The organism is Streptomyces sp. NPDC048516, from assembly GCF_043199875.1.
Taxonomy (GTDB): domain Bacteria; phylum Actinomycetota; class Actinomycetes; order Streptomycetales; family Streptomycetaceae; genus Streptomyces.
On record NZ_JBICWS010000017.1, the window covers coordinates 57,672 to 112,933 of the forward strand.

53 protein-coding genes (2 of these 53 cut by a window edge) are annotated in these 55,262 nt (G+C 71.1%); 27 read left to right on the forward strand and 26 right to left on the reverse strand.

The features are described 5' to 3' along the window. A protein-coding gene (locus ACGFR7_RS28790; RefSeq protein ID WP_393324907.1) for a cystathionine beta-synthase crosses the window boundary here: on the forward strand, nucleotides 1-513 show its final stretch. The gene continues 876 nt to the left of window position 1, outside the view; the window shows 513 of its 1,389 coding nt (coding positions 877-1,389); its start codon lies off the left edge, out of view; it ends in the stop codon at nucleotides 511-513. A gap of 427 nt (nucleotides 514-940) precedes the next feature. Here ACGFR7_RS28790 and ACGFR7_RS28795 read toward each other — a convergent pair whose 3' ends face one another. The 4 genes from ACGFR7_RS28795 to ACGFR7_RS28810 all read right to left on the reverse strand — a co-directional run bounded on the left by ACGFR7_RS28795 (nucleotide 941) and on the right by ACGFR7_RS28810 (nucleotide 4,434). Then, nucleotides 941-1,354: a hypothetical protein gene (locus tag ACGFR7_RS28795; RefSeq protein ID WP_393324908.1), complete on the reverse strand. Its 414-nt coding sequence runs from the start codon at nucleotides 1,352-1,354 to the stop codon at nucleotides 941-943. A gap of 40 nt (nucleotides 1,355-1,394) precedes the next feature. After that, nucleotides 1,395-2,807, reverse strand: a complete 1,413-nt coding sequence (locus ACGFR7_RS28800; protein ID WP_393324910.1) for a purine-cytosine permease family protein — start codon at nucleotides 2,805-2,807, stop codon at nucleotides 1,395-1,397. A gap of 155 nt (nucleotides 2,808-2,962) precedes the next feature. Beyond that, nucleotides 2,963-3,520 (reverse strand): cysteine dioxygenase, encoded by a 558-nt coding sequence (locus ACGFR7_RS28805; RefSeq protein ID WP_393324911.1) that lies wholly within the window; start codon nucleotides 3,518-3,520, stop codon nucleotides 2,963-2,965. After that, complete coding sequence (locus tag ACGFR7_RS28810; protein WP_393324913.1) at nucleotides 3,517-4,434, reverse strand: amidohydrolase; 918 nt, start codon at nucleotides 4,432-4,434, stop codon at nucleotides 3,517-3,519. The genes ACGFR7_RS28805 and ACGFR7_RS28810 overlap by 4 nt, the downstream gene beginning before the upstream one ends. Before the next feature lie 286 nt (nucleotides 4,435-4,720). Here ACGFR7_RS28810 and ACGFR7_RS28815 point away from each other — a divergent pair, with 286 nt between their 5' ends. The 4 genes from ACGFR7_RS28815 (at nucleotide 4,721) to ACGFR7_RS28830 (ending at nucleotide 8,054) form a co-directional block, all read left to right on the forward strand. Continuing rightward, nucleotides 4,721-5,758: a LacI family DNA-binding transcriptional regulator gene (locus ACGFR7_RS28815; protein WP_393324915.1), complete on the forward strand. Its 1,038-nt coding sequence runs from the start codon at nucleotides 4,721-4,723 to the stop codon at nucleotides 5,756-5,758. Between the two features lie 320 nt (nucleotides 5,759-6,078). After that, nucleotides 6,079-6,528, forward strand: a complete 450-nt coding sequence (locus ACGFR7_RS28820) for a hypothetical protein (RefSeq protein WP_393324917.1) — start codon at nucleotides 6,079-6,081, stop codon at nucleotides 6,526-6,528. Nucleotides 6,529-6,565: 37 nt separating this feature from the next. Then, nucleotides 6,566-6,727: a hypothetical protein gene (locus tag ACGFR7_RS28825; RefSeq protein WP_393324919.1), complete on the forward strand. Its 162-nt coding sequence runs from the start codon at nucleotides 6,566-6,568 to the stop codon at nucleotides 6,725-6,727. Nucleotides 6,728-7,013: 286 nt separating this feature from the next. Then, nucleotides 7,014-8,054: a sigma-70 family RNA polymerase sigma factor gene (locus ACGFR7_RS28830; protein WP_393324921.1), complete on the forward strand. Its 1,041-nt coding sequence runs from the start codon at nucleotides 7,014-7,016 to the stop codon at nucleotides 8,052-8,054. 39 nt (nucleotides 8,055-8,093) lie between these two features. Here the strand turns inward: ACGFR7_RS28830 and ACGFR7_RS28835 are convergent, their stop codons facing one another. The 4 genes from ACGFR7_RS28835 to ACGFR7_RS28850 form a co-directional block, all read right to left on the reverse strand. Then, nucleotides 8,094-9,020, reverse strand: coding sequence for an ABC transporter substrate-binding protein (locus tag ACGFR7_RS28835; RefSeq protein ID WP_393324922.1), 927 nt, complete (start codon nucleotides 9,018-9,020; stop codon nucleotides 8,094-8,096). A 74-nt stretch (nucleotides 9,021-9,094) separates the two neighbouring features. Beyond that, on the reverse strand, nucleotides 9,095-9,766 hold the full coding sequence (locus ACGFR7_RS28840) for an ABC transporter permease (RefSeq protein WP_393324924.1): 672 nt from the start codon (nucleotides 9,764-9,766) through the stop codon (nucleotides 9,095-9,097). Nucleotides 9,767-9,773: 7 nt separating this feature from the next. Then, on the reverse strand, nucleotides 9,774-10,448 hold the full coding sequence (locus ACGFR7_RS28845; RefSeq protein WP_350251305.1) for an ABC transporter permease: 675 nt from the start codon (nucleotides 10,446-10,448) through the stop codon (nucleotides 9,774-9,776). Beyond that, nucleotides 10,445-11,704, reverse strand: a complete 1,260-nt coding sequence (locus ACGFR7_RS28850) for an ATP-binding cassette domain-containing protein (protein ID WP_393324926.1) — start codon at nucleotides 11,702-11,704, stop codon at nucleotides 10,445-10,447. Before ACGFR7_RS28850 ends, ACGFR7_RS28845 begins: the two co-directional genes overlap by 4 nt. Nucleotides 11,705-11,889: 185 nt before the next feature. On the opposite strand from ACGFR7_RS28850, the gene ACGFR7_RS28855 reads away from it, so the two are divergent. From ACGFR7_RS28855 to ACGFR7_RS28870, 4 genes are all read left to right on the forward strand, one after another. Beyond that, on the forward strand, nucleotides 11,890-13,374 hold the full coding sequence (locus ACGFR7_RS28855) for an aromatic amino acid ammonia-lyase (protein WP_393324928.1): 1,485 nt from the start codon (nucleotides 11,890-11,892) through the stop codon (nucleotides 13,372-13,374). Nucleotides 13,375-13,973: 599 nt separating this feature from the next. Continuing rightward, nucleotides 13,974-14,759: a MurR/RpiR family transcriptional regulator gene (locus ACGFR7_RS28860; RefSeq protein WP_393325032.1), complete on the forward strand. Its 786-nt coding sequence runs from the start codon at nucleotides 13,974-13,976 to the stop codon at nucleotides 14,757-14,759. Nucleotides 14,760-14,982: 223 nt separating this feature from the next. Further along, nucleotides 14,983-15,570 carry a hypothetical protein gene (locus tag ACGFR7_RS28865; protein ID WP_393324930.1) on the forward strand — a complete coding sequence of 196 codons (588 nt, stop codon included), beginning with the start codon at nucleotides 14,983-14,985 and terminating at the stop codon, nucleotides 15,568-15,570. 257 nt (nucleotides 15,571-15,827) lie between these two features. After that, complete coding sequence (locus ACGFR7_RS28870; protein WP_393324931.1) at nucleotides 15,828-16,439, forward strand: hypothetical protein; 612 nt, start codon at nucleotides 15,828-15,830, stop codon at nucleotides 16,437-16,439. Between the two features lie 201 nt (nucleotides 16,440-16,640). On the opposite strand, the gene ACGFR7_RS28875 is transcribed toward ACGFR7_RS28870, so the two are convergent. The 5 genes from ACGFR7_RS28875 to ACGFR7_RS28895 all read right to left on the reverse strand — a co-directional run bounded on the left by ACGFR7_RS28875 (nucleotide 16,641) and on the right by ACGFR7_RS28895 (nucleotide 20,945). Beyond that, nucleotides 16,641-17,975 (reverse strand): diaminopimelate decarboxylase, encoded by a 1,335-nt coding sequence (locus ACGFR7_RS28875; protein WP_393324933.1) that lies wholly within the window; start codon nucleotides 17,973-17,975, stop codon nucleotides 16,641-16,643. A 150-nt stretch (nucleotides 17,976-18,125) separates the two neighbouring features. Further along, nucleotides 18,126-19,082, reverse strand: coding sequence for an ABC transporter permease (locus ACGFR7_RS28880; protein ID WP_393324934.1), 957 nt, complete (start codon nucleotides 19,080-19,082; stop codon nucleotides 18,126-18,128). An 11-nt stretch (nucleotides 19,083-19,093) separates the two neighbouring features. Further along, the gene (locus ACGFR7_RS28885) at nucleotides 19,094-20,116 is read right to left on the reverse strand and encodes an ABC transporter ATP-binding protein (RefSeq protein WP_393324936.1); all 1,023 of its coding nucleotides are present in this window, start codon (nucleotides 20,114-20,116) and stop codon (nucleotides 19,094-19,096) included. Then, nucleotides 20,113-20,460 (reverse strand): transcriptional regulator, encoded by a 348-nt coding sequence (locus ACGFR7_RS28890; RefSeq protein WP_393324937.1) that lies wholly within the window; start codon nucleotides 20,458-20,460, stop codon nucleotides 20,113-20,115. Before ACGFR7_RS28890 ends, ACGFR7_RS28885 begins: the two co-directional genes overlap by 4 nt. Further along, nucleotides 20,457-20,945, reverse strand: a complete 489-nt coding sequence (locus tag ACGFR7_RS28895; protein WP_393324939.1) for a hypothetical protein — start codon at nucleotides 20,943-20,945, stop codon at nucleotides 20,457-20,459. The genes ACGFR7_RS28890 and ACGFR7_RS28895 overlap by 4 nt, the downstream gene beginning before the upstream one ends. Nucleotides 20,946-21,218: 273 nt before the next feature. Between ACGFR7_RS28895 and hutU the strand changes: the two genes are divergently transcribed. Genes hutU through hutI form a run of 4 tightly spaced genes read left to right on the forward strand, consistent with a single transcriptional unit; the run spans nucleotide 21,219 to nucleotide 26,672 of the window. Continuing rightward, nucleotides 21,219-22,889: a urocanate hydratase gene (gene hutU / locus ACGFR7_RS28900; RefSeq protein WP_393324941.1), complete on the forward strand. Its 1,671-nt coding sequence runs from the start codon at nucleotides 21,219-21,221 to the stop codon at nucleotides 22,887-22,889. Nucleotides 22,890-22,906: 17 nt separating this feature from the next. After that, a complete protein-coding gene (locus ACGFR7_RS28905) occupies nucleotides 22,907-24,124 on the forward strand; it encodes an allantoate amidohydrolase (RefSeq protein ID WP_393325033.1) in 1,218 nt (405 codons plus the stop codon). Next, on the forward strand, nucleotides 24,115-25,470 hold the full coding sequence (locus tag ACGFR7_RS28910; RefSeq protein WP_393324943.1) for a formimidoylglutamate deiminase: 1,356 nt from the start codon (nucleotides 24,115-24,117) through the stop codon (nucleotides 25,468-25,470). Before ACGFR7_RS28905 ends, ACGFR7_RS28910 begins: the two co-directional genes overlap by 10 nt. Before the next feature lie 17 nt (nucleotides 25,471-25,487). Then, nucleotides 25,488-26,672, forward strand: a complete 1,185-nt coding sequence (gene hutI, locus ACGFR7_RS28915) for an imidazolonepropionase (RefSeq protein WP_393324945.1) — start codon at nucleotides 25,488-25,490, stop codon at nucleotides 26,670-26,672. A 160-nt stretch (nucleotides 26,673-26,832) separates the two neighbouring features. Here hutI and ACGFR7_RS28920 read toward each other — a convergent pair whose 3' ends face one another. Continuing rightward, nucleotides 26,833-27,771: an RNA polymerase sigma factor SigF gene (locus ACGFR7_RS28920; RefSeq protein ID WP_393325035.1), complete on the reverse strand. Its 939-nt coding sequence runs from the start codon at nucleotides 27,769-27,771 to the stop codon at nucleotides 26,833-26,835. A gap of 261 nt (nucleotides 27,772-28,032) precedes the next feature. Between ACGFR7_RS28920 and ACGFR7_RS28925 the strand changes: the two genes are divergently transcribed. The 6 genes from ACGFR7_RS28925 (at nucleotide 28,033) to ACGFR7_RS28950 (ending at nucleotide 34,264) form a co-directional block, all read left to right on the forward strand. Further along, nucleotides 28,033-28,401, forward strand: a complete 369-nt coding sequence (locus ACGFR7_RS28925; protein ID WP_393324946.1) for an STAS domain-containing protein — start codon at nucleotides 28,033-28,035, stop codon at nucleotides 28,399-28,401. Nucleotides 28,402-28,572: 171 nt separating this feature from the next. Further along, entirely contained in the window at nucleotides 28,573-29,070 is a 498-nt protein-coding gene (locus ACGFR7_RS28930) for an ATP-binding protein (RefSeq protein ID WP_393324948.1), read from the forward strand. Nucleotides 29,071-29,488: 418 nt separating this feature from the next. Next, nucleotides 29,489-30,220 (forward strand): LPXTG cell wall anchor domain-containing protein, encoded by a 732-nt coding sequence (locus ACGFR7_RS28935; protein WP_393325036.1) that lies wholly within the window; start codon nucleotides 29,489-29,491, stop codon nucleotides 30,218-30,220. Nucleotides 30,221-30,321: 101 nt separating this feature from the next. Further along, nucleotides 30,322-31,440, forward strand: coding sequence for a hypothetical protein (locus ACGFR7_RS28940; RefSeq protein WP_393324950.1), 1,119 nt, complete (start codon nucleotides 30,322-30,324; stop codon nucleotides 31,438-31,440). A 140-nt stretch (nucleotides 31,441-31,580) separates the two neighbouring features. Then, nucleotides 31,581-32,825: a hypothetical protein gene (locus ACGFR7_RS28945; RefSeq protein WP_393325037.1), complete on the forward strand. Its 1,245-nt coding sequence runs from the start codon at nucleotides 31,581-31,583 to the stop codon at nucleotides 32,823-32,825. Then, nucleotides 32,825-34,264, forward strand: a complete 1,440-nt coding sequence (locus ACGFR7_RS28950; protein WP_393324952.1) for a hypothetical protein — start codon at nucleotides 32,825-32,827, stop codon at nucleotides 34,262-34,264. The genes ACGFR7_RS28945 and ACGFR7_RS28950 overlap by 1 nt, the downstream gene beginning before the upstream one ends. 238 nt (nucleotides 34,265-34,502) lie before the next feature. On the opposite strand, the gene ACGFR7_RS28955 is transcribed toward ACGFR7_RS28950, so the two are convergent. Next, entirely contained in the window at nucleotides 34,503-36,008 is a 1,506-nt protein-coding gene (locus ACGFR7_RS28955; protein ID WP_393324954.1) for a peptide MFS transporter, read from the reverse strand. A 501-nt stretch (nucleotides 36,009-36,509) separates the two neighbouring features. Between ACGFR7_RS28955 and ACGFR7_RS28960 the strand changes: the two genes are divergently transcribed. Together ACGFR7_RS28960 and ACGFR7_RS28965 are read left to right on the forward strand one after the other, a co-directional pair. Next, the gene (locus ACGFR7_RS28960; protein ID WP_030086430.1) at nucleotides 36,510-37,190 is read left to right on the forward strand and encodes a response regulator transcription factor; all 681 of its coding nucleotides are present in this window, start codon (nucleotides 36,510-36,512) and stop codon (nucleotides 37,188-37,190) included. 6 nt (nucleotides 37,191-37,196) lie between these two features. Next, the gene (locus ACGFR7_RS28965; RefSeq protein WP_088797976.1) at nucleotides 37,197-38,444 is read left to right on the forward strand and encodes an ATP-binding protein; all 1,248 of its coding nucleotides are present in this window, start codon (nucleotides 37,197-37,199) and stop codon (nucleotides 38,442-38,444) included. A 101-nt stretch (nucleotides 38,445-38,545) separates the two neighbouring features. Here ACGFR7_RS28965 and ACGFR7_RS28970 read toward each other — a convergent pair whose 3' ends face one another. Both ACGFR7_RS28970 and ACGFR7_RS28975 read right to left on the reverse strand, forming a co-directional pair. Beyond that, nucleotides 38,546-39,055: a GtrA family protein gene (locus ACGFR7_RS28970; RefSeq protein ID WP_393324956.1), complete on the reverse strand. Its 510-nt coding sequence runs from the start codon at nucleotides 39,053-39,055 to the stop codon at nucleotides 38,546-38,548. A 187-nt stretch (nucleotides 39,056-39,242) separates the two neighbouring features. Then, on the reverse strand, nucleotides 39,243-39,668 hold the full coding sequence (locus tag ACGFR7_RS28975) for a protease inhibitor I42 family protein (protein WP_393324958.1): 426 nt from the start codon (nucleotides 39,666-39,668) through the stop codon (nucleotides 39,243-39,245). Nucleotides 39,669-39,833: 165 nt separating this feature from the next. On the opposite strand from ACGFR7_RS28975, the gene ACGFR7_RS28980 reads away from it, so the two are divergent. Genes ACGFR7_RS28980 through ACGFR7_RS28990 form a run of 3 tightly spaced genes read left to right on the forward strand, consistent with a single transcriptional unit; the run spans nucleotide 39,834 to nucleotide 42,741 of the window. Continuing rightward, the gene (locus ACGFR7_RS28980) at nucleotides 39,834-40,973 is read left to right on the forward strand and encodes a 5-(carboxyamino)imidazole ribonucleotide synthase (RefSeq protein ID WP_393324960.1); all 1,140 of its coding nucleotides are present in this window, start codon (nucleotides 39,834-39,836) and stop codon (nucleotides 40,971-40,973) included. After that, nucleotides 40,970-41,557 carry a 5-(carboxyamino)imidazole ribonucleotide mutase gene (gene purE / locus ACGFR7_RS28985; protein ID WP_393324962.1) on the forward strand — a complete coding sequence of 196 codons (588 nt, stop codon included), beginning with the start codon at nucleotides 40,970-40,972 and terminating at the stop codon, nucleotides 41,555-41,557. Before ACGFR7_RS28980 ends, purE begins: the two co-directional genes overlap by 4 nt. Continuing rightward, nucleotides 41,554-42,741 (forward strand): dipeptidase, encoded by a 1,188-nt coding sequence (locus ACGFR7_RS28990; protein WP_393324964.1) that lies wholly within the window; start codon nucleotides 41,554-41,556, stop codon nucleotides 42,739-42,741. Before purE ends, ACGFR7_RS28990 begins: the two co-directional genes overlap by 4 nt. 39 nt (nucleotides 42,742-42,780) lie before the next feature. Here ACGFR7_RS28990 and ACGFR7_RS28995 read toward each other — a convergent pair whose 3' ends face one another. Then, the gene (locus ACGFR7_RS28995) at nucleotides 42,781-43,152 is read right to left on the reverse strand and encodes a VOC family protein (protein WP_393324965.1); all 372 of its coding nucleotides are present in this window, start codon (nucleotides 43,150-43,152) and stop codon (nucleotides 42,781-42,783) included. Nucleotides 43,153-43,679: 527 nt separating this feature from the next. Then, nucleotides 43,680-45,020, reverse strand: coding sequence for a UDP-glucose dehydrogenase family protein (locus ACGFR7_RS29000; protein ID WP_393324967.1), 1,341 nt, complete (start codon nucleotides 45,018-45,020; stop codon nucleotides 43,680-43,682). 257 nt (nucleotides 45,021-45,277) lie between these two features. Between ACGFR7_RS29000 and ACGFR7_RS29005 the strand changes: the two genes are divergently transcribed. Further along, the gene (locus tag ACGFR7_RS29005) at nucleotides 45,278-46,450 is read left to right on the forward strand and encodes an acyl-CoA dehydrogenase family protein (RefSeq protein ID WP_393324969.1); all 1,173 of its coding nucleotides are present in this window, start codon (nucleotides 45,278-45,280) and stop codon (nucleotides 46,448-46,450) included. A gap of 199 nt (nucleotides 46,451-46,649) precedes the next feature. Here the strand turns inward: ACGFR7_RS29005 and ACGFR7_RS29010 are convergent, their stop codons facing one another. Continuing rightward, nucleotides 46,650-47,825, reverse strand: a complete 1,176-nt coding sequence (locus ACGFR7_RS29010; RefSeq protein WP_393324971.1) for a tyrosine-type recombinase/integrase — start codon at nucleotides 47,823-47,825, stop codon at nucleotides 46,650-46,652. 146 nt (nucleotides 47,826-47,971) lie between these two features. Here ACGFR7_RS29010 and ACGFR7_RS29015 point away from each other — a divergent pair, with 146 nt between their 5' ends. Both ACGFR7_RS29015 and ACGFR7_RS29020 read left to right on the forward strand, forming a co-directional pair. Beyond that, nucleotides 47,972-48,523 carry a hypothetical protein gene (locus ACGFR7_RS29015; protein ID WP_393324973.1) on the forward strand — a complete coding sequence of 184 codons (552 nt, stop codon included), beginning with the start codon at nucleotides 47,972-47,974 and terminating at the stop codon, nucleotides 48,521-48,523. Nucleotides 48,524-49,358: 835 nt separating this feature from the next. After that, nucleotides 49,359-50,708, forward strand: coding sequence for a DUF3987 domain-containing protein (locus tag ACGFR7_RS29020; RefSeq protein ID WP_393324975.1), 1,350 nt, complete (start codon nucleotides 49,359-49,361; stop codon nucleotides 50,706-50,708). Between the two features lie 162 nt (nucleotides 50,709-50,870). On the opposite strand, the gene ACGFR7_RS29025 is transcribed toward ACGFR7_RS29020, so the two are convergent. The 6 genes from ACGFR7_RS29025 to ACGFR7_RS29050 form a co-directional block, all read right to left on the reverse strand. Beyond that, nucleotides 50,871-51,419, reverse strand: a complete 549-nt coding sequence (locus ACGFR7_RS29025; protein WP_393324976.1) for a GNAT family N-acetyltransferase — start codon at nucleotides 51,417-51,419, stop codon at nucleotides 50,871-50,873. A 219-nt stretch (nucleotides 51,420-51,638) separates the two neighbouring features. Further along, on the reverse strand, nucleotides 51,639-51,863 hold the full coding sequence (locus tag ACGFR7_RS29030; protein WP_076090287.1) for a hypothetical protein: 225 nt from the start codon (nucleotides 51,861-51,863) through the stop codon (nucleotides 51,639-51,641). A 332-nt stretch (nucleotides 51,864-52,195) separates the two neighbouring features. Further along, complete coding sequence (locus tag ACGFR7_RS29035; protein WP_393324978.1) at nucleotides 52,196-53,026, reverse strand: helix-turn-helix domain-containing protein; 831 nt, start codon at nucleotides 53,024-53,026, stop codon at nucleotides 52,196-52,198. After that, nucleotides 53,023-53,547, reverse strand: coding sequence for a DUF6879 family protein (locus tag ACGFR7_RS29040; protein WP_393324980.1), 525 nt, complete (start codon nucleotides 53,545-53,547; stop codon nucleotides 53,023-53,025). The genes ACGFR7_RS29035 and ACGFR7_RS29040 overlap by 4 nt, the downstream gene beginning before the upstream one ends. After that, nucleotides 53,531-53,722 (reverse strand): hypothetical protein, encoded by a 192-nt coding sequence (locus ACGFR7_RS29045; protein WP_393324981.1) that lies wholly within the window; start codon nucleotides 53,720-53,722, stop codon nucleotides 53,531-53,533. The genes ACGFR7_RS29040 and ACGFR7_RS29045 overlap by 17 nt, the downstream gene beginning before the upstream one ends. 435 nt (nucleotides 53,723-54,157) lie before the next feature. Continuing rightward, nucleotides 54,158-55,262, reverse strand: partial view of an LCP family protein gene (locus ACGFR7_RS29050; protein WP_393324983.1) — the 3' portion only. Its footprint extends 185 nt past the window's final position; 1,105 of the gene's 1,290 nt are visible here — the last part of the coding sequence; its start codon lies beyond the right edge, outside the window — the gene reads right to left on this strand; it ends in the stop codon at nucleotides 54,158-54,160.

Below are 55,262 nucleotides of genomic sequence, written 5' to 3' on the forward strand. Positions count from 1 at the left end.
CTGCTGCCGGACAGCGGCCGCGGCTACCTCTCCAAGATCTTCAACGACGAGTGGATGGCCGACTACGGCTTCCTGGAGGAGGGCGGCCCCGCGGCGCGGGTCGGCGAGGTGCTCCAGCACAAGGAGGGCGCGCTGCCCTCGCTGGTGCACATGCACCCGGAGGAGACCGTCGGCGAGGCGATCGAGGTGCTGCGCGAGTACGGCGTCTCGCAGATGCCGATCGTCAAGCCGGGCGCCGGGCACCCGGACGTGATGGCCGCCGAGGTCGTCGGCTCGGTCGTCGAGCGCGAACTGCTCGATGCGCTGTTCACCCAGCGCGCCTCGCTGACCGACCCGCTGGAGAAGCACATGTGCCCGCCGCTGCCGCAGGTCGGCTCCGGCGAGCCGGTCGCCGATCTGATGGCGGTCCTGGAGAGCGCGGACGCGGCGATCGTCCTCGTCGAGGGCAAGCCGAAGGGCGTGGTGAGCCGGCAGGACCTGCTGGCCTATCTGGCGCGCGAGGCCGGCAAGTAGCAGCGGGACCCGGCGGCCGGGGCACGGGGCGGTGACCGTCCCGCGCCCCGGCCGCCGTCCCGTTCCACACCTGTCACGGCGTCAAGTGGACGTCAGGAAACGGGGCGTCGCCGCAAGGTGTACGTATGCGTCATGTTCTCGCAGCACGGGCTTAACACGCGTCGGGCAGATTGATGTCACGGCGACAAGGACCTCCGGAGCGGCTCCCGGACCTCCACCGTCGCCACCGGATGCGACGACCGGCATTACCCCGGAACGCGTCCCGTGCGGGGACCGCCGTCGTCCCGCCCCCGGCAGTGCCGGGGTGCGGCGGTCCCCGCACCCTCCGGCTCCCGCCGAAGTCTTCAGTCCGCTGCGGGCTTCAGGCTCCCGCGGCCTTCGGGCTCGCGGCCTTCGGGCTCCCGCAGTCGTCGGATCCGTGCCGTCCTCAGCCGCCTGCGTCGTCGCGGCGGTCCGTGCGTGAGCGCACCAGCCCGGGCAGGCCGCTGCCCTGTACGGCGTTGACGCCGACGATCCCGGCCCAGCACATCAGCAGTCCCGGTTGCCCCGCCAGGCTCGCGGCGATCGCGGACAGCGGCACGGCCAGCACCAGCGAGAGCGCGGCGAACCCGAACCGTTCCCAGAAGTCCCGGCCGCTGCCCGGGGGACGCGGCGGCCGGGCGCCGCGGGCCACCTGGACCTGCTGCTCGGCGAGTTGCCGCCGCACCCGCTGGTCGACGCTCCGCTCCAGCTTCTCCAGGAAGGACTCCAGGAGCTCCGACTCGTACTCCGGACCCAGTTCCTTGCGCGTCTGGAGGGTCGCGTCGAGTTCCTTGCGCAGCTCGGGGTCGTGTGTCGCCATGCCGTGAGAATACGGACGCCGGCGGGGCGGCGCGGTAGGGCTAGCCCCCCGATCCGGCGGCACTTTGGTGGTCCTGGGGTGCCGCGGGCTGTGCCGTGCGGGCGGTGTCGCGGCGGGCGGTCAGCCAGTACAGGACGGCCGGTACGGCGAGCCCGACGAGCCAGGAGACATCGGCGCCGCCGAGCGGTGCCACCAGCGGGCCGGTGTAGAAGTGCGTGGCCAGGAACGGGAGCTGGGCGAGCACCCCGAGGACGTAGACCGTCAGCGCCCGCACGTTCCAGGCACCGTAGCGTCCCGCGGGGTCGCTGAGCGCCGGGATGTCGTAGCGCTCCTTGGAGATCAGGTAGTAGTCGACGAGGTTGATCGCGGACCAGGGCGTGAAGAAGGTCAGCAGGAAGAGCAGGAAGTCCTTGAAGGACGTCAGGAACGAGTCCTTGCCCAGGAGGGCGACGGTGGTGCCGGCCACCATGATCCCGGCGATGTAGGCGGAGCGGCCGCGCGGCGTGAGGGTCCGCTGTCCTCGGAAGCCGCTGACGCTGGTGACCAGCGACATGAACCCGCCATAGGTGTTGAGGATGTTGATGGTGAGCTTGCCGAGCGCGATGACGAAGTAGAGGAGCGAGGCGATCAGACCCGCGCCGCCCAGGCCGACGATGTAGCTGACCTCATGCCCCACGAAGGACGCGGGCGCCGCGGCGGCGGCCAGCGCGCCGAACGTCATCGACCACTGCGAGCCGAGCACCGAGCCGGACAGCGTCCACCAGAACGTGGCGCGCGCCGAGGTGTGCCGCGGCAAGTAGCGCGAGTAGTCCGCGACGTACGGGCCGAACGCCAGCTGCCAGGAGGCCGAGAGGGAGACGGCGAGCAGGGAGACCGGCAGCGCGAAGCGGTGGTCGGCGAGGAGCGTGCCGAGGTCGGTGCGCTGCAGCAGCCGGATGCCGAGGTAGACGAAGGCCAGCGCGCAGACCAGGCCGGCGATCTTGCCGAGGGTGTGGATCAGGCGGTAGCCGACGGCCGCGGCCACGGCGGTGACCGCGGCGAAGAGGACGATCCCGGGGGTCTCGCCGAGGTGCGTCAGCTCGCCGACGGCCTGCCCGGCCAGCACGCTGCCGCTGGCGAAGAATCCGATGTACATCACGATGACCAGCGCCAGCGGGACCACCGCGCCGCGCACCCCGAACTGGGCCCGCGAGGTGATCATCTGCGGCAGTCCGAGCCGCGGTCCCTGGGCGGAGTGCAGCGCCATCACCGCACCGCCCAGGAGGTTGCCGAGCAGCAGCCCGATCAGCGACCAGAAGGCGTTCGCCCCGAAGACGACGGCCAGTGCGCCGGTGATGACGGCGGTGATCTGGAGGTTGGCGCCCAGCCAGAGCGTGAACTGGCTGACCGCGCTGCCGTGCCGTTCGTCGTCGGGAACGACGTCGATGGAGCGCCGTTCGACCACACCTGCCATGAGTCCGCCTCGCGTCGCGCCTGTATGGATTCATGCAGGATCGGTTGCGATGAATGGAAGGTCAATAGGTGGGGGGTGATTCGTGGTGACGGACGTGGTGCGGCCGGGCGGCCCGGCCGCCCCCCGGCGGTCGGGCCGCCGGGCCGCCCGGTCGGTCAGGCCGCGGTCACCCCGTCGGTCGGCCGCAGCTCGTCCGCGTAGGAGACCGAGACCCGTCGCATCAGCCCGTCCTCGGTGATGTCGTACTGGCCCAGCCGCCACAGCGGTGGCGAGTAGGCGTGCACCGACACCGCATCGTCACTCGCCCCGGTGAGCCGGTGGATGTGGTCCGGGCCGAAGGAGAAGGAGGAGCCCGCGCCGACCGCGGTGGCCAGGTGCTCGCCACCGATCCGGGGGTTGGACTCGGTCAGTACGCCCTGGACGACACGGACCGCCCCGGAGGAGAGGTCGTGGTCGTGCCAGCCGGTGTCGTTCTGCCGGGTCCAGCACAGCAGCCAGACATCGACGAACTCATCGCGGTGCAGGGAGGCGTAGTGGCGCTCGGTGTCCGAGAAGGCGACCTGTTCGCGCCACAGGTCCGGGCGGGTGGCGAGCTCCTCGACCAGGTCCTGCAGCTCGCGCTTGTCGAGGTTGCGCTCGGGCAGTGCGGTGAACGGCTCCTCGCCGTCGGGGACCTCGCGGGCGGTGGCGGCCAGGGAGGTGCGGTTCGTCATGGGCGGGCTCCTTTCGTCGGGCCCAGCAGGCGGGCCGGGTTGGCGGTGCGCAGGGCATGGACGGCGGCCTGTGCGCCGAGGTCGGGGAGGACGGGTTCGGCATAGGGGCGGTCGCTGCCGCTGACGACGACATCGATGCCCGCGGCCCGGACCAGCGCGTCGACCGCCCGGGTCCCGTACGAGGACGTCTCGTAGAACGCCTTGCAGTCCACCCGGCCGCGGTCCCGGCCGCCGCCACGGGCGACCAGCCGTTCGCCGTGCAACGGGGCCAGGCCGGCCAGGGCCGCGAAGCAGACCCGCAGGTCCGGGTGGCGCGGCCGGCCGAAGGCGCGGAACGCGAACCACGAGGCGTGCAGCTGCTGGAGGTAGGGGACCAGGGCGGGCCACCAGGCGGGCGCGTCCCGGTCCGCGGGCGGGGCCGGGCCGGGGTGGACGAACAGCGGCGCGTCCCGCTCGGCGGCGGCGTCCAGCAGTGGTGCGCAGCGGGCCCACCCGGCGGCGTCGAGCAGGGCGGTGGCGGGCAGTTGCAGCCCCACGCAGCCGCGGGCCAGCTCGCGCCGCAGCGCGTCGGGGTCCGGCTCGGGTGCGGACAGGCAGGCCGAGGCCCAGACGCCGAAGGGGGCGGGCAGGTCCAGCGCGCCGTCGTGGAAGGCGGCGAGCAGGGGGGCGGCCTCGGCAGGCGGCAGATATTCGATGCCGAGCGGGCTGGAGAGCGACACCAGGGCCAGATCGAGGCCGTCGGCACGGGCGAGCCGGGCGCGGGCCGCGATGTCGTGGTCGGCGGGATCGACGGCGTACGGAGGCTCGCCCGGCAGGTGCAGCGTCCAGCCGTCCAGCCGCGGCGGCGCACTGCGGGACCGCAGCAGCGCGAGGAACTCGGGCGGCCAGAGGTGCTGGTGGACGTCGGTGGGCACGAGCCTCCCTCGGGGTGCGGGCGGCGGAGCGGGGCGGTGGTGCGGGCGGAGGGGCGGGGCGTCGCACGCGTCGTGGTCCACGCCCTGGGCCGCTTGCTCAAGCGCTTCACTTAACCGTTTAACTTAACCGTTTAAGTGAAGCGCTTAACCGCGAGTGCTGTCAAGGCCGCGCCGGATCCGGCAGGTCGCTGCCCTCCCCGGCAGGCCGCTGCCGTCCCCGGGGGGCCGCCCGGCGGGCGCCGCATCGTGACCGGCTGCCGCGCCCTCCTTGGGTAGGCTTCCGCACATGGCCAGGCCCAATAAGCGCACCACCCTCCGCGAGGTGGCCGAGGCCACCGGCCTCTCCACCGCGGCCGTCTCCTACGCGTTGCGCGGCAAGCATGTCTCCAAGGAAACCGAGGAGCGGGTGCGCAAGGCCGCCGCCGAGCTCGGCTACGAGGCCGACCCCATTGCCCGCGCCCTCGCCAGCGGCCGTACGAGCACGGTCGGTGTGCTCGCCGGCGATCTGCAGGACCTGTGGCAGCAGCAGCTGATGGCGGCGATAGGGCGTGAGCTGCTGGCCGGCGACCGCTATGCGCTGATCCTCGACGCGGGCGGCGACCCCGGGCGGGAGCTGTCCCTCGCCAAGCAGCTGCGCGACCAGCGGGTGGACGGCCTGCTGGTCTCGCCCGTCGACCCGTCCGCCGAGGGCTGGTCGGCGATCGCCGACGCCGTGCCGGTGGTCTCCATCGGCGACGCCCTGAGCCGGGCCCGTACGGCGGGCGAGGTGCTCTTCGACAACCGGGCCGGCATCGATGCCGTCCTGGACTACCTCCGGGGGCTGGGCCACCGCAGGGTCACCGTGCTGACCCCCACCGGCCCCTCCACCCCCGACCGCCCCGCCGACGTCTATGTGCGCGAGGCCGCCGACCGCCTCGGCATCGAGGTCGAAGTCCTGCCCTGTCCGCAGGAGTTGGGTGAGGCGACCGCGATGGCCCGCCGGGTCCTGGCCAACAGCCCGGCCGACCGCCGGCCGGCCGGTCCCCTCCCGGTCACCGCCGTCTTCTGCTTCTCCGACTCCATCGCCTACGGCGTCTACGCGGCCGCCGCCGAGGCCTCTCTCACCGTCGGCCGTGACCTCTCGGTCGTCGGCTTCGACGACCACCCCGTCTCCCGGGTCCTCACCCCGCCCCTGACCACCGTCGACTGGGGCCTGAGCGAGATCGCCAAGGAAGCCGCCCGCCTCGCGGTCGCCGCCATCGAGGGCCGCCGGGTCCGCCGCAAGCGCATCCTGTGCGCCCCGCGCCTCTCGGAACGGGGGTCGGCGGTGGCGGCGCGGCGGTAGCCGGCGCCCGAAGAGCGGTAGCCGGTGCCCGAAGAGCGGTAGCCGGTGCCACAAGAGCCGCCCCGTGCCCTGCCGGTGGCGCCCCGTCAGCCGTGCGGTCGTCGAACTGCCCCGTGAACGGCCGCGTTTGCTGGGAAATTACCCTCCATGGATCTTGCATTTGCGACGTCACCCATAGGCTGATCAAGGAATCGATCCACACGGGGAAACGGGGATATATGAGGTTCCGTAAGACCGCTGCGACCGCGCTCACCGCACTGACCTTTGCGGGGATGGCAGGTCCCGCCTCCGCGCACACTGCGGTGCATTCCGCGAAATCGGTGAGCGACGCGAAGGGATTCAAGCTGAAGTCGCTCAGGTCGCCGGACGGCAAAACGCTGACGGCCACCCTTTCCATGCCCGCCGGCTACCACTTCACCGTGGCCGGCGAGAAGCTGGAGCTGGTCGGCCCCGGCCATCGGACGGTGGGCCGGCTGGGCACCGCCATCAAACTGAAGAACGGCAAGACGGCGCACGTCAGCTACCGCGCCAAGGGCGCCACGGTAACCGTGCGGGCGACCCGCAGCTTCCGGGATCTCGGCGTCTCCGCGCGGAGCGTGGCGGCCGAGAGCTACTCCCGGTGCGCCAACGACAAGATCAAGGATTACGTGGTGTCCGGTGGGATAGGCGGCTGTATAGCAGGCGCCGAGACCGGGTGTGCCGCGGGCGCCACGGCGGGGGCTTTCGGAGGCCTGGTCTCCGGCGCGGTGCTTTCGCTTTCCGATTGCTGATGACGGGCAAGGAAACGGGAAAGAAAATAGGCAAGGAATGAGGAAGGCGCTGATCGCCGGAGTTCTCGCGGTCGTGGTCGTTTTCGCGCTCACGCACACCGTGTTCTCCGGATTGACGGAACCTGCCCGGCTCGGGCTGAGCATCGTGGCCGGAGCGGTCGTCGGAGGGGTGCTGCGCGGCGGGCAGCTGCGCAGATGACCTGAGACGCGGGGCGGGCCGGGCCGTGGTGCCCGGCCCGCCCTTGCGCTGTTCTCCCGCGTCCGGTCCCGGGGTCTCCGGCGTCCGGTCCCGGGGTCTCCGGCGTCCGGTCCCGGGTCTCCGGCGTCCGGTCCTCGGGTCTCCCGCGTCACGTGCCCGGGTTCTCTCCCGCCTCCGGGCCCCGGCTGCGGAGCCCCGTGCCGAGGAGCAGACTGGTGCTGGATGCTCCGGTAGCGTCGGGCGCGTATGCCGGTGGTCGGCCGACGGGCGGATGGGCGGGTCCTCGATGAAACGGTCCTCGACGAGTGACACCACGGCGGCCGGCGGCGCCGTGCCGGCGGACGGCGGCGCGGGATCCGCGCCCCGGAAGGAGCCCGCGGACCGCCTGGAGGCCCACCGCACCGAGCTGACCGGCTACTGCTACCGGATGCTGGGCTCGGCCTTCGAGGCCGAGGACGCCGTGCAGGAGACGATGGTGCGGGCCTGGCGGGGCTACGACCGGTTCGAGGGGCGGGCATCCCTGCGGTCCTGGCTCTACCGGATCGCCACGAATGTGTGCCTGGACCTGCTCAAGGGCGGTCAGCGCCGCGCCCGGCCGATGGATCTCGCCTCCCCGTCGAGCGTGGACACCCCGGTCGGCGCCGGCCTGCCCGAGGCGACCTGGATCGGGCCCGTACCGGACCAGCGGGTGCTGCCGTCCGCGGCGGACCCGGCGGAGACCGCCGTCGCCCGGGAGTCGGTCCGCCTGGCGTTCATCGCCGCGCTGCAGCGGCTGGCGCCCCGGCAGCGGGCGGTGCTGATCCTCCGGGAGGTGCTCAGCTGGTCGGCGAGTGAGGTCGCCGAGCTGCTGGGAAGCTCGGTCGCCTCGGTCAACAGCGCCCTGCAGCGGGCCCGCGCGACCCTCGCCGCCTCCGGTGACACCGCCGCCGACGTGGCGCAGCAGCCGCTGGACGACGCCCAGCAGGCGCTGCTGCGGCGCTATGTCGACGCTTTCGAACGGTTCGACATGGACGCCCTGACGGCAGTGCTGCACGAGGACTCCACGCTGTCCATGCCGCCGTTCGAGCTGTGGCTGCGCGGCCGCGACGACATCGTGAAGTGGATGCTGGGGCCGGGCTGTGGCTGCGCGGGGTCGCAGCTGGTGCCGGTCGCGGCGAACGGCCGGCCGGCGTTCGGGCAGTACCGCGCGGACGGCGTGCCCTGGGCGATCCAGGTCATCGAGACGACGGACGGCCGGATCACCGCGCTGCAGTGCTTCCTGGACACCGAGCGGCTGTTCCCGCTGTTCGGCCTGCCGCTCCGCCACGGCGGCCCGCCGCCCGCGTGAGGCCCGCCGCCCGCGTGAGGCCCGCGCCGCCGCCGGGGCTCAGCTCACCTTGTGCTTCTTCAGCCAGGCGTCGGCCACCCGGTCCGGGTCCTGCTTCTCCTTGTCGACCAGGCGGTTGAGCTCGGTGAGGTGGGCGGTGGTGAGGGTGTTGCCCAGCCGGGCCAGGGCCTTGCGGACCTTGGAGTCGGCCTTGCGGGCGGCGATCAGCGGGACGATGTGCTGGGCGGGGATGAGGTGCTGGGGGTCCGCGAGCAGGACCCAGCCGTTCTCCGCGGTGTCGACGTCCGTGGTGAAGACATTGGCGATGTCGATGTCGCCCTTCTTCAGCGCGCCCTTGACCAGCGGCCCGGAGGAGTCCAGCGCCTTGAACTCCTTGAATTCCACCCCGTACCGGTCCTTGAGGCCGACGAGCCCGACGACCCGCTTCTTCATCTCGGCGGCCGCGCCGAACACCAGCTTGCCGTTGGCCCTGCGCAGGTCGGCGAGTGTCTTGAGGCCGTAGCGGTCGGCGGTCGCGCGGGTCACCGCGAAGCTGTCGCGGTCCTCGGCGGCGGCGTAGGGCAGGATTTCGAGGCCGTCGGGGAGCACGGTGGCCAGCGCGTTCTGCATGGCGCCCGCCTCGGTCTCGGTGGCCTTCTTGTCGAGGTAGAGCAGCAGACTGCCCTGGTACTCGGGGAGCAGGTCGATGTCGCCGGAGCGCAGCGCGGGGACCACGATCTCGCGGGAGCCGAGGTTGGGCTTGACGGTGGCCTTGACCCCGGCGGCGGTCAGCACGCCCGCGTAGAGGTAGCCGAGGATCTGGTTCTCGGTGAAGTTGGCGGTGCCGATGACCAGCCCGCCGGTACTGCTGCCGCTGTCGCCGCCGGCGCCGTCCCCCTTGAGGGAGGTGATGCCGGAGGAACAGGCGGCCAGCAGCGGGGCCGAGGCGCCGGCGAGGAGAGCGGTCAGGGCGGTACGACGGTTCATGGGCGGGCTCCTCGGTGCGTACGTAAGGGGGCGGGCGACGGGTGCTCAGCGTGCGGTGGCCGGGCGGCAGGCGGTCAGCGCGCGGTGGCCGGGCGGCCGCGGAACAGCAGCCGGGTCAGCCCGCCCAGCGCCAGGTCGGCGACGACGGCGAGCACGGCGACCAGGGCCGCACCGCCGAGGACCTGCACCAGGTCGCGCTGCGCCAGCCCGTCGAAGACATAGCGGCCCAGCCCGCCGAAGCTGACATAGGCGGCGATGGTGGCGGTGGCGACGACCTGCACGGTCGCCAGCCGTACGCCGGTCATGATCAGCGGGAGCGCGAGCGGGAGTTCGACCTGCCACAGGACCTGGCGGCCGCGCAGCCCCACGCCCTTGGCGGCGTCCTTGAGCTCGGGGTCCACGGCGGCCATCCCCGCGTACGTATTGGTGATGATCACCGGCACGGCGAGCGCGACCAGCGACACATACACCGGCCACACGCTCAGCCCGCCCGCGAGGAAGACCAGGGTGACCAGGCCGACGGTGGGCAGCGCCCGGCCGAAGGAGGAGAGGTTGACGGCCAGGAAGGCGCCCCGGCCGGTGTGCCCGATGAGCAGGCCGATGGGCAGCGCGATCACGGCCGCGGCGAGGGTGGCGAGCACCGAGTACTCCAGGTGCTCCAGGATGCGGGCGGCGATGCCCTCGGGGCCCGACCACTGGGCCGGACTGGTCAGCCAGGAAGCGAGGTTCTTCAGGAGTTCGAGCATCGGCGCGTCACGCTGCCTTCCGCCACAGAGAGGTGCGCTGCCGGGAGGTGCCGCGCCGCCAGGGGGTGCACAGCCACTGGACGGTCACCAGCAGCGCGTCGGCGACCAGGGCGAGCAGCAGGGTCAAGGCCACACCGGCGATGACCGGGGTGGGGAAGTTGCGCTGGAAGCCGTCGGTGAAGAGCTGGCCGAGGCCGCCGTAGCCGATGTAGCTCGCCACGCTGACCAGGGAGATGGACATGACGGTGGCGACCCGGACGCCCGCCATGATCACGGGGAGGGCGAGCGGCAGCTCGACGGTGAGCAGGGTGCGCAGCGGCCCGGTCCCCATCGCCGTCGACGCCTCACGGACCTTGACCGGGACCGCGTCCAGCCCCTCGACGGTGTTCCGTACGAGGACGACCAGGGTGTACGCGGTCAGACCCACGATCGCGGTGGTGCGGGTGAGGCCGGTGACCGGCAGGAGGAGGACGAAGAAGGCGAGGGAGGGGATGGTGTAGAGGATGTTGGAGGCGCCCAGGATGAAGCCGCGCAGCGGCCGTATCCGGTGGGCGAGGACCGCCAGCGGCAGCGCGATCAGCAGGCCGAGGAGGACGGCGGGCACGGCGGTGGCGAGGTGGTCGGCGGTCAGGCGGGCCATCTCGTCGGCGTGGTCGGGGAACCAGCCCCACTCGATGGTCATACGGGGCGCTCCGTGGCGGAGGGGGCCTTGGGGGGCTCGGCGTCTCCGGGGGCGTCTCCGGGGGCGTCCTCTGGGGCGGGTGTCTCGGGGGCGCGCCCTTCGGAGGCGGGCGTCGCGGAGGCGGGTGTCTCGGGGGCGGTGGGACCGGCGGTCGCCGCCCGGCCCGCCTCCGCGTGGCTGCGGCCCGCCCGGTCGTGGATGGCGTCGCGGGAGGTGAGGCCGGTCAGCACCCCGTCGTCGGAGACCCGGACGACGGCGGCGGCGGGCGAGGAGACCGCCTCGTTGAGCGCCGAGAGCAGCGAGTCGCTGTCGCGCAGCGGCCGCACGGCCTCCAGCGGGGCCTCCCCGGCCGTCCGGCCGGCGGGCAGCGCGTCGGTGTCCAGCCACCCCAGCGGTTCCCCGCGCGGCGAGGTCACCACGCGCCAGCGGCCGCCGTCGCGGGATATCCCGCCGACCGGCTCGTCGGCGCGTATCGCCCGGCCGGGTGCGTACGGAACGTCCGCGAGGGTGGTGAGCGAGAGCAGCTTGAGCCCGCGCTCGGCGCCCAGGAAGCCGGCGACGAAGTCATCGGCGGGCCGGGCCAGCAGCTCGGCGGGCTCGGCGCACTGGACGAGCCGGCCGCCGGTGCGGAAGACCGCGATCCGGTCGCCCAGCCGGACCGCCTCGTCGATGTCGTGGGTCACGAAGACGACGGTCTTGCGCAGCTCCTCCTGGAGCCGCAGCAGCTCGTTCTGCAGCTGGGTGCGCACGACCGGGTCGACGGCGCCGAAGGGCTCGTCCATCAGCAGGACGGGCGGGTCGGCGGCGAGCGCACGGGCGACGCCGACGCGCTGCTGCTGGCCGCCGGAGAGCTGGTGCGGATAGCGCTTGGCGGCGTCGGCGGGCAGGCCGACCAGCTCCAGCAGCTCGGCGGCGCGGGCGCGGGCCTTGCGCTTGCCCCAACCCAGCAGCAGCGGGACCGTCGCGATGTTGTCCAGGATCGTACGGTGAGGGAAGAGACCGGACTGCTGGATGACATAGCCGATGCCGCGGCGCAGCTCGGCGGCGTCCGCCTCCAGGATGTCGCGGCCGCCGACGCTGATCCTGCCGGAGGTCGGCTCGACCATCCGGTTGACCATCCGCAGGGTGGTGGTCTTGCCGCAGCCCGACGAGCCGACGAGGACGGTGACCCCGCCCTCGGGGAGGTCCAGGGACAGCTCGTCCACGGCGGTGGTGCCATTCGGGTATCGCTTGCTGACTGCGTCGAACTTGATCATCCGCTGCCCCTTGCCCGGCCTGCATAGTGTCATGCAGAGTCATAGGCACGTGAATAGAAGTCAATAGGCGGGAGTGAATCGCCTGCTGCCCCACCTGTTACTTCGGCTCACCGTACGGAGAGAGGTGTCGGACTTCCGTCCACAAAGCGCGTTATAAGAGGGAGTTGAGCCCCTTGGTTTCTCACATGCTGGACAATGGCCCCCGTGTCGGCCGGCGCATCACACTCGACGGCACCGGCCTGCACAGCGCCGACGTCGCCGCCCTCGCGGAGCGCACCGCACACCCCGCGGCGCCCGACCCCAAGGCCTTCGCCCGCGCCGAGGAATCCTGGGAGACCGCACGCCGCCTCGCCGCCACCGGCCGGGTCTACGGGCGCAGCACCGGCGTCGGCGCCAACCGCACGGAGGACGTCGGGGCCGCGGATGCCGAGCACGGACTGCGGCTGCTGCGCAGCCACGCCGGCGCGGTCGGCGACCCGCTGCCCGGCCGTGAGGTCCGCGCCATGCTCGCCGTACGCGCCAACCAGCTGCTGGCGGGCGGCGCCGGCCTGAACCCCGCCGTCATCACCTCCCTGCTCACCGCCCTGGGCACCGGCGCGCACCCCGTCGTCAACGAACACGGCGGCGTCGGCACCGGCGACCTGGCCGCGCTCGCCCAGACCGGACTCGCGCTGGCCGGCGAACACCCCTGGCACTGCGCGTCCGGCGGCCGGGCACCCGCCCCCATCGCCCTCGACAACAACGACGCGCTCGCCCTGATCAGCAGCAACGCCCTCACCCTCGGTCAGTCCGCGCTCGCCCTCGACGAACTGCGCCGGCTCCTGGCCGCTTCTCTCCCCGTCGCCGCCCTCTCCCTGCTCGCGGTGGGCGGCTCGTACGAGCCCTTCGCCGAGCCGGTCATGCTCGCCCGCCCGCACCCCGGCTCCGCCGCCGCCGCCACCCGGCTGCGTACCCTCTCCGGCGTCCCGCCCCGCCCTGCCCCGCCCCTCGGCCGCATCCAGGACCCGTACGGCTTCCGGTGCATCCCGCAGATCCACGGCCCGGCGCTGGACGCCGCCGACACCCTGGACGAGGTGCTGAGGGTCGAGGTGAACGCCGCCGCCGAGAACCCCCTGATCAGCATCGAGGACCAGGCCGCCTACCACCACGGCAACTTCTACGCCGCCCATGCCGCGCTCGCCCTGGACGCCCTCCGGCTGGCCGTGCTGCAGACCGCCCAGCTGTCCACCGCCCGGCTCGCCGCGCTCTCCGAGCCCGACTTCACCCGGCTGCGGCCGTTCCTGGGGGATGCGGCACCGGCCAGCTCCGGCGTGATGATCCTCGAATACGCGGCCGGCGCCGCGCTCGGCGAGATGCGCGCGGTCTCCCACCCGGCCTCGCTCGGCCATGCCGTCCTCTCCCGCGGCGTCGAGGAGCAGGCGAGCTTCGCCTCCCTGGGCGCGCGCCAGAGCCTGCGCGCCTGTACGCACTACCGCCAGGTCCTCGCCTGTGAACTGGTCGCCACCGTACGGGCCTTGCGGATGCGCTCCCTGGAGCCCGACCCGGACATTCCGCTCGCCGCCGCCTATGCCTTCGCCGCCGACGCCCTTGACCCGCGGATGGAGGACCGGCCGCTGACCGATGACGTGGCGGTCGCGGCGGGGCTGCTGGACGGGCTGGCGGAGCTGTAGGGGGGCGGGGGGCGGGGGGCGGGGATGCGGTGAGCGGGTTGGGTGAGGGGCCGGGGTGAGGTGAGGGGCCCGTGGCGGTGAGGGGGCCGGGGTGGTGTGTGGGGTCAGAGTGGTGGTGTGGGGTCGGGGGTGCTCTTACGGCCGGATCGCGGCGCGTATCGCGGACCGGACCGGGTCAGGAATTCCGTACAGTCGGTCGACACAGGACAGGACAAGGCCCCCGACCGGGCCGGGAAGCAGAGGCGATGAGCGGGGACGGGGACAACGGCGGCGGGGACAACGGCGGCGGCATCGGTGGCGCGACCGGCGACGGGCCGCGGGGCAAGGCCGACCGGACGCCCGGCGTACCGGCCACCACGGACACCGGGACGGGGGCGGGGACCGGGGCGGGTGCCGGGACGGGCACGCGCACGGGTGCGGCCGCGGGCGCAGGTGCGAACACCGGGGCGGACGCCACCGGCAGGGACACCACCGGCACGGACGCCACCGCCGTGGAGACCGGCGTCTCCGGGGCGCGCGCCACCGGCAACGGGGCCGGCGTCTCCGCCGCGGACACCGGTACGGCCGCCCGACTCCAGAAGCTCTTCGAGGGCCACCGGCTGACCCCCACCCAGCGGCGGATCGCCCACTGCATGGTGCGCCGGGCCGCCGACGCCCCCTTCCTCTCCAGTGTCGAACTGGCCGAACTGGCCGGGGTGAGCCAGCCGTCCGTCACCCGCTTCGCCGTCGCCCTCGGCTTCGACGGCTACCCGGCGCTGCGCCGCCATCTGCGCGAGGTCGCCCCTATGGACAAGCCGGGTGACACCGGCTCCTACAACGAGTACCAGCAGGCCGTCCAGGCGGAGATCGACAACCTCCACCGGCTCGCCGCCGCCCTCGCCGACCCGGCGCCGGTGGTCGAGGCCGGCCGCCTCTTCGCCGCCTCCCGGCCGCTCCCCGTCCTCGGCCTGCGCGCCGCCACCGCCCAGGCCGCCGGTTTCAGCTACTTCGCCCGTAAGGTCCACCCCGACGTCCGGCTGCTGGACGAGGGCGGCACCATGCTCACCGACCGCGTCGACGCCGCGGTACGCGCCGGCGCGAGCGCCCTCCTCTGCTTCGCCCTGCCCCGCCACCCCCGTGAGGTCGTCGACGCACTGGAGTACGCCCGCACCGCCGGCCTGACCGTCGTCACCGTCGCCGACAGCGCCTTCGCCCCCGTCGCCCACCACACCGACCTCCTGCTCCCGGCCCCGGTCGGCACCGGCCTGGCCTTCGACACGGCCTGTGCCCCCATGCTCCTGGGGCGCGTGCTGCTGGAGGCGATGTGCGACGCCCTCCCGGACGCCCAGGCCCGGCTGGAGGAGTTCGATGCGGGGGCAGCGGCCCGGGGGCTGTTCGTGGAGTAGCGGAGTAGTGGAAGTGGTGGGGCGACGGGGGCCGGGGTGGGCCAAGCCGCGGCACATGACCCCGAATGACCTCCGAATGGCCTCCGAATGACCTCCGAATGATCCTGAATCATCGCGAATGGTCCCGAAGTCTGATGGGGTGGCGCTGAGTTTGACCGGTTTCGTGTGTCCTCATCGGTAAAGAACCCATGTCGCCTGCCGTGCCGCGGGGGAGGATCGGCGCATGGCGATGATCAGGACGACGGGGGTACGGCGCGGGATGCCGCCGACGGTGGTGTTGGCCGTGCTGGGCGCGCTGGCGGCGGGATGCGGAACGCAGCGGCCGGGGGACGGTGCCCGTGGGGGCGAGCCCTCGCGGACCGCGGTGGCGGCGCCGAGCAGACCGGCGGACTTCCCGTGCCCCGGCGAAAGCCCCTCGCCGACGCCGAACCCGACCAGCCGTTCCTCGGGCCCGGCCGCGCCGCCCACCGGCCACTACGCCGAGAACCACGGCTTCAGGGTTCCCCTGCCGCTGCACGGCCAGAGCCGCTGCGACGGGCTCGCGGCCGTCAGCCGCATCGAGCGTGCGCTCGAACCGCTGCGCAGGCGCGGTGACTTCAACCCGGTGAGCACCCGCAGCGCGCTCACCGGCCTCGGCTACCCCGCCGGGAAGGTGCAGTCGCACGAGAACGGTCCCACGGGGGTCAGCTTCCTCATCGAGGCCTCTCCGCTGTGCCTGGAGGGCACGATGGACCGCAGGACCACTCAGGCGGACGCCTTCGGTGGCTACCCCGACCACTCCGGCTGTGACGTTCCGTCCGGTGGTCACTGACCTTCAGCGGCCCACCGGCCAGAAGCGGCCAGAACCGGCCAGAACCGGCCAGACTTCGCCGGCGGAGAGGGCGTCAGGCGCGCGTCAGGCGCCCTGGCCGTCGCCGGCGCGGCCGAGCTCCCGTGTGCCGTCTCAGGGAATCCTCATCCGGGCTGGCTACGCTCCGCTGCCTGTACAGGTGTGTTGGTACACGTGTGCCGGTGCGGGTGTGCCGGTACGGGTGGGAACCGAACGGTCTCGGGGCGAGGAGGTCTGTCGTGGGGCACGGGGCGTATGCGCTGGCGCGGGTGACGGTGGTGGTGCGGGCGCCGGCGGGCTGGCTGTGGTGGCCGGGGCTGCTGGCCGCGGGGATCGGGGCACTGGTGCCGGGGCTGGCCGGGCGGACGGTCGGGTTGTCGGCAGGGGCGGTGCTGTGCGTGGGCGCGGCACTGGTGGTGTACCTGGCGCGGCGCGGCCGGTACACGGCGCTGGCGCGTGACGCGTCGCGTGCCGGGAAGGCCGTCATCCTGCAGGACCGGGCGGTCACCGTCCGGGTCTGGCGGCGGGCGCACCGCTGGTGGCTGCTGGGCGCCTTCCTGGCCGCGGTCGCTTCGTCCTGCGCGCTGCCGGCGGCCGGCGGGCTGCTGATGGCCGGGGCCGCGCTCGGGCTGTGGGGCAAGGCGCTGTGGCTGGGCCGCTGGGAGCGGGAGCACGAGGCGCTGCTGTGGGCGCGGACGGAAGCCGCCACGCGAGGCGGCGCGGCGGGCAAGGAGATCCGCGAATACGCCCTGACCGGGACGGCCGCGGGCGATGCCCGGCCCGGCGGGGCACGGCGAGGGGGAGCGCGGACCGGCGGTCCCCGGGCCGGGGCAGTACGCACCGGCCGCTGAGCGGCGCGCGGCGGCGGGCACCCGGCCCGCGGATACGGCGGGCACCTGGCCCGCGGACGCGGCGGGCACCTGGCCCGCGGACGCGGCAGGCACCCGGCCCGCGGGCCCGGCGGACATCCGGCCCACGGACCGTCCGCCGCCCCCTGCCTACTGCCGCCCTCGCCTACTGCCGCCCTCGCCTACTGCCGCCCTCGCCTACTGCTACTGCCTCCCGAGCTCGCCCAGCGACTTCGCGTGTGCGCCGCCGCTTTCCGCGGTCAGCTCCTCCAGGGTCTGCGGGGTGCGGACGGTCGCGAAGCGGATCCCGCCGTCCGCGTCCGCCGCATAGCCGTAAATCCCGGGGCGGGGAAGGGAGTTGTAGGCGAAGTGGGTGGAGAAGTAGTAGGCGCCGGTGTCCAGGAGGGCGGCGTGGTCGCCGGCCTCCAGGCGGGGGAGCGGACGGTTCTCCGCGACCAGGTCACCCGCGAAGCAGCACGGCCCCGCGACGTCCTGGGCGACCGGAGCGTCCGTCTTGGGACGCCCCTCGGCGTCATAGGCCGCGACCCGGATCGGCCAGGCCTCGGGGACGAAGACCGTGCGGGTGGCGACCTGGGCACCGGCGTGGGTGACGGCGATCGGGCGGCCGCCGGCCGACTTGGCGTACTCGACCCGGGCGAGGACCGTGCCGTGCTTGGCCAGCAGCGAGCGGCCGAACTCGGTGACGAGCCCATAGCGCCCGGACAGCAGGCCGGGGGCGGTCGCGTGCAGCAGCGCGGCGTACTCGCGGTAGGTCGGGGTGGTGGCGTCCGAGGAGAAGTTGACCGGCAGACCCCCGCCGATGTCGAGGGTGCCGATCTGGCGCCGGCCGGCCTGCTCGTTGATCTCCTCGGCGAGGTCGTACAGAGCCTTGACGCCCGCGGCCATCAGCTCCAGGGGCATGCCCTGGGAGCCGACATGGCCGTGCAGCCGGGTCAGCCACGGGCGGTCGAGGAAGGCCTGTACGACCCAGTCGCGGGCGCCCTCGTCGCGCAGTCCGACGCCGAACTTCGAGGTGTCCGTGGCGGTGCTCATCGCCCCGATGCTGCCGCCGCCGATCTGTGGGTTGACCCGCAGGCCGATGGGCGCGTTGCTGGGCGCCGAGGCCATCAGCGCGTCGATCCGGGCCAGCTCCTCGGGGTTGTCGGCATTGACGGCGATCCCGAGGGCCAGCGCCTCACGCAGTTCGGCGAGGGTTTTGGCGGGCGAGTCCAGGACGGTCCGGGCGACCGGCACCCCGGCGGCACGGGCCAGCGCCAGCTCGCCGGGGCTGGCCACCTCGCAGCCGAGTCCCTCCTGCGCGAGCAGTCGCAGTACGGGGACGAGCGAGGCGGCCTTCACCGCGAACGCATGCAGGACCGGGGTGCCCGGCGCGGTGAACTCCTCGAAGGCGGCGCGGAGTTCGGCCGCCGACCGGCGGATCCCGGCGATGTCGAGCAGTCCGGCAACGGGCTCGCCGGGGCCTACCAGCCCGCGGGCGATGGCTGCCTGAATGGCACGGTCTCGCTCCGTGAAGTTCATGGGTCAACTCCATCATTGGGTGGGGGTGTGACGCCAACCGGGAGCCGCCCGGACCAGCCGCTTCCGCCGGACCAGCCGCTTCCGTCCGGACGGTCCGTCTCTCCCGCACCGGCCGTCGCCGTCGTGACGGTCCGGGTGGCCGGCTGCCGCTCAGGCCGTTCGGCTGCCGCCCCACCCGGCCTTGCGGTGGCGTTCGGAGAGGCGGGAGCCGGACTCGCGACGGGCGGCGCGGCGCAGGAGCGGGACGGCGAGCAGGAAGCCGAGGACGGCCCAGGCGGTGAGTATCAGCGCCACGGTCGGCAGCTCCCAGGAGCCGGCCGGTTCCGCGGCGCGCGCGGCGTCCGGCAGGAGGGCCGAGCGCAGGCCCTGGGCCATCCACTTGAGCGGGAAGACCGAGGCGATCTTCTGGACCAGCACGGGCAGCGAGGTGAGCGGGAACATCGCTCCCGAGGTGATCAGCAGCCCCATCGAGGGCAGCATGATCAACGCAAGCGCCTCTCGGGGGTTCGGCAGCACGGCGCCGATGGCCGCCCCCAGCGGGACGACGGCGAGCAGTCCGAGCGCACTGACCCACAGCAGTGTCAGCCACCCGCCGGGGCCGTGCGGCAGCGGCCCGTCCACCAGCACCGCGGCGGCTCCCAGCAGGACGGTCAGAGTCCCGAACGCCATGGCGACCACCAGCAGGGACTTGGCGACGAGATAGGCGGGTATGCCGCCGGGGGTGGCGCGCAGCCGCAGCAGAGCGCCTTCCTCGCGCTCGGTCACCAGGATCTGCGGGAGATTGACCAGCCCGATCTGGAACAGCAGATAGGCGGCGAAGCCCGCCAGCGTCAGGTGGGCCATCGGGACACGGGTGCCGGGGACCTGGTCGCTGATATATCCGGCGAGCAGGAGCGCGACGACGACGTTGATCAGGTGGCCGCTCATCTCCTTGGGATTACGGACGAGGTGGCGGAGTTCGATGCCGCCGCGCAGGAGACCGGCGCGCCAGTAGCGCCGGTGCCGCGATCCCGCCCCCGTGGTGGCGCCGGCCGTGGCCGTCCGTTCCGCCGTGCCGTCCCCCTGGGCCCTGCCCGTCACCACGACCGCTTCCGTCGAAGTCGTCACTCCGGCCCCCCTCATGCTTCCTTCTCCCCGTTCCCGTTCCCGTTCCCGTTCCCAATCCCGTTCCCGTTCCCGTCCCCTGCCCCTGGCCCCGCCCCGGCTTCATCCCCGGCCCCGGCTCCGTCCTCCCGGTGCACCATGTGCAGGTAGGTGTCCTCCAGCGTCGGGCGGCGGACCTCCAGGTCGGCCACCGGCCCCTGTGTGTCCCGGTGGAGCTCCCAGACCAGCCGGGAGGGGTCCTCGGTGCGTTCCCGGCGGGCCGTGCCGTCGGCCGTCGTCCAGCGGACCTCGGCCTGTGCGGCGGCCCGACGGGCCAGTTCCGCCGGGGTGCCGCCGGCCCGGATCCGGCCGCTGACCAGCACGGCTATCCGGTCGGCCAGCCGCTCGGCCTCGGCCAGATCGTGGGTGGTGAGCAGGACCGTGACGCCCTCGTCGCGGGCGAGCCGTTCGACCAGGTCGTGGAAGTCGCGCCGGGCCTCGGGGTCGAATCCGGTGGTCGGCTCGTCCAGGAAGAGGAGTTCCGGGCGGCCGACGATCGCCAGCGCCACGTCGAGGCGGCGGCGCTGTCCGCCGGAGAGCCGGTCGACCTGCTGTCCGGCCTGCTCGCCGAGGCCGACGAGGGCCAGCAGCTCGGCGGGATCGCGAGGAGCCGGGTAGTACAGGGCGAAGTGCCGCAGCAGCTCGGCCACCCGCCAGCGGCGGTGGTCGCGCCAGGACTGCAGGACCAGGCCGATCCGGGCCCGCCAGGCGTCGTCGCCGCGCGCCGGGTCCGTCCCCAGGACGGTGACCTCCCCGGCGGAGCGCTGCCGGAAGCCCTCCAGGATCTCGACGGTGGTGGTCTTCCCCGCGCCGTTGGGGCCGAGCAGCGCGAAGATCTCGCCGCGGTGGATGTCCAGGTCGATGCCGTGCAGCACGCCGACGCCGCCGTACGCCATGCGCATGTCGCGCACCCGGATGACGGGCGGGGAGACGGGGGCGGGCCCGGTGGCTACGGCCGCGCAGGCGGGGCGCGCGGCCGCGCGCTCTGTCGTGGTCATCGGCCGGCCTCCGCGTGATCCTGCGCCCGGTCCCGCGCCACCGCGGCGGGCCCCGCTCCCTCGACGATCGCCTGGAGCGCCGCCACATGTCCCTCGAAGGCGGTCCGGCCGCGCTCCGTCAGCCGTACCTTCGTGCGGCGTTTGCGGCCGCCGCCCTCCTTGTGTACCTCCAGATAGCCGGCCTCTTCCAGGGTGTGCAGCTGCTTGGAGAGCGCGGAGTCGCTGAGCGAGAGGCTGTCGCGGATGAACGCGAAATCGGCCCATTCCGTGGCGGCGAGCAGTGCGACCACCGACAGCCGGGTGGACGGGTGAATCAGCTCGTCGAATCCTGAAGGGGTACTCATCGGCGCATCTCCAGACGGCCGCGGACGGTCCCGACGGCCCACCGATTGGCCGGGCCGACGAAGAGGAGGAAGACACCCACCGAGATCGTGGCCTGGATGATGCCGCCGAGCGGCAGATGGAGCCACTCGACGAGGCGGCCGGAGAAGAAGACCGTCCCACCGGTCACCAGGGCGCCCGCAAAGAACGAGGCGTACGAGCGCCAGGTGTAGACCGAGCGGTGCGCTCGCATCCTGGTCCTGCGGCTGACGGAGACGGCCAGCGCCGCCATCAGGCCGATGTACGCGGCGACGGTCGCAAAGACGCCCCAGGGGGGCAGGTCGAGCTCGAGGGTCGCGAGGAAGACCCACATGACCGCCGCCATGACATAGGTCGTGCCGGAGTCGCTGGACGCGCACCGCTCCATCTCGTCGTACACCCGCTCCTGCGGTACCCGGATGCGCTGCAGGTCCGCCCAGGCCTTCTCGGCTTCCACCGGTGTGCTCATGGTCATCGTCTCCCCGTGACGGTTCGGCGCCGACGGCCGGTCACGGCCGAGCGGCTTTCACTTGCCTGCCAGGAAAGTTAGCGCCGACTTTCCCGATAGGCAAGTCGGATTCGGAACTGTGGACAACCCGGCGCCGGCTTGGGCCGGAAGCGGGCGCGGTGGCTGATAGGTGCGGTTCACGGCACCGGCTCCCCGCGTCCTGTTGACTAGCGCTATTCACCGACCTCAATATGTGAATAGCTCAATCCATTCGACGTCAGGGAGGCACGGCCCATGTCGGGACCGCGACCCGTGCGGGCACCGCGCGGTACGGAGCTGAGTGCTCGGGGATGGCAGCAGGAAGCCGCGCTGCGCATGCTGCAGAACAACCTCGATCCGGAGGTGGCCGAACACCCGGACCAGCTCGTCGTCTACGGCGGCACGGGCAAGGCCGCACGTGACTGGCGCTCCTTCGACGCCATGGTGCGCACGCTCACCACGCTCAAGCAGGACGAGACGATGCTCGTCCAGTCCGGCCGGCCGGTCGGCGTGATGCAGACGCACGAATGGGCGCCGCGGGTGCTCATCGCCAACTCCAACCTCGTCGGCGACTGGGCCAACTGGGAGGAGTTCCGCCGCCTGGAGGCCCTCGGGCTGACCATGTACGGCCAGATGACCGCCGGTTCGTGGATCTACATCGGCACCCAGGGCATCCTCCAGGGCACCTATGAGACCTTCGCGGCCGTCGCGGCCAAGAAGTTCGGCGGCACCCTGGCCGGGACGATCACGCTCACCGCCGGCCTCGGCGGTATGGGCGGCGCCCAGCCGCTCGCCGTCACCATGAACGACGGCGTCGCGATCTGCATCGACTGCGACCCCCGCGCCATCGAGCGCCGGATCGAGCACCGCTACCTGGACGTGAAGGCGGACAGCCCCCAGCACGCCCTCCAGCTCGCCGTCGAGGCCCGCGACCAGCGCAAGCCGCTCTCCATCGGCCTGCTCGGCAACGCCGCCGACCTGCTGCCGCGGATGCTCGCCGAGGGGGCGCCGATCGACATCGTCACCGACCAGACCAGCGCCCACGACCCGCTGGCCTACCTTCCGGCCGGTATCGACTTCGACGACATGGCCGCCTACGCCGCCGAGAAGCCCGCCGACTTCACCCAGCGGGCCCGCGAGTCGATGGCCCGGCACGTCGAGGCCATGGTCGGCTTCATGGACGCCGGGGCCGAGGTCTTCGACTACGGCAACTCGATCCGCGGCGAGGCCCAGCTCGCCGGATACGAGCGGGCCTTCGCCTTCCCCGGCTTCGTTCCCGCCTATATCCGGCCACTGTTCGCCGAGGGCAAGGGGCCGTTCCGCTGGGCCGCGCTGTCCGGCGACACCCGCGACATCGCCGCGACCGACAAGGCGATCCTGGACCTCTTCCCGGAGAACGAGTCGCTGGCCCGCTGGATCAAGCTGGCCGGCGAGCGGGTGCACTTCCAGGGTCTGCCCGCCCGGATCTGCTGGCTCGGCTACGGCGAGCGCGACAAGGCCGGAGAGCGGTTCAACGAGATGGTCGCCGACGGGACGCTCAAGGCCCCGCTGGCCATCGGCCGCGACCACCTCGACTGCGGCTCCGTCGCCTCGCCCTACCGCGAGACCGAGGCCATGAAGGACGGCTCGGACGCGATCGCCGACTGGCCGCTGCTCAACGCCATGGTCAACGTCGCCTCCGGCGCCTCCTGGGTCTCGCTGCACCACGGCGGTGGCGTCGGCATGGGCCGCTCGATCCACGCCGGTCAGGTCACCGTCGCCGACGGCACCGCGCTGGCCGGCGAGAAGATCCGCCGGGTGCTCACCAACGACCCCGGCATGGGCGTCATCCGGCATGTCGACGCGGGCTACGAGCGCGCCGACGAGGTCGCCGCCGAGCGCGGCGTCCGCATCCCGATGCGCGAGGGCGAAGGCGGGGGCGCGTGACCGCCTCGTTCCACGAGATGTGGGAGGAGCTGCGGCCCCTGGGCAGGCACTCCTCCTCCGGGGGCTACCGCCGCTACGCCTGGACCGGCGCCGACGCCGACTGCCGGGCGTGGTTCCGGGCCCAGGCCGAGACCCGTGGACTCGCTTACGAACTGGACCGCAACGGCAACCAGTGGGCCTGGCTCGGCGCCACCGGCTACCGGGACGTGGACCCGGGCGACGCCGTCGTCACCGGCTCGCACCTGGACTCCGTGCCCGACGGCGGCGCCTTCGACGGGCCGCTGGGGGTCGTCTCCTCCTTCGCCGCGCTCGACGAACTCCGCCGGAGGGGAGCGGAGTTCGACAAGCCCCTGGCGATCGTCAACTTCGGCGACGAGGAAGGCGCCCGCTTCGGCCTGGCCTGCGCCGGCTCCCGGCTCGCGACCGGGGCGCTGACCACCGAGGCCGCGCACCGGCTGCGCGACGGCGAGGGCATCACCCTCCCGCAGGCCATGGAGCGCGCCGGATACGACCCGGAGGCCATCGGTCCTGACCCCGAACGGCTCGACCGGATCGGTGCGTTCGTCGAACTCCACGTCGAACAGGGCCGTGCCCTGGACCTGTCCGGTGACCCGGTCGGCATCGCCTCCGCCATCTGGCCGCACGGCCGCTGGCGGTTCGACTTCCACGGCGAGGCCAACCACGCCGGCACCACCCGCCTGGAGGACCGCCGCGACCCGATGCTCAGCTATGCCGCGACCGTGCTCGCCGCCCGCGAGCAGGCCCGGCTGGCCGGTGCGGTGGCCACCTTCGGGAAGATCAGCGTGGAGCCGAACGGCGTCAACGCCATCCCCTCGCTCGTCCGCGGCTGGCTGGACTCCCGCGCCCCCGACCAGGACACCCTGGACACCGTGATCACCGGGATCGAGCAGGCCGCCGAGGAGCGCGCCGCCCGCGACGGGGTGGAACTGGCCGTCGTCCGCGAATCCTTCACCCCCGTCGTGGAGTTCCAGCACGCCCTGCGGGACGAGCTGAGCGCGATCCTCGGCAAGTCGGGGGAGCGGACCGTGCCCGTCCTGGGCACCGGCGCCGGGCACGACGCGGGTATTTTGTCCGGAACGGTGCCCACTGCGATGCTGTTCGTCCGCAACCCCACCGGGGTGTCGCACTCGCCCGCCGAGGCGGCGGACGAGGACGACTGCGCCGCCGGGGTCACCGCACTCGCCGACGTACTGGAGGGGCTGGCGTGCCGCTGACGACGCAGGCAAGACCGACGACGTACTGGCTCGAACACGCCTGGCTGGGCACCCACGCCGAGCCGGGCGTGACGGTGGACACCGCGGACGGCCGGATCACCGCCGTCCGCACCGGTACGGACACCCCGCCGCCCGGGGCCACCACACTGCGCGGCCTGACCCTCCCCGGCCTCGCCAACACCCACTCGCACGCCTTCCACCGCGCCCTGCGCGGCATCGTCCAGGTCGGCACCGGCACCTTCTGGACCTGGCGCGAGGTGATGTACAGCGTCGCCGACCGGCTCACCCCCGACACCTACTACGCCCTCGCCCGTGCCGCCTACGCCGAGATGGCGCTGGCCGGCATCACCTGCGTCGGGGAATTCCACTACCTCCACCACGCGCCGGGCGGTACCCGCTACGACGACCCCAACGCCATGGGCGAGGCGCTGATCGCCGCCGCCGCCGACGCCGGTATCCGGATCACCCTCCTGGACACCGCCTATCTCTCGGCCGGCTTCGGGGCCCCGCCCGACCACCACCAACTGCGGTTCTGTGACGGCACCGCCGAGCGCTGGGCCGAGCGTGCCGACGCGCTCAAGGAGCGCGCCCACGCCCGTATCGGCGCCGCCATCCACTCCGTACGCGCCGTCCCCGCCGGGCAGCTCGGCACCGTCGCGGACTGGGCCCGCGAACGGCAGGCCCCGCTGCATGTCCACCTCTCGGAGCAGACCGCAGAGAACGACGCCTGCCGCGAGGCCCACGGCTGCACCCCCGCCCGGCTGCTGGCCGACCACGGCGCGCTGGGCAGCCGCACCACCGCCGTGCACGCCACCCACCTCACCACCGAGGACATCGAGCTGCTCGGCGGCTCCCGCACGGGCGTGTGCATGTGTCCCACCACCGAACGCGATCTGGCCGACGGCATCGGCCCGGCCGCCCGGCTCCAGGGCCGCGGCAGCCCGCTGTCCCTCGGCAGCGACAGCCACGCCGTCATCGACCTGCTCGAAGAGGCCCGCGCCATGGAGCTCGACGAACGGCTGCGCACCCGCACCCGCGGCCACTGGACGGCCGCCGCCCTGCTGCGTGCCGCGACCGCCGACGGTCATGCCGCCCTGGGCTGGGACGATGCCGGCGCCCTGGAGACCGGCGCGCTCGCCGACCTCACCACGATCGCACTGGACTCCGTACGCACCGCCGGACCACCGCCCCGGCTGGCCGCCGAAACGGCCGTATTCGCCGCCTCCGCGGCAGACGTACGGCACACCGTCGTCGCCGGCCGGCAGATCGTCCGGGACGGTGTGCACACCCTTGTCCCCGACGTACCCACCGCCCTCGCAGAGTCCATCGCCGCGGTACGCGGCTGAAGGAGAACACCCCCGCGATGACGACGACCTCCACGCCGACCACCACCGCCATCACCCACATCTCCCAGCTCGTCACCAACGACCCCTCCCTCGGCGAAGGCCCCCTCGGCCTGATCCAGGACGCCACGGTCGTCATCGACGGCGACCGCATCGCCTGGGTCGGTGCCTCCAGCAAAGCACCCGCCACTGACAACGCCGTCGACGCGGACCGCCGGGCAGGTATCCCCGGATTCGTCGACTCCCACTCCCACCTGGTCTTCGCCGGCGACCGCACCGCGGAGTTCAACGCCCGGATGTCCGGCCGCCCGTACTCCGCCGGCGGCATCCGCACCACGGTCGCCGCCACCCGCGCCGCCACCGACGAGGCGCTGCACGCCAACGTCGCCCGCTACCTCGCCGAGGCGCTGCGCCAGGGCACCACCACCCAGGAGACCAAGTCCGGCTACGGGCTCACCGTCGAGGACGAGGCCCGCGCGCTGCGCATCGCCGCCGAACACACCGACGAGGTCACCTTCCTCGGGGCGCACATCGTCTCGCCCGACTACGCCGACGATCCGGCCGGCTACGTCGACCTGGTGACCGGCCCGATGCTGGACGCCTGCGCCCCGCACGCCCGATGGGTCGACGTCTTCTGCGAGCAGGGCGCCTTCGACGGCGACCAGGCCCGCGCCGTGCTCACCGCGGGCAAGGCCAGGGGCCTGGTGCCGCGGGTGCACGCCAACCAGCTCGGCCACGGCCCCGGCGTCCAGCTCGCCGTCGAACTCGGCGCCGCCTCCGCCGACCACTGCACCCACCTCAGCCCGGCCGACATCGACGCCCTCGCACAGTCCGACACCGTCGCCACCCTCCTGCCGGGCGCCGAGTTCTCCACCCGCGCCCGCTGGCCCGACGCCCGCCCGCTGCTCGACGCCGGCGCCACCGTCGCCCTGTCCACCGACTGCAACCCCGGCTCGTCCTTCACCAGTTCCATGCCGTTGTGCATCGCGCTGGCGGTCCGCGACATGGGGATGACGCCCGACGAGGCGGTGTGGTCGGCGACCGCGGGCGGCGCCCGTGCGCTGCGCCGTACGGACGTCGGACGGATCGCGCCCGGCGCCCGAGCCGACCTCGCCCTCCTGGACGCGCCCTCGCACGTCCACCTCGCCTACCGGCCGGGCGTCCCGCTCGTTACGACCGTGTGGCACAAGGGAGTACGCGTCTGACGCCTCCCCGGCCGCGGTGAGCTCTCGCGGCACCAGCAAGAGAGCGCCCGTCAAGAGAGCGCCCGTCAGCAAGAGAGGGCCCGTCCCGAGCAATCCCGGGGCAGGCCCTCCTTTGCGCGGGCGGCTGCCGGTCGCGCGGACCGGCAGGGACCGCGGTCCCTCACTCCTCGACCATCAGCCCCTTGCGGAGCCGCACGAGGGTGCGGGAGAGCAGACGGGAGACGTGCATCTGGGAGATGCCCAGCTCTTCGCCGATCTCGGACTGCGTCATATTGGCGACGAAGCGCAGCGAGAGGATCTTCCGGTCGCGCGGCGGGAGTTCGGCGATCAGCGGCTTGAGGGACTCGACGTACTCGATGCCTTCGAGCCCGTGATCCTCGTAGCCGATGCGGTCCGCCAGCGCGCCTTCGCTGTCGTCCTCCTCGGGCTGGGCGTCCAGCGAGCTCGCGGTGTACGCGTTGCTCGCGGCCATGCCCTCGACGACCTCGTCACGGCTGATGTCGAGGCGTGCGGCGAGTTCGTGCACCGTGGGGGCGCGGTCCAGCTTCTGCGCCAGTTCGTCGCCCGCCTTGGCGAGGTCCAGACGCAGCTCCTGCAGACGCCGCGGTACCCGCACCGACCAGCTGGTGTCACGGAAGAAGCGCTTGATCTCACCGACGATGGTCGGCATGGCGAACGTCGGGAACTCGACGCCACGGCCGATCTCGAAGCGGTCGATCGCCTTGATCAGACCGATGGTGCCGACCTGGACGATGTCCTCCATGGGCTCGCTGCGGGAGCGGAACCGGGAGGCCGCGAACTTCACCAGCGCGAGGTTGAGCTCGACCAGGGTGTTGCGGACGTACGCGAATTCGTGGGTGCCTTCCTCAAGCGTCTCGAGACGCTCGAAGAGGGTCTTGGACAGAGCCCTCGCGTCCACCGGACCCACCTCGTCGAACGGCGGGATCTCGGGCAGCCCCTCGATCTCAGTCAGTTCCGCCAGATCGGATTCGGCGGGGAGTGACTGGGAAGGGATGTGCCCGGTCGGGTCGGACGGGGGTGTCGACGATGCGGGCTGCCGGGTGTCGTCGGTGCGCAATTCGTCGAGCCGGGGTGACATGGTCTCCTCCATCGTTCTCGGCATATGGCTGCCGATGCCTCTACACGAAGCTGCGGTGTGCGGCGCCTCCAAAGCCGGCCGTTTCGGATGTGTGCTTCTACGCCTACCTGGCTTTGCCTGAAGATGGCAAGTACGCGTTGTCCATATATTGGGCAATACGCGGATTGTTCGGCTACCGAGAGGCCTCGGGAAGGCGTAGGGTTCGGACGAGCGCAGTAGGTAAGCAAACAGTCGTCTAGACAGCAGGAGAGGTGCGCGCGCATGGACCGCGGGACGGTCGGCAGTGCAAGCCGGGGCCGGCTTCATGTCGAGATCCGCCATCACGGCGCCAGCGCGGTCGTGACGGCTTCGGGTGAGCTGGATCACCACACCGCAGATCTGTTGCGTGAGTCACTCGAGGGCTGTGTGGACGACGGATATGCACGCCTGGTGGTGGACTGCTCACCCCTTGAGTTCATGGACTCCACCGGTCTCAATGTGTTGCTCGGCGCCCGCCTGAAGGCGGAGGCCGAGGGGGGCGGGGTTCATTTGGCGGGGATGCAGCCGGTGGTTGCCCGGGTCTTCGAGATCACCGGAGCGGAAGCGGTCTTCACGGTGCACGATTCCGTCGACGAGGCCCTGGCCGACTGACATGACGGCGGTGTCCGGAATGTTGCATTCCGGGCACGTAGTACGTGTCACAACTTCCGTACCCAAGAAGTGGGTGTTCTCACCGTCCGGTCGGGCAGGAGACATCTGAATCCCTTGAATCAGTCAGTATCTGTTTTCCGTGAACAGGCGAATCGGTGAGGTGAAGCGCTGATGAGCACCACCCGGCCGTATCCGCCGGGCGATCTCGGCCCGGAGCCGGGCGGCGCGGGTGCTTCCGCCGCCCAGGCTGCCCCTCCGGTGGGTCAGATCCGCCGGCTGCGCCTGGCGGGCACCCGAGGGGCCGTGGCGCGTGGCCGTGACTTCGCCCGGCAGGCGCTGCACGACTGGGGCTGGCTGCCGGCCGCGAGCGCCGACCGGCGCGCCGCGGCCGAGGATGTGCTGCTCGTCGTCTCGGAGCTGGTCACCAACGCCTGCCTGCACGCCGAAGGGCCCGAGGAGCTGCGGTTGCGCAGCACCGGCAAAGTGCTGCGCCTGGAGGTCAGTGACCTCGGCGCGGGCTCGCCGGCCCCACGCAGCCCGCACCGTCCGGGCCGCCCCGGCGGTCACGGCATGTTCATCGTGCAGCGCCTGTGCCTGGACTGGGGCGTGGTGCGCAACGCCGACGGCACGGGCAAGACCGTCTGGGCGGAGCTTGCCGCGCCGTCCTGAAGGGCGGGCGGACATTGCCGGGGAAGAGAAGAGCTGAGCGCGGGCCCGAGGGCCCGCGCTTCGTCGTGTGGGGGCTTCCTGGCGCCACCGGGCGCGGCAGGGGTTGTCCGCGGCGCCCCCGTTCCTGCGGACCCCGACCTGCGCGTCCCCGGCCCCCTGTGTGCCTCCACCCTTGTGTGCCTCCACCCCTGCGTGCCGGATCCCCACGTGTCCCCGGACCCCTGCCCGCCTCCGGATTCCTGTCCGCCTCCGGAGCCCTGTGTACCGAGGCCGGTTTTCCCCGCCGGGCGGGCCCCGGGCCGATCGGGGCTGTGCTTTGCCTTCCCTCGGCAAGGTCCCCGGCGTACCTTGAGCGGCCAATCTGATGTGCCGTCAGTAACGTGCGGCGGTGCGCTCACCGGGAGAAGGGGAATCCGAGGTGGCCCGCTTCTACGAACAGCACGGCAGGCGCCCGGGCCGGGCGTCCGGTCTCGCCACAGCCGTGGCGATGGCGGCGGGGTCCGCGGTGATGCTCACCGCGCCGGTCGCCCACGCCGAGGTCGTTGACGTCAACTACCAGTGCAAAACGCCGATCGGCAGCAAGGGCGCGGTCTCGCCCATCGACATCACGAGCACGCCCAGCGGCGGTGCGTACAAGCTCGTCATGTCCTTCCGCAAGGGCGTCTCCTCCAGCCCCGTCGAGCTGGGCAAGGGCGCCATGAAGCCGAGCGCGCTGATCACGCTGGGCGGCGCGGAGAGCGGTACGGTGCCGGTCTCCGGGCCGCCCAACGACCAGGCCATTCCGGCCAACACCCCCATCAAGATCAGTGACTTGAGCGGTACGTACACCCCCAAGGGCAGCGGCAAGGTGACCTTCACCGCCGCCACGCTCACCATCAAGGCGCTGGGCACCACCACCACGTGCACGCCCGCCAACCACCCCAAGCCCTCGCTGACCTTGGACGTGAAGGGGACCGGCGGCTCGGGCGGCGGTTCGGGCGGCTCCTCGGGAAGCGCCGGTGCTGCCGCGTCCGGCGGCTCCTCGGGCGGGCAGCTGCCGCAGACCGGACCCGCGGACTCCGCTCTCGCGCTGGGCACCCTGGGCGGCACCGTGCTGCTGGCCGGTGCGGCCGGTGCGCTCTGGCTGACCCGCCGTCATCAGAGGGTGTGACGCGCCGCGTGGGGCGCCTTGACCCGCGTGGTGCCTCCCCGATCGCCGCCCTCCCCCTGCCCGGCCGGCACGGTGAGGTCCCCTTGCACCAGGAGCCGCCGATGCCGTTCCGTACCCGCACAGCGGTCAGCGGTCTGGTCCTCGCGACCGCCGCTGTGCTGCTGTGCTCCGCCGCGGCCGCGGCCGCAGCCCGGCCGGCCGCTGCCCCGGCGCCACCGGGCCCGTCCGCGGCGCCCGCGCCCGGCGACGGCGCCGCGCCCGGCACGCCCGACCGCCCGTACTTCTACCTGGAGGGCGCGCCGGGCACCGTCATGAGCGACCGGCTGTCCCTGAGCAACCCCACCGGCCGCACCGTCACCGTACGGCTGCGCAGCTCCACGCCCGGCTCGTGGCTCACGCTCGCCTCGACGGAGGTGAAGGTTCCGCCGCACACCCGGGCGAGCGTGCCGTTCACGGTGACCGTGCCGCGCGATGCCGCCCCCGGTGACCACCCCGGTGCGCTGAGCGCCACCTTCGCGGTGCCCTCGCCCGGCGACGGGAAGGGGAGCGGTACGGGCGGCGGCCCGGACAGCGGCAAGGACAGTGGCAAGGGAAGTGGCGCGAAGGGCGGCGGCCCGGACAGCGGCAAGGGCGGCGGAGCGAGCGGGCGGGACGACGTACCGGTCCATCTGCGGGTGACCGGGGCGGCGTTGTCCGCGCTGAGCGTCGAGAACGTGACGGTGGGCGGGCGGGGCGGCCGGGGCGGTGCGGCGGTCATCGGGTACACGCTGGTCAACCGCGGCAACACGGTGCTCACCCCGCGGCTGGCGGTGCACGCCGACGGGCTCTTCGGCCCCGTGCTGCGGCGGGCCACCCGCACTCTCCCGATCGCGCTGCGGCCCGGCCAGAGCATCGATTTGACGGAGAAGTGGCCTGACCCGCCCGGTCCGGACGCGGTGGACGTACGGCTCACGGTGACGGCGGGCGGCGGCGCCCACGGGTCCGCCACCGTGACGTATACGGCGGTCCCCTGGGGTGCGGTGGCCGGACCGGTGTTCCTCCTGGCGGCGGGCGGGGGCGGCCTGGCGGTCCTCCGCCGGCGGCGCCGCGGCACGGGCGCGAGCGGGGCACGGGGCGAGGAGAGCGCGCCGGGGAGGGACGCGGACGCGCGTCCCTCCGAGGGCGGGCGGACGGACGCGGCGGGGCAGTTGGCGAGTACCGGATCGGGAGCGCGATCGTGAACGGCGAGACGGGGACGGGGACAGAGCCGAAGGCGGAGACGAAGGCAGAGACGAAGGCGGAGACGGGGGCGGAGACGGCGCGTCCGGCTGCGGGGACGCGTGCGGATACCGGCTCGGGCGCGGTCCGCGACGTACGGGGGATGGGGCGGCGGGCGGTGGCCGTGCTCATCCTCTGCCTGGCGCTCGGGGCGGCCCCGCTTCCGGCCGCCGCCGCGGCCGCGCCCTCGTACGCCGCCGCCGCGCCCTCGTACGCCTCCGCCGCGGCCCCGGACGCCGCCGCGGCGGAGGGGCACCCCACCGTCCACCTCTCCCGGAAGGAAGCCGGCAAGGGCGGCTCGCTCACCGTGACCGGCCGTGGCTGGCGGCCCAAGGCGCTGCTCACTCTGCTGATCTGCGGGCAGAACATGATCGGCGGTACCAATTCCTGTGCCAACGGCGACGGACGGGCGGTCACCACCGACGCCCATGGCGCATTCAGCAGGCGCCTCCCGGTCGCCGAGCCGCCCAAGCCCTGCCCCTGTGTGGTGCATGTGGCGACCGTGACCGGTGAGGCGGCGGATGCGAATGCCGCCTTCACGGTGGCGGGCCACCCGGTGGCGCCGCTGCCCGCGGAGAGCACCGGCGGCCGGCTGACGGTGCTCGCCCAGCCGCGGCTGGCGGGCAGCAGCGGCCTGCTGACCTGGTTCGGCGCCCCCGCACAGCGCCGGTTGACCCTCACGGTCGGCAATCTCGGCTCGGCACCGGCCAAGGACCCCGTCTTCCGGGTCGGCATCTCGCACGGGGTCTTCGCGCCGAAGTGGGAGGAGCAGCAGTGGCGGGGGACCGTACCCGCCGGGAAGAAGGCTGAGGTCACGCTGCCGGTCGAGCTGCCGGCCGGCGCGCACGGAGACTATCTGGTCTCGCTCGAATACGGCGGCAAGGTGCTGGCCGAGCAGCCCTGGGGAGTCGGCAGGCCATGGGGCGTGACGCTCTTCTGGGGGCTGCTCTGCGTGGTGGTCCCGACGGCGGTGTTCCGCATCGGGATGGCCCTCGTGGACCGACTGCGCCCGCGCCGGACGGGCGGCACCCGCAGGCATGGCGCAGGACGTTCACCCACGACCGGACGTACGCCCACGACCGGGCGCAGGTCCACGACCGGGCGTTCGCCCGAGATCACACGTACGCCCACGGCCGGAGGTGCGCCGGCGGCCGGACGCACGCGCACGGCCGGCATCGGAGCACGCATCAGGAAGCGGACCGCGAGCGAGGGCTCCACGGCCGACCCCGGTCCACCGGGCGGCCGTGCCGCGCTGCCGTGGTTCACCCCGGACACCGCACCGTCCACCACCACATCAACCGAACGACCGACATCAACCGAACGACCGACGTCGAAAGGTTCAGCGTGATGAGGCAACGGAGGAGAGCCGCGGTGGCCTCGGCCGCCGCGCTGGTGCTCGCGGGTGCGGGCATCGTGGCAGCGGCCGGGACGGCCCAGGCCGCAGAGGTGTCGTACAAGACGGAGTGTCTGCCGCCGCCGATATCGGGGCTGCCGCCGGTCGAGGGCACCACGAAGGTGGCGGTCAGCGCCCCGGAGACGGCCAAGGTCGGCGAGGAGATCGAGGTGGTCTGGAAGACGGTCGAGGGGGCTTCCAAGAACCCCGACATCCTCGATCTGGGGGAGAACACCGTCCAGCCGACCGGCACGATCAAGGTGGCCGGGGCGCAGACCGGAGATCTGGCCATGCAGGGGCCGCGGCAGAACCCGCCGATCCCCAAGGGCAGTCCGATGAAGCTGTCCGACATGAAGGGCAAGCTGAAGCTGTCGAAGCCGGGTGAGGTCACCCTGACGCCCGGCTTCTACAACATCAACGTCAGCAAGCCGATCTCGACGGACACCAAGTGCTCGCCCAAGGAGACGGTGAAGCCCGCGGTCACCATCAAGGTGACCGACGGCGGGGCCGGTTCCGGCGGCACCACGAGCGGCACCACCACCGGCACCACGAGCGGAACGACCACCGGCACCACCTCCGGCACGACCGGCGGGACCACGAGTGGCACCACTACCGGGACCACCACCGGCACCACCGGCGGGACCACCGGTGGCACCGACGGCGGTGCGACCAGCGGCTCGTCCGGCGGTACGACCACCGGCGGCTCCGGCGGCGACCCCGACGGCACCGCGTACAAGGGCAAGGAAATACTGGTCCCGTACGCCTGCAAGACGCCCATCGGGGACAAGAAGGCGACCTCGCCGGTCCAGATCAACGCCGTCAAGAAGGCCGGCAGTTACGACCTGACGGTGAAGTTCAGCAAGTCCGTCATGGACAGTCCGGCGGACATCCCCAAGGGCTCGGTCAAGCCGTCGATGGACGTCAAGGTCGGTGGCGCGGACAAGGGAGCGGTGAAGGTCGAGGGGCCGGCGAACGCCGACCCGATCAAGTCGGGGCAGCCGATAGCGATCCCCGATCTGAAGGGCACCTACAAGCCGGGTGCCACCGGTAAGGCCACGCTCACCCCGGGCGTGCTCACCGTCAACGCCCTGGGGACGACCACCACCTGCACCCCGGAGAAGGACCCGGGAGTCTCGCTCGCCCTGGACACCGCGGCGCAGCAGGGCGGCACGTCCGGCGGTACGTCCAGTGGTGCCACGGGCGGCGCGGCGGCCTCCGGTGGCGGCGCGGCGGGGCCGGCCAGTGTCTCGGGCGGCAGCAGCGGCGGCCTCGCCGAAACCGGTGCGGGCGACCACGGTGCGCTGACCGCGCTCGGCCTCCTCGCCGGGACGGTCATCCTGCTGGGCGGGGCGGTCTTCACCTTCCTGCCGCGGCACCGGGCACGGGTCCGCTGACGCGGCACGTCCCCGGGGACGCATAAGCGGCACGCCCTCAGGGATGCATGACCGGCACGTCCCGGGGACGCGTAAGCGGCACGCCCTCAGGGATGCAGCACGACCGGCACGTCCCCGGGGAGGCAGGAGCCCCACCGTCCCCGGGGAGGCAGGAGCCCCACCGTCCCCGGGGACGCACGAAGGGGGCGTCGCACCGGCGGTGCGACGCCCCCTTCCGCTGTCCGGGGCCGGGGAAGCGTCAGTTGACGCTGCCCATCAGCTCCTTGATCCGCTTGCGGGACGTCCAGATGCCGAGGCCGGCGATGACGGCGAACACGGCCTCCACGGCGACCGCGCCGGCGGTGTTCAGATTGACGTTCAGCTGCGGCGACGTCAGCAGACCCGACACCGAGTCACCCGCCGTGACCGCGAGGAACCAGACACCCATCATCTGGGAGGTGTACTTGGCAGGCGCCATCTTCGTGGTGACCGACAGTCCGACCGGGGAGAGGCACAGCTCGCTGACGGTCTGGATGAAGTAGATGGCCACCAGCCACATCGGGCTGACCCTGCCGCCGTTGGCCGCGGTGTCGATCAGCGGGATGAGGAAGACCGCGAACGAGATGCCGATCAGCGCGAGGCTGGACGCGAACTTGACGGCGGTGCTGGGCTCCTTCTCGCGCCTGTTCAGCCACAGCCACGCGGAGGCGACCACCGGGGCGAGCGCCATGATGAAGAGCGGGTTCAGCGACTGGTACCAGGACGTCGGGAAGTGGAATCCCAGCAGGTCGTTCGTCGTGGAGTTCTCGCCGAAGATCGACAGGGTCGAGCCGTTCTGGTCGTAGATCATCCAGAAGACGGCGGCGACCGCGAAGAACCAGATGTAGCCCGAGAGCTTGGACTGCTCCAGCTCCGTGAGCTCCTTGTCGCGCTTCATGCGGAACAGCACCGCGATCGGGATGACCAGGCCGGCGATGGTGATCGGCATCAACGCCCAGTCGGCGAAGTTACCGGTCACGCCGAGCAGGGTGTAGAAGACGGCCGCGACGAACAGCCAGATCAGGCCCTTGCGCAGCACGGACGCCTTCTCCTGGTCCGTCGCGGGCTGGGCGACGACGCTGCTCTCCGGGCTCAAGTGGCGGGTGCCGAGCAGGAACTGGGCGAGGCCGAGCGCCATGCCGACGGCGGCGAGCGTGAACCCGAGGTGCCAGTTGACGCTCTCACCGACGGTGCCGATGGACAGCGGGGCCAGGAGGGCGCCGATGTTGATGCCGATGTAGAAGAGCGTGAAGCCACCGTCACGGCGCGGGTCTTGCGGGCCGTCATAGAGGTGGCCGACCATCGTGGAGATGTTCGCCTTCAGCAGGCCGGAGCCGATCGCGACCAGCGCGAGACCCGCGAAGAAGGACGCCGCGGAGGGCAGGGCGAGCGTGATGTGGCCCGCGATGACGACGAGGGCACCGATGGCCACCGTCTTGCGCGGCCCCCAGAAGCGGTCGGCCACCCAGCCGCCCGGCATGGCGAGCAGGTAGACCATCGCCATGTAGACCGAGTAGATCGCCGTGGCCGTGGTGGCCTGCATGTGCATGCCGCCGGGCGCGATCAGATACAGCGGGAGTAGAGCCTTCATGCCGTAGAAGCTGTAGCGCTCCCACATCTCGGTCATGAAGAGAGTGGCCAGGCCACGGGGGTGGCCGAAGAAGGTTTTGCCGCCGTCCACAGGGTTCCCCTGCTGGGCCGCGTCCTTCGTCAGGCTGGACGCCATGGGTGCTTCCTTGCTGCTACGGGACGCGTTCGCTGGCCGATACGCGCCCGGGTGGGGGAGACCGGCACCGGCGTAGCCCCGCCCGCCCCCGCTTCCGGGAGGTTCGGCACCCCGTGAGGGGCCGGCGGGACGGTCGTACTCCGGATTCCACGCTCCCCCGTCCAGCAGGCGCGGCGGACCCGGTCGACAGGTCGATCACTGTCCATCAGGGCTGGTGATTCCAGCCCGGTACACAACGAGGGACCGTTGACGTCGGTGGAGAGTCAAAGGTCCCGGTGGTTGAGCGATGGACGTCCTGCCACCATACGTCTGGTTGCAGGACTGTTGGGCCGCGTGAGACAACGCTCACACCGGCACGGGGAACCATGAGCGCCCCCGCGGGCAACGCGCGCCCTCGCGCGCGCCAGGGGCGTGCCCGGCTCACGTGGCAGGAACGGTCCGTCGTCGGCCATCCGCGCTGGTCCGCCCCTGGGTCCACGGACATCGGACTACCATCGGGCCATGACCCGTGTACTGCTCGCCGAGGATGACGCGTCCATCTCGGAGCCGCTCGCCCGCGCACTGCGCCGCGAGGGTTACGAAGTCGAGGTGCGCGAGGACGGCCCGACGGCGCTCGACGCCGGTCTCCAGGGCAATATCGACCTCGTCGTCCTGGACCTGGGGCTGCCCGGCATGGACGGCCTGGAGGTCGCCCGCCGGCTGCGCAACGAAGGCCATTCCTTCCCCATCCTGGTGCTGACCGCCCGCGCCGACGAGGTGGACACCGTCGTCGGGCTGGACGCCGGCGCGGACGACTACGTCACCAAGCCCTTCCGGCTCGCCGAACTCCTCGCCCGCGTACGGGCCCTGCTGCGCCGCGGCTCCACCGCCGAGCCCCAGCAGCCGCCCGCCACCCACGGCGTACGGATCGACGTCGAGTCGCACCGTGCGTGGATGGGTGACGAGGAACTGCAGCTCACGGCGAAGGAGTTCGACCTGCTGCGGGTCCTGGTGCGGGACGCCGGCCGGGTCGTCACCCGCGACCAGCTGATGCGCGAGGTCTGGGACACCACCTGGTGGTCCTCCACGAAGACGCTCGACATGCACATCTCCTGGCTGCGCAAGAAGCTCGGGGACGACGCCGCCAACCCCCGCTATATCGCCACCGTCCGCGGAGTCGGCTTCCGCTTCGAGAAGAGCTAGGGGCCCGTGCGCCGCCGCCTGATCAACTCCACGCTCGCCGTGGTGCTCGTCGTGATCGCCGTCTTCGGCGTCTCGCTCGTCATCGTCGAGACCCGCACCATCCAGGCCGGCGCCCAGGAGAGCGTGGCGTCCGAGGCGGTCCGGCTGGTCGGGATAGTGGAGAGCCGGCTGGGCAGCGGCGAGAAGATCACCCCGGACATCCTCTCCGAGCAGATCACCGCCAAGCGGTACGCGAAGATCAAGGTGCCGGGCAAGGCGCCGATCGAGATCGGGACACGGCCCTCGGGCGATGTCATCCAGTCGCAGGTGAGCGGGGACCGCGGTGAGTCGGTCACGGTCCAGGCCTCCCGCTCCATGGTGAGCGCGGAGATCGGGCGGACGCTGCTGGTCATTCTGGCCGTGGCGCTGCTGGCGATCATCGCGGCCGTCATCCTGGCCGTCCGCCAGGGCCGTCGGCTGACCGCGCCGCTCACCGACCTCGCCGAGACCGCCGAACGCCTCGGCTCCGGCGACCCCCGCCCGCGCCACCGCCGCTACGGCGTCCAGGAGCTGGACCGGGTCGCCGATGTGCTGGACGCCAGCGCCGAGCGGATCGCGCGGATGCTGACCGCCGAGCGGCGGCTGGCCGCGGACGCCTCGCACCAGCTGCGGACACCGCTGACCGCGCTGTCCATGCGGCTGGAGGAGATCACCGTCACCGACGATCCGGACACCGTGAAGGAAGAGGCCACCATCGCGCTGGCGCAGGTGGAGCGGCTGACGGACGTCGTCCAGCGGCTGCTGACCAATTCCCGGGACCCGCGCAGCGGCTCCGCGGTCGCCTTCGACCTGGACGAGGTGGTCAAGCAGCAGATCGAGGAGTGGCGGCCTGCCTACCGCAGTGCGGGGCGGGCCATCGTGCGCTCAGGCAAGAAGGGGCTGCGGGCCGTCGGCACACCGGGCGCGGTCGCCCAGGTGCTGGCCACCCTGATCGAGAACTCGCTGATGCACGGCGACGGGACGGTCGCGCTGCGCACCCGCGTCACCGGCAACCAGGCGGTCGTCGAGGTCACCGACGCCGGGCCCGGGGTGCCGCCGGACCTCGGCTCGCGGGTCTTCGAGCGCACGGTCTCCGGCCGGAACTCCACCGGGCTCGGGCTGGCCGTCGCACGGGATCTGGCGGAGGCGGACGGCGGGCGGCTGGAACTGCTCCAGCAGCATCCGCCGGTCTTCGCGCTGTTCCTGGCACGTGAGGCGGAGCCCGTCGAGGAGTGAGGCCGGCGCCTTGCGGGCCGCGACAGGGGGCGTGCGGGGCCGCGAGAGGGGGGCTTGCGGGGTCGCGAGAACCGTGCGGGACCGGCTGCCGCGCCCCGGGGCTACTTCCGGGAGACGCTGCGCGGGCGCTCCGAGCCGTCGGCGAGGAAGGACTCGGCCCTCTCCACGGCCTCCCGCGCGGGCAGGGTGCGAAAGACCCAGGTGCGGTAGGACCAGAAGCGGAAGAGCGTGGCGAAGCCGATGCCGACGAACTTGAAGACATTGCTCTGCAGCGGGCTGTCCCAGTGGAACCCGTACGTCGCGACGTAGAGCAGACCGTTCTCGATCACCAGGCCGACCGCGCTGAACAGCAGGAAGAGCGTCAGCTCCTTCGTCCGGCCCTGTTTGTCGCGGTCACGGTAGGTGAAGTAGCGGTAGCCGAGGTAGTTGGTGCCGGTCGCCACGACCGTCGCGATGATGCTGGCCCGGACGACGGGGACCTCGGTCAGGTGCCGCACGAGGTTGAACACCACGAAGTTGACGATCACCCCCGCGCCGCCGACCGCGCCGAACTTCGCCAGTTCCCGAACGAGCGCCTCCAGCCGCGACCGCAGTGCGCTCCGTTCACTCATGGTGATCGCTCAGCTCCTGTCGTGGGCGGGGTGCGCGGCCGTCGGCCTGTTCTCAAGCTGTTCCGCCTCCTCATGCTAACCAGCGGCCGGGAGCGCTGCCTGCCATCTGTCAGGTCCGTGCGCAACGCCCCGCGGTCCGAACGGGTCAGCCGACAGTGACCGCGGATCGACCCACGGCAACAACGGATCAGCCGACGCTGACACGGAAGTTGAGGCTGCGGGCGCCCTTCTCGTCGGCGGCGCCGGTGCCGCAGCGCCGGCAGCGCAGCAGCCGCAAGTCCGTACGTCCCGGACCGACGGCCTCGAAGGCCAGGTAGCGGGCGGTGCCGGCCGGGGGCGGGCCGCCGGTGCCCACAGGGGTGCCGGCGGCCTTCAGGACGGCCGGGTCGGGGCGGGGCTCGGCGATGATCCAGCGGTAGCCGCCGGCGGGGTCCTCGGGGACCTGCACGCTGAAGCGGTCGCCGGCGGAGACGGTGATCTCGGTGTCGTCCGCGTCATAGACCGTGGGCGCGGATAACTGGCTGAAAACGGAGTGCAGGGCGATCAGCAGCGCGGCGATCGCGACGGCGATCACCAGCCTCCTGGAGCCCCCTGATATGCCACTGTTCTCCATCCGGCCTCCCCTTTTGCCGGGCCCGGCCCGGGTGCCGGCCCCGCACCCCGGCCCGAGGGTAACCGCCCGTGTCGATCTTTCACCGGCGATCTTCGAACGTGCGAACTTAGAGGATCATCCAAGCCCGGGTCGGGGCCCGCGCCGCCGTACGGATACCCTGGGGGCGTGACGTTCCCGGTAGTCGGCATGGTCGGCGGCGGTCAGCTCGCCCGTATGACCCACGAGGCGGGTATCCCCCTCGGCATCAAGTTCAAGCTCCTCAGCGACACTCCGCAGGATTCGGCGGCTCAGGTGGTCGGTGATGTCGTCATCGGCGACTACCGCGATCTGGACACCCTGCGCGCCTTCGCTCGTGGCTGCGACGTGATCACCTTCGATCACGAGCACGTTCCCACCGAGCATTTGCGGGCGCTGGAGGCCGACGGCATCCCCGTGCGGCCCGGCCCCGATGCGCTGGTGCACGCCCAGGACAAGGGGGTGATGCGGGCGAAACTGGACGCGATCGGTGTGCCCTGTCCGCGGCACCGCATCGTCGTGGACCCTGCGGACGTGGAGCGCTTCGCGGCCGAGGGCGAAGGCTTTCCCGTGATCCTCAAGACCGTCCGCGGGGGCTATGACGGCAAGGGTGTCTGGGTCGTGCGATCCTCCAAGGAGGCTGCCGAGCCGTTCCGCGCCGGGGTGCCCGTCCTCGCGGAGGAAAAGGTCGATTTCGCCCGCGAACTGGCCGCCAATATCGTCCGCTCGCCGCACGGCCAGGCCGTCGCCTACCCGGTCGTGGAGTCCATCCAGGTCGACGGCGTCTGTGACACCGTGATCGCGCCGGCGCCCGGCCTCGACCCGGAGCTCGCGGGCCAGGCCCAGGAGCTGGCGCTGCGCATCGCGCAGGAGCTGGACGTCGTCGGCCACCTGGCCGTCGAGCTCTTCGAGACCGCCGACGGCCGCATCCTGGTCAACGAGCTCGCCATGCGCCCGCACAACTCCGGCCACTGGACCCAGGACGGCGCGATCACCTCGCAGTTCGCCAACCACGTCCGTGCCGTGCTCGACCTCCCGCTCGGCGATCCGCGCCCGCGCGCCCCCTGGACGGTCATGGCCAACGTCCTCGGCGGCGACTACCCCGACATGTATTACGCGTACCTCCATTGCATGGCGCGGGACCCGCAGTTGAAGATCCATATGTACGGGAAGGACGTGAAGCCCGGCCGTAAGGTCGGCCATGTCAACACCTACGGCGACGACCTGGCGGATGTGCGCGAGCGCGCCGCACACGCCGCCGGCTACCTGCGAGGAACGATCACCGAATGACGACCGGTATGTCGCCCGACCACCGCCCCGCAACCCACGCCGACGCCCCCTCCGCCCCGTCCCCCGTGGTCGGCATCGTCATGGGCTCCGACTCCGACTGGCCCGTCATGGAGGCCGCCGCGCAGGCCCTCGACGAGTTCGAGATCCCCTACGAGGTCGATGTCGTCTCGGCGCACCGCATGCCGCGCGAGATGATCGCGTACGGCGAGGAGGCGGACGGGCGCGGCCTGAAGGCGATCATCGCCGGCGCCGGCGGCGCGGCCCACCTCCCCGGGATGCTCGCCTCCGTCACCCCGCTGCCGGTGATCGGTGTCCCGGTCCCGCTGAAGTACCTCGACGGGATGGACTCGCTGCTGTCCATCGTGCAGATGCCCGCCGGGGTGCCGGTCGCCACCGTCTCCGTCGGCGGCGCCCGCAACGCCGGCCTGCTGGCCGCCCGGATCCTCGCCACCCAGGACCCCGAACTCCTCACCCGGATGCGCGAGTTCCAGCAGGAGCTGAACGACCAGGCCACCGAGAAGGGCAAGCGGCTGCGCAACAAGGTCGCCTCCCCGGCCGGCTTCGGCTTCGGGGGCGGTAAGTGAGCTCCTCCCTGGACGCCGCCCGGGACCTGCTCGCCCGCTGGCCCGTCGTCGACGGCCACAACGACCTGCCCTGGGCGCTGCGCGAGCAGGTCCGCTACGACCTCGGCCGGCGCGACATCGCCGCCGACCAGTCCGCGCACCTCCACACCGACCTGCCGCGGCTGCGGGCCGGCGGCGTCGGCGCCCAGTTCTGGTCGGTGTACGTACGCGCCGACTACGCGGGCGACAAGGCCGTCAGCGCCACCCTCGAACAGGTCGACGTGGTGCGGGAACTGGTCGCCCGTTACCCCGACGCGCTGCGCCTGGCGCACACCGCCGACGACATGGAAACGGCCCGCGCCGAGGGCCGGATCGCGTCCCTCATGGGCGCCGAGGGCGGCCACTCCATCCACAACTCGCTGGCCACCCTGCGCGCGCTGCACCAGCTGGGCGTGCGCTACATGACGCTCACCCACAACGACACCATCGACTGGGCGGACTCCGCGACCGACGACCCGCGCCACTACGGCCTGTCGGCCTTCGGCGAGGAAGTCGTCCGGGAGATGAACCGCTGCGGCATGCTGGTCGACCTCTCGCACGTCTCGGCCGACACCATGCGCGACGCGCTGCGCGTCAGCACCGCACCGGTGATCTTCTCGCACTCCTCCGCCCGCGCCGTCTGCGACCATCCGCGCAACATCCCCGACGACGTACTGGCTCAGCTGCCCGCCAACGGCGGTGTCGCCATGGCCACCTTCGTGCCGAAGTTCGTGCTGCCGGAGGCCGTCGCCTGGACGCAGCGGGCCGACGAGAACATGCGGGCCCACGGCCTGCACCACCTCGACACCACCGAGGCGGGCATGACCGTCCAGCGGGCCTTCGAAGCCGAACACCCCCGCCCGATGGCCACCGCGGCCACCGTCGCCGACCATCTCGACCACATGCGCGAGGTCGCCGGCGTCGACCACATCGGGATCGGCGGCGACTTCGACGGCACGGCCTTCACCCCGGCCGACCTGGCCGATGTCGCCGGCTACCCGAACCTGATCGCCGAACTCCTGGACCGCAAGTGGTCCGAGGCCGACCTGGCCAAGCTCACCTGGCAGAACGCCGTCCGCACGCTGCGCGCCGCGGAAGACGCGGCGCGCGCCGAGCAGCAGCGGCGCGGCCCGTCGCACGCGACGATCGAGCAGCTGGACGGCTGACGCCCCGGGCCGGGCCCCGCACCTCATGCACCGGGGTCTTCACCTCATGCAGAGGCAGAACGGGTGCCCGGCCGGATCGAGATAGACCCGCCAGCTCTGCTTCCCGTCGTCGTGCTGGACGAGCTTGGCGCCCAGCGCGACGATCGTGCGCTCGGCCTCGTCGATCTTCGCGCGCGGGACGTCGAAGTCGAGGTGCAACTGCTGCGGCATGTCCTGGCCGGGCCACTGCGGCGGCCGGTAGCCCTCGGCCACCCGCTGGAAGGCGAGGGTCCGGCCGTCCGGTCCGGCGACTTCGACCCAGTCCTCGTCCTCTTCGGTCACCTGCCAGCCGAGCATGTCCGCGTAGAAATCCGCGAGGGCCCGGGGGTCGGGACAGTCCAGTGCGACAACGCCGAATGTGATGTGGCTCATGCCGTCACGATAGCTGCGCTTTTACGCCTTGCGCTTTGCGTTTTGGGCTTTGGGCTTTGGGCTTTGAGGTTGGGCGTACGTTGTCGGCCGTCCCGCCGCGAGCGCGCTCGCCGTTGCGCCTGCGGCGGGCGTGGGCGGTCGGGTGCGGTGACGGCCCTCCGGACTTCGTCCTGCGGTCCGTCCCCTCCCGTGGGTGGGTGGTGAGGCGGGGTGGGGTGGGGCGCGCGTCTCCTGTCCGCTGTCCCTTGGTGCGTCCACGGGGCGCGCCTGACCGCCTGCCTGCACCCCCGCCGGTCTTCTCCCACCCCCAACGGGGAGGGGCCGGACCGCAGGACGAAGCCCGGAGGGGCGGTCCCGCAGCCGAACAGCCCCGCGCCGGCGGCACCAGCCCGCCGCAGGCGCAACGGCGGGACGGCCCGCGACGTGGGGGGCCAACGGCTGGGCGGCACCCGACCACCCACGCCCGCCGCAGGCGTCACGGCGGACAACACCCGTGGCGGGAAGGCCAGGTACGTGGGGGAGAAGAGCTACGCGCGCGGGCGCCCCAGCGCCCGATAGGTCCAGCCCGCCTTGCGCCACAGTTCGGGGTCGAGGGCGTTGCGGCCGTCCAGGATGCGGCGTTCGGCGACGACGTCGCCCAACGCGGCCGGGTCCAGCTCGCGGAACTCGCGCCACTCCGTCAGATGCAGGACCACGTCCGCGCCGCGCACCGCCTCCAGCGCGCTGTCCGCGTACGCCAGCGTCGGGAAGAGGCGCCGGGCGTTCTCCATGCCCTTCGGGTCGTACACCGTCACCTGGCCGCCCTGGAGGTGGATCTGGCCGGCGACATTGAGCGCGGGGGAGTCGCGGACGTCGTCGGAGTCCGGCTTGAAGGTCGCTCCCAGGACGGCAACCCGCTTGCCGAGGAAGCCGCCGCCGACCGCGTCCCGGGTCAGCTCGACCATGTGACCGCGGCGCCGCATGTTGATCGAGTCGATCTCGCGGAGGAAGGTCAGGGCCTGGTCGGCGCCCAGTTCGCCGGCGCGCGCCATGAAGGCCCGCAGGTCCTTGGGCAGGCAGCCGCCGCCGAATCCGATACCGGCCCGCAGGAACTTCTTGCCGATCCGGTCGTCGTGCCCGATGGCCTCGGCGAGCTTGACCACATCGCCGTCGGCCGCCTCGCAGACCTCCGCCATGGCGTTGATGAAGGAGATCTTCGTCGCCAGGAAGGAGTTGGCCGAGGCCTTCACCAGCTCGGACGTCGGGTAGTCCATGACGATGAACGGCGAGCCCTCGGCGATCGGGGCCGCATACACCTCGCGCAGCAGCTCCTCGGCCCGCTCACCGGCCACGCCCACGACGATCCGGTCGGGGTGCAGGGTGTCCTTGACGGCGAACCCCTCGCGCAGGAACTCCGGGTTCCAGGCCAGCTCGACGGCGGCGCCCGCCGGGGCCGCCGCGGCCAGCCGCTCGGCGAGCCGGGACGCGCTGCCCACCGGCACCGTCGACTTACCGACCACCAGGGCGGGCCGGGTCAGATGCGGCGCGAGCGCGTCGAAGGCGCTCTCCACGTACGACATGTCACAGGCGTACTCACCGTGCTTCTGCGGGGTGTTCACACAGACGAAGTGGACGTCGCCGAAGGCCCCGGCCTCCTCGTAGGAGGTGGTGAAGCGCAGCCGGCCGGTCGATCCCTCGATCCCGTCGGCATGGCGGCGCAGCAGCTCCTCCAGGCCGGGCTCGTACATCGGGACCTCGCCCCGCTGCAGCATCTCGATCTTCTCGGGCACCACGTCGAGCCCCAGCACCTCGAAACCCAGCTCGGCCATGGCCGCGGCGTGGGTCGCGCCGAGGTAGCCGGTGCCGATCACGGTGATCTTGAGGGCCATGGATGCTCCAAAAAAGGGGGTTGCGGCGCGCAGCGCCGGGGGCTGCGGGGTGGTCGGGTCACTTCGCTGGGGAAAACGGCGCTGACCGAGCATAGTCGGGCCCGGAAGGGCCATCTCCAGTCGTCGCGCGACCAGGTCTGTAACTGTCGGCAACCTCACGTATCCGCAGGCCCGGCCCGGCGCCTAGAATCCGGAGAGGTAAAGGGTTACTTAACGGTAGTTAGCACTGCCGACAGCTCACAGGGGAGTGAGAAAGCGTGGCGGGAACCGCTGATTTCGATCTGTACCGGCCGTCCGAGGAGCACGACATGCTCCGCGAGTCGGTGCGCTCGCTCGCCGAGGCGAAAATCGCGCCGTTCGCCGCCGCGGTGGACGAGGAGGCCCGCTTCCCGCAGGAGGCGCTCGACGCGCTGGTCGCCAACGACCTGCACGCCGTCCACGTACCGGAGGCCTACGGCGGTGCCGGCGCCGACGCGCTGGCGACCGTCATCGTCATCGAGGAGGTGGCCCGCGTCTGCGGCTCGTCCTCCCTCATACCGGCGGTCAACAAGCTCGGCTCGCTCCCGGTGATCCTCTCCGGCTCCGAGGAGCTGAAGGCGAAGTACCTGGGCCCGCTGGCCAAGGGCGACACGATGTTCTCGTACTGTCTGAGCGAGCCGGACGCCGGTTCCGACGCGGCCGGTATGAAGACCAAGGCCGTCCGCGACGGTGACCACTACATCCTCAACGGCGTCAAGCGCTGGATCACCAACGCCGGCGTCAGCGACTCCTACACGGTGATGGCCGTCACCGACCCGGAGAAGCGCTCCAAGGGCATCTCGGCCTTCGTCGTCGAGAAGGGCGACGAGGGTGTCTCGTTCGGCGCCCCGGAGAAGAAGCTCGGCATCAAGGGCTCCCCGACCCGCGAGGTCTACCTCGACAACGTCCGGATCCCCGCCGACCGCATGATCGGCGCCGAGGGCACCGGCTTCGCCACCGCCATGAAGACCCTGGACCACACCCGCATCACCATCGCGGCCCAGGCCCTCGGCATCGCCCAGGGCGCCCTGGACTACGCCAAGGGCTACGTCCAGGAGCGCAAGCAGTTCGGCAAGCCGATCGGTGACTTCCAGGGCGTCCAGTTCATGCTCGCCGACATGGCCATGAAGGTGGAGGCGGCCCGCCAGCTCACCTACGCAGCGGCCGCCCGCTCCGAGCGGATCTCCGCCGGCGGCAAGGGCGAGGACCTGACCTTCTTCGGCGCCGCGGCCAAGTGCTACGCCTCGGACGCCGCCATGGAGATCACCACGGACGCCGTCCAGCTGCTCGGCGGCTACGGCTACACCCGTGACTACCCCGTCGAGCGGATGATGCGGGACGCCAAGATCACCCAGATTTATGAGGGCACGAACCAAGTGCAGCGGATCGTGATGGCAAGGAACCTTCCGTAGCAGGGTTTTTGCAGGTCAGGAGCTGTTTCGAAGGTCCGGAGGGACGCCCTTGGCTTTCTGTCCGTTGCGGCCTGATCAGGGCCGTTCCTGGGCGTCATGCGGGGAGAATCCTGGGCAGATGCCGGGCTGAAAACGGCCACTGACCTGTACAAACAACACAGCCCCCGGCGCGACGCCGGGGGCTGTTGTCGTACGCGGATCAGGCGACCTCTGATCCCTCAGTCGGGTCGTCGGCGCCGGGCGTCAACATCGTTGCGATGGCGGCCCGGCCACGCTGCTCGGCCCCTTCGAAGATGTAGTGGTAGTGCTCCCTCAGCACGTCCGTACTGCTGTGGCCCATCCAGTCGGCCACGTCGTTCTCGGGGACTCCGGCGTACAGCAGCCGCGACCCGTAGTAGTGCCGGAGTGAGTGCGCCTTGCAGTACTTCACCTGTCCCTTGCCCAGAGCCTCCATCCAGATCTTCGGGTAGAAGGACGACGCGTAGAGGTAGCCAGTCCGCGTCACGTTGGGGAAGAGAAGTCGCTCCGGCCCCCATACGCCGTGGTTCTTGATGTGCCGCCGTAGCTCGAAGGCGACGTTCGGAGGGAGGGAGACGGTACGCCCTGGCTCACCTTCATCACGAGCCTTGATGTGCCGACGCTGGATCGCGCTGTTCTTCCCCGACTCGGTGTCTCCGTCCTCCGCAATCTGGAAGTCGACGCGAAGCGTCTCGGCCTTGAAGTCGATCTGATCGCGGGACACCGCCATGGCCTCACCCAGCCGCAGGCCGCACCCGGCCATGATCCACAACATCGCGCGGTATCGCGGAGGAGCGGCATCCAGCATCGCCAGAACTTCCCGCGTCGTGAGCCGCCTTGCGGTGCTCTTCTGCTCCCGGATCTCCTTGGCGCGGCTGCCCGCGCCCTTGACCTTCTTGCACGGGTTCCGGCCGACGATCTCGTTGACGACAGCCCAGTCCATCATCCCGGAGAAGAACGAGAATCGCTGACGCCGTGTGCGGGCGGACAGCTTCCGGTCCTGCTCCATCCACAAGAGCCACTGCTCAACATCAGCGACCTTCAGGGACACGATGGAACGGGCCTTGAAGAACGGCTCGATGGTCGTGTTGAGGATCGACCGGTACTGCTTCTTGGTGCTGTTCTCCAGCTTCCTTTGATTCGTCCACTGCTCCCACACGGCCGTCACGGGCTGCTTGCCCAAGCGGTCGTCCAGGTAGGTCCCGGCGTCGAGTTCCTGCTCCTTGCGCTTGCGCTGGTCATCAGCCCGCTTCTTGGTCTCGAACGTCTTCTGCCGCTGCTTGCCGTCCGGGTCGTACCAGTACGTCGTCCACATCTTCGAGTCGTCTGTTGACCGCGCGACCCATGCCCTTGCCACTGAAGCGGCCCCCTCCTGCTGCTGCCGACGTACGGGCCCGCCCCGCCGTCGCGCCGGTCACTCCCCGGCGTTTTCAAGTTTGCACATCGACCACCCTGGGTTGTCAACACAGGGTGGAACCCACTGGGTGTGTTAGCTTGAGTGATATGGAAGCGGATGACAGCGGGTTCGAGATCACTCAGCAGCAGGGCGCCTGGGTGGTCCGCATGTGGTGGCCCGTGGGGCCGGTCAACGGGGGGCCACAGCGGATCACCATCGAGCCGGCCGAAGATGCCCCTGCTCGTGAGGTGGCACGGGGTATCTCGACCACTGTCCTGCGCAGGCTCGATGTAGCCGCAGCCCTGAAGCTGGCCAAGCAGGCTCCCGAAGCCCAGCGGACGTTGGAGGAGGTGGCAGGGAAGCTGAATGAGATGGGAGAGGCGGCGGGGCTCGCCCTGGAGGGCGAAGGCGTCTCGGAGCGGTACTTGGCTTTGCTTGTTGCCACGTACACCGCCATGGCGGATTTTGGGGCTCCTGCGCCCGTTCCTTGGCTGGCACGGCTCATCGGCCGCCGACCCGAGACGGTGAAGGATCACCTGAAGCGGGCCAGAAGGGACGGCTTCCTGACCACAGTTGCCGGTAAGGCGGGTGGAGAGTTGACGGACAAGGCCGAAGCCGTACTTGAGGAAGTGACTGAAGTAGGTAGCCAAGGCGGCTGAACTACATAACACTTCATGCGCATTGAGCCCCCGAGGGTATTCGGGGGCTTTCTTGTTTCTTGGAGGATGAATGGCGTACGCCAGACTGATGACCGTTGACGACGTGGCCAACTACCTGAGTAAGCCCCGCTCCTGGGTGTATGGAAACTGGAAAGCCGAACAGATCCCGTTCCGCAAGGTGGGTCAGTCCCTCCGTTGCCGACCGGCCGACTTGGAGAATGTTGAGGCTGTCCCGGAGCCGGAGCCGGAGCCGGAGCCGGAGCCGGAGCCGGAAGCGGCACCCGTGGGGGAGCCTGACCCCGAGCCGGTCCCATCCGTGATGCTGGCCGGAGAGGTGCCCGGTTACTCGTGGGAAGACGCCAGAGAGGCCGTTCGGCGCATGGGCTATGAGGTGGTCGGCCGTGCCGATGACAGCACGGTCCTGCTGATCCTGGGTGAGGGTGGCGACCGGAATGCCACCAAGCTGCGCGACGCTTCCGAGCGTGGCATCCCTGTGATGGACGTCCGGAAACCGGGACGTTTCAAGTCGGCTGTTCGCTCGGGTGAGTTGGTCGGTGGCGACCCGCTTCCGGAGCCTGCCAAGGTCGCCCTCTCCGGGATGAGTGAGCGAGAGCGCAACCGTGCCGTACGAGCGTGGGCACGCGAGAACGGCTTCACCCCGTGCCTACCAAGGGCCGAATCCCGATGCATGTGCGCCATGCGTGGGAGCACCGGGACGCATCGGAGGGAAAAGCGGTCGCGGCCTGACCGCCGCTCCCACCGTGCCGGGCGCCGAGTGCGCCCGGCCTCCCCGGCCAGAAGCCACACAAGCAACCCTGTTCGAGATTGAGGCAGCATGAGCACCCCCGTTCTGTACGGTCCCATCGGTCGCGCGGTCCGCAGGATCTCCCCGTTCCTGGAAGCGGACCCCTTGGGGGTGTATGTGGCCGCCCTCTCGATGTGGTCGGCCGCTATCGGTGGCTCGGTCAAGGTGTCTTCCCGTGGCCCCCGGCCCGTGCTGCTGTGGTCCGCTCTGGTGGCCGGTACGGGGCGCGGCAAGGGAACCGCGCTCCGGGCCGCTCATCATGTCTTGGACAAGGCCCTGGGCCGCTTCCTGGCCACACACACCACGTCCGGGATCACTTCCGGGGCGAGCATGGTGAACCACCTGTGGGAGCAGCAGGAAGCGACGGCCGAGACCGAGCATGGGCGGGACGTGCGGACTCTGGTGGTCGAAGAAGAGTGGTCGGAAGTGCTCCGCAGGGTGAAGCGGGATGCATCGTTCACGACCAAGCTGCGGACCGCGTGGGACGGTGCGACGCTGCGGAACACCACCAAGGATGAGGCGCAGGAAGTACGTGACCCCGCCATGGTTCTGCACTGTCACGTCACGCCCTCTGACTGGGCCAAGTACGTCGGGGAGTCGGAAGCGGCGGGTGGCTCATACAACCGCATCCTTCCCTTCCTGCTCGGATCGGTGTCGCTCTTGGATGACGACCGGGTGAGCCTGCCCGAGGTGGACGGGCGAGAGCTGGCCGACGCTTACGGGTGGGCCACTGCCCGGCCGCGTGTGATCACGCTTGCGGAGCATGCCCGGCCGCTGTGGCGGATCGTGCGCCGATACGCCCGCATCCTGGGTGAGACCCTGCCCGAGGGACAGGCCGTGTTCATCGAGCGCACGGCAGAACAGACGCTCAGGGTTGCGGCCTGCCTGGCAGCGTCCGAGTGCTCGGAGACGGTCACTGCAGAGATGCTGTTGGCCGCCTTCAGCCTGGTGCGCCGGTCGGTCCAGGATGCCGTCCGGATCACCAAGGGGGCGACCTCTCCCAAGGTGAAGCGTCAGCCGCTCAGCCTTGAAGACAAGGTCCGGGCCCGGATCGAGATGCACGGCGGTCGGGCCACTTCCTCCCAGGTGCTCCCGTATGTGGGCGCCACGGCTGAAGCGGTTAAGGCACTGTCGGGAATCGTCGTTACTGTGGAACGGGCGGGTAAGAGTGGCCGACCGGCCACCGTTCTCACACTCCGCGGTGACACTTCCGGTGCCTCTGTGCCGCAGCCGGCCAGCACAGGCAGCGACAGGAACGAGGACACTTCCCGTCACGCAGAGGCGCAGCCGGCCAGCGCAGAGCGTGAGCAGAACCGTGCATGCGTAGTCCGCCTGGACGCCTACCGCCCGGCACCCAAGCAGGTTGCCGAGCCCGTGTAGGAACCGAAGCGGTCGGAACCGTCGGGCGACACGAATCCCTTCCTAGCGCTGCTCTAGCCATAGCAAATGGGCCCCGTCCGGATGGACGGGGCCTTCGGTGTTTCGACTACGCGAGTGGGCAAGCCAGTTCATATGTCACCCGATCGTGCAGCAGACTCCCGATCAATCGGACGGCGTGAGCGAATGCCACACGCCGAACCACTGCTCGGCGCCCCACGCCTCGAACCGTTCCACCTCAGTGAACCCCAGCTTCGCCGCGAGGCGCATCGAGCTGGTGTTGGCGGTCTGGGTATAGAGCACCACCGGCTCACCGGGCAGGGCGGCAGCAAACCAGTCGAGTGCCGCTGTGCATGCCTCGGTGGCGTACCCGCGGCCCCACGCCTCCGGTAGGAACAAGTAGCCGAGTTCTGTCTCTCCGGCCTCCAGACGGCAGTTACTCGGACTCTCGGGGGCGTGCGGTTTGAGCTGGACCGTGCCGATCATTGCTCCGTCGAGCTCGACCACGAACCAGCCATGGCGCTGCCCGGGCACCTCGGGCACCGTGTGTTCAAGCTCGGCGCGCGGTTGAGGGCCACCAAGGTAGGCGTTCACTTCTGGCGAGGCGTTCAGCTCGATGACCGTCGCGCGGTCCCGGGCCTCCGACTCGCGGACTACAAGCCGCTCGGTCTTGATCGGGGCAGGTGGCCACGCGAGGGGTCTGGGGTCAGCCATGCCAGCCAACCTAGCCAGCCGGATCGGAAGCGATCAAGACGCGCCGACCGATCAAGCCACTGGCTCGGGACTGGCTCTCGTATGACCCGGTAGAAGCAGGCTGGGAGTTCGGCCGCTTGCTGTTGCCCAGGGCACAAGCGTCCTGACCGATCCGGGCCCATGACTGACCGCCACCCGTACCGGGCGGAAGTTCCAGGTCCCCACAACTGCGGCAGGGCTCTACTCGGCGCGAACGACCATGGCGAACGAGGTCCTGATGCGTCGGAAACCGGCGTGACCGGAGCGGCCCGTGTGGCTCATGCACTCCACATCGACGGACGCCGACTCGGTGGAAGGTGTCGCCTTCCACTTGCAGTGCAGGCACTCAGCCTCGAAGGTCACGTCCGTATCCGGGTGCTCGGTGATCCTGTGCATCACGTATCGCATCGCCGTTCTGATGCTCACAGCCCGCCCCTACGGCTCCGCGCGTTGGCCTCAGCAACTCTGCTGCTCAGTCCATCGGGCGGCTGACGTGGCGGCGCTTCGTAGTCGGGACACTTCGGGCTGCCGCACTCGCACCGGGGCCAGCGCAAGGCCGAGTTGGGCGCCAAGTCCGCCCCCTCGGGGCCAGGGTCGCTCTTCTGCACCATGAGCACGCCGCCGACGCCGAACGCTCCGGTAAGTCGGGAGAGAAACCGTCGGGCCTCACTGCTGCCCAGATGATCAGCCGCTTCGGTCCTATGTGCCCTGCTGTCGCTCACCATGGCCCCCATCTTCGGCGGGCCACGATCGCTCCTCTAGCCTGTTTCCTGTTCCCGCAAAAAGTCGTTGCGGATACCTTCGATCAGATCCCGCATTTCGTCGCCAGCCAGCGCGGCTCGCTCGAATCCTTCGAACTTATCGACGTAGAGATTCACATCTCGCGGGTCCGTAACGACGACTTCGGCATGGACGGTTTCAACGGTCACCATGCGGTCGTCACGGATGACGAAGGCATGGTTTGCGATGTCGTGTTGCTGAACGCGCAGAGGGACTATCCGGATGTCCACGTGGGAGAGCCGTGAAATAGAGACGATGCGATCAAGCTGAGCAGTCATCATCTGCGGTCGCACGATGCGCCAGCGCAGAACAGGTTCGGTGATGATGAACCGAAGTGACTTTGCGGTGTCGTAGAGAACCGCTTGCCGTTCAAGTCGCCCATTGATCGTTCGCTGGAGTGCGTCTTCACTCAGGTTGTGGCGTTGCAGAATGGCCCGGATGTACTCGGGAGTCTGGAGCAGGCCCGGAACGAGCGCGGGTTGAAACAGCCGCAGTACAGACATCTGGGCTTCCAGAGCCTTGGCCGCCTGTTGGCCCTTGTGGACCCCGATCCGCTTGAGCAGGCGCCACGCCGCCGCCTCCGTCGCTGACGCGCGTGCGGCTTCCGCGTACTCCGCTTTGACCTCGTCCGAGACGCCGATGGCGGTCAGGATGCGCTCTACGTCGGTCGCGCTGGGTGCCAGCTTCGCATTCTCGATCTTCGACAGCTTGGACGGAGACATGAGGGCGCTGCGGGCCACCGCTTTGGCTTCCTTGCCGGATGCCACTCGCAGCGCCCGCAGCGCGGCTCCAAGCTGTGCTCTGTTCACGTCCCGTACTTGGCCCACCATTCGGTGAACGGTTCCGCGTGCGCGAGAGCCGCATCACGGTACCGCGTGAATTCCGTTGTTCGTTCCGGCGGTAGCACTTCCGAACCCAGGTACTTTCCGCTTTCGTCGTAGTTCATCACGGCCACGGATTCGGAGTCGAAGAACCAGAAATCCGGAACGTTCTGCAAGGGGTTGGGTTTGTCGGTGATGTCGAGGATGAAGAACTCTTCGCCCCCGCTCACGTTCTTGTGGTAGCCCCACCCGAGTTCGAACCTAAGATAGTTCGTGAGCGGGCGGGACAGGATATGGACCCGGTATACCCGCTTCCCCTTCTCGGTGTGCGAGCGTAGTTCTTTGACCCATCCCGCGTTGTAGTCGTCCGGCTGTGGCTCCCCGGTCAGGAATGCCTGGTAGGCGTCGACGTTCCCGGACCTGCTGTAGTCGTCCAGGGTCTCCAGCCGGAATGCCTCGCGCTCGAACGTGTCGAAGAGGTCGCCGAGGGTCCTAGATGAGGTTGTCATGGATGGCCTTCTGGATCAGTTCCATCGGGATCTCGACCAGGGTTTCGTGGGCGGGAATCTGAAGCCCGTGGTCGGTCGGCGTCTCACCCTGTACCAGGAAGGTGCCACGATCCGTGGCGTAGATCGTCGGGCAGTCCTTGATGTCGCACGTGCTGATCAGCTTGGTGACCTTCATGGTCTGGGTTCCCCTCTCCCGTACCGCTGTCAGTGCCCCGCATCTGGGTTGATGCTCCCGAGGGGTGGCGCACGGGTCAAGCGATCACGGTTGACGGAACGGGAAACCGCGTAACCTGCGCCCGGCCTGCTCGTATGCGGCGCGATTGGTGGTGGTGCCTCCAGCGTGCCTCCTGCCTGCGGAGACTGTTGGCGATCATGGGGAAATGCTGGGGAGGCCCCCTCTGGGAGGAGTGTTCGTGCAGGTCAACGCCATATGATCTGTAAAGCACCCAGATCTACGGGGGCACCAACCAGGTCCAGCGGATCGTGATGGCGCGCAACCTGCCGCAGTAGGCAGGCCACGGGCACAGGAGACAGGCCCACGGGCACGGAAGAAGGGGCCCCGGACCGCCGCAGCGGTCCGGGGCCCCTTCTTCGTGGTCCGGGTCTCCGGTCAGTTGCCGGAGACCGTGACCTTCTCGTCGTTGTTCAGCTGCTGGACCAGCTGGCGGAGCTTGGCCTTGTCCCAGACCAGGTTGCCGCCGGTGCTGCCGGAGATCGGCATGTTCATCGACTTGCCGTCGCCGCCGGTGACGCCCTTCATCGCGAAGAACATGTTGCCCAGGGACCACAGGCTCATGTCCTTGTCGACGATGAGCGTGTCCAGGCCGGCGCTCATGGTCGGGTAGAGCGTGAAGGGGTTGAGGACGGTGGCGGGGGTGGCGGTCTGGCTCGCCAGGGTCGCCAGGAACTTCTGCTGGTTCTTCGTACGGTCCAGGTCCTGGCCGGCGAAGGCGTGCCGGGTGCGGACGAAGGCGAGCGCCTGCTGGCCGTTGAGCGTCTGCTTGCCGGCCGGGAAGTCGGCGCCGGAGTTCTTGTCCTTGAACGCCTTGGGGATGTCCATCTCGACGCCGCCGATGGCGTCCACGATGTTGGCGAAGCCGGCGAAGCCGATCTCGACGTAGTGGTCGATGTGCAGCTTGGTGTTGTACTCGACGGTGCGCACCAGCAGCTCCGGGCCGTCCTCGGCGTAGGCCGCGTTGAGCTTGGTGTGCCGCCCGGTGCCCGGGTACTTCTTGCCGGAGTCCGAGCCGATGTAGGTGGGTATCTCCACGTCCGAGTCGCGCGGCAGGGATATCAGCGTCGGGCCGTTGCTGCCGTCGTGCAGGATCATCATGGAGTCGGTGCGCTTGCCCTCGGCGGAGCCGGTGTGCAGCTTCTGCTTGTCCGCGGCGGACATGCCCTCACGGCTGTCCGAACCGACGATCAGGTAGTTCGTGCCGTCGCCCGTCGCCGGCCGGTCGATGACCTTGCTCAGGTCCACCTTGCGGCGGAGCTTGCCGTCGGCCCAGAAGTAAGTGGCCACCGAGGCGACCGACAGCACCGCGACCAGGGCGATGACCGTCCACTTGATGCGCCGGCCCCACTGGGGACGCGGCCGGCCGGCGCGGCCGCGGCCGTCGTCGTAGCCGTCACCGCCACCGCGGCCGCCGCCGTAGACCTGGCCGGTGTTGTATCCGTCGTAGGCGTCGTCGTAGCCCTGGGACTGCTGCGGCGGC

Excerpts from the sequence above, each read along its gene's own strand:
- ACGFR7_RS28795 (WP_393324908.1), bottom strand. The coding sequence starts at position 1,354 with ATGGCGACACACGACCCCGAGCTGCGCAAGGAACTCGACGCGACCCTC.
- ACGFR7_RS28800 (WP_393324910.1), bottom strand. The coding sequence starts at position 2,807 with ATGGCAGGTGTGGTCGAACGGCGCTCCATCGACGTCGTTCCCGACGAC.
- ACGFR7_RS28805 (WP_393324911.1), bottom strand. The coding sequence starts at position 3,520 with ATGACGAACCGCACCTCCCTGGCCGCCACCGCCCGCGAGGTCCCCGAC.
- ACGFR7_RS28815 (WP_393324915.1), top strand. The coding sequence starts at position 4,721 with ATGGCCAGGCCCAATAAGCGCACCACCCTCCGCGAGGTGGCCGAGGCC.
- ACGFR7_RS28825 (WP_393324919.1), top strand. The coding sequence starts at position 6,566 with ATGAGGAAGGCGCTGATCGCCGGAGTTCTCGCGGTCGTGGTCGTTTTC.
- ACGFR7_RS28830 (WP_393324921.1), top strand. The coding sequence starts at position 7,014 with ATGAAACGGTCCTCGACGAGTGACACCACGGCGGCCGGCGGCGCCGTG.
- ACGFR7_RS28835 (WP_393324922.1), bottom strand. The coding sequence starts at position 9,020 with ATGAACCGTCGTACCGCCCTGACCGCTCTCCTCGCCGGCGCCTCGGCC.
- ACGFR7_RS28840 (WP_393324924.1), bottom strand. The coding sequence starts at position 9,766 with ATGCTCGAACTCCTGAAGAACCTCGCTTCCTGGCTGACCAGTCCGGCC.
- ACGFR7_RS28845 (WP_350251305.1), bottom strand. The coding sequence starts at position 10,448 with ATGACCATCGAGTGGGGCTGGTTCCCCGACCACGCCGACGAGATGGCC.
- ACGFR7_RS28850 (WP_393324926.1), bottom strand. The coding sequence starts at position 11,704 with ATGATCAAGTTCGACGCAGTCAGCAAGCGATACCCGAATGGCACCACC.
- ACGFR7_RS28855 (WP_393324928.1), top strand. The coding sequence starts at position 11,890 with ATGCTGGACAATGGCCCCCGTGTCGGCCGGCGCATCACACTCGACGGC.
- ACGFR7_RS28865 (WP_393324930.1), top strand. The coding sequence starts at position 14,983 with ATGGCGATGATCAGGACGACGGGGGTACGGCGCGGGATGCCGCCGACG.
- ACGFR7_RS28875 (WP_393324933.1), bottom strand. The coding sequence starts at position 17,975 with ATGAACTTCACGGAGCGAGACCGTGCCATTCAGGCAGCCATCGCCCGC.
- ACGFR7_RS28885 (WP_393324936.1), bottom strand. The coding sequence starts at position 20,116 with ATGACCACGACAGAGCGCGCGGCCGCGCGCCCCGCCTGCGCGGCCGTA.
- ACGFR7_RS28890 (WP_393324937.1), bottom strand. The coding sequence starts at position 20,460 with ATGAGTACCCCTTCAGGATTCGACGAGCTGATTCACCCGTCCACCCGG.
- ACGFR7_RS28895 (WP_393324939.1), bottom strand. The coding sequence starts at position 20,945 with ATGAGCACACCGGTGGAAGCCGAGAAGGCCTGGGCGGACCTGCAGCGC.
- hutU (WP_393324941.1), top strand. The coding sequence starts at position 21,219 with ATGTCGGGACCGCGACCCGTGCGGGCACCGCGCGGTACGGAGCTGAGT.
- ACGFR7_RS28905 (WP_393325033.1), top strand. The coding sequence starts at position 22,907 with ATGTGGGAGGAGCTGCGGCCCCTGGGCAGGCACTCCTCCTCCGGGGGC.
- hutI (WP_393324945.1), top strand. The coding sequence starts at position 25,488 with ATGACGACGACCTCCACGCCGACCACCACCGCCATCACCCACATCTCC.
- ACGFR7_RS28920 (WP_393325035.1), bottom strand. The coding sequence starts at position 27,771 with ATGTCACCCCGGCTCGACGAATTGCGCACCGACGACACCCGGCAGCCC.
- ACGFR7_RS28925 (WP_393324946.1), top strand. The coding sequence starts at position 28,033 with ATGGACCGCGGGACGGTCGGCAGTGCAAGCCGGGGCCGGCTTCATGTC.
- ACGFR7_RS28930 (WP_393324948.1), top strand. The coding sequence starts at position 28,573 with ATGAGCACCACCCGGCCGTATCCGCCGGGCGATCTCGGCCCGGAGCCG.
- ACGFR7_RS28940 (WP_393324950.1), top strand. The coding sequence starts at position 30,322 with ATGCCGTTCCGTACCCGCACAGCGGTCAGCGGTCTGGTCCTCGCGACC.
- ACGFR7_RS28945 (WP_393325037.1), top strand. The coding sequence starts at position 31,581 with ATGGGGCGGCGGGCGGTGGCCGTGCTCATCCTCTGCCTGGCGCTCGGG.
- ACGFR7_RS28950 (WP_393324952.1), top strand. The coding sequence starts at position 32,825 with ATGAGGCAACGGAGGAGAGCCGCGGTGGCCTCGGCCGCCGCGCTGGTG.
- ACGFR7_RS28955 (WP_393324954.1), bottom strand. The coding sequence starts at position 36,008 with ATGGCGTCCAGCCTGACGAAGGACGCGGCCCAGCAGGGGAACCCTGTG.
- ACGFR7_RS28960 (WP_030086430.1), top strand. The coding sequence starts at position 36,510 with ATGACCCGTGTACTGCTCGCCGAGGATGACGCGTCCATCTCGGAGCCG.
- ACGFR7_RS28970 (WP_393324956.1), bottom strand. The coding sequence starts at position 39,055 with ATGAGTGAACGGAGCGCACTGCGGTCGCGGCTGGAGGCGCTCGTTCGG.
- ACGFR7_RS28975 (WP_393324958.1), bottom strand. The coding sequence starts at position 39,668 with ATGGAGAACAGTGGCATATCAGGGGGCTCCAGGAGGCTGGTGATCGCC.
- purE (WP_393324962.1), top strand. The coding sequence starts at position 40,970 with ATGACGACCGGTATGTCGCCCGACCACCGCCCCGCAACCCACGCCGAC.
- ACGFR7_RS28995 (WP_393324965.1), bottom strand. The coding sequence starts at position 43,152 with ATGAGCCACATCACATTCGGCGTTGTCGCACTGGACTGTCCCGACCCC.
- ACGFR7_RS29000 (WP_393324967.1), bottom strand. The coding sequence starts at position 45,020 with ATGGCCCTCAAGATCACCGTGATCGGCACCGGCTACCTCGGCGCGACC.
- ACGFR7_RS29015 (WP_393324973.1), top strand. The coding sequence starts at position 47,972 with ATGGAAGCGGATGACAGCGGGTTCGAGATCACTCAGCAGCAGGGCGCC.
- ACGFR7_RS29020 (WP_393324975.1), top strand. The coding sequence starts at position 49,359 with ATGAGCACCCCCGTTCTGTACGGTCCCATCGGTCGCGCGGTCCGCAGG.
- ACGFR7_RS29025 (WP_393324976.1), bottom strand. The coding sequence starts at position 51,419 with ATGGCTGACCCCAGACCCCTCGCGTGGCCACCTGCCCCGATCAAGACC.
- ACGFR7_RS29040 (WP_393324980.1), bottom strand. The coding sequence starts at position 53,547 with ATGACAACCTCATCTAGGACCCTCGGCGACCTCTTCGACACGTTCGAG.
- ACGFR7_RS29045 (WP_393324981.1), bottom strand. The coding sequence starts at position 53,722 with ATGAAGGTCACCAAGCTGATCAGCACGTGCGACATCAAGGACTGCCCG.